General features: G+C 45.2%; 50 protein-coding genes and 1 pseudogene (2 of these 51 cut by a window edge). 34 read left to right on the top strand and 17 right to left on the bottom strand.

Features of this window, described 5'->3' with window-relative positions; translation table 11 throughout:
- The 3 genes from DP120_RS01855 to DP120_RS01845 all read right to left on the bottom strand — a co-directional run.
- Positions 1 to 206, bottom strand: partial view of a MerR family transcriptional regulator gene (locus DP120_RS01855; RefSeq protein WP_112221480.1) — the 5' end (the start) only. Its footprint begins 697 nt before the window's first position; the window shows 206 of its 903 coding nt (coding positions 1-206); the start codon lies at positions 204 to 206; its stop codon lies off the left edge, out of view.
- Between the two features lie 190 nt (positions 207 to 396).
- Positions 397 to 1,593, bottom strand: coding sequence for an MFS transporter (locus DP120_RS01850; RefSeq protein WP_112221479.1), 1,197 nt, complete (start codon positions 1,591 to 1,593; stop codon positions 397 to 399).
- 257 nt (positions 1,594 to 1,850) lie between these two features.
- Complete coding sequence (locus tag DP120_RS01845; RefSeq protein ID WP_112221478.1) at positions 1,851 to 3,086, bottom strand: MFS transporter; 1,236 nt, start codon at positions 3,084 to 3,086, stop codon at positions 1,851 to 1,853.
- A 373-nt stretch (positions 3,087 to 3,459) separates the two neighbouring features.
- Here DP120_RS01845 and DP120_RS01840 point away from each other — a divergent pair, with 373 nt between their 5' ends.
- The 3 genes from DP120_RS01840 (at position 3,460) to DP120_RS01830 (ending at position 7,429) form a co-directional block, all read left to right on the top strand.
- Positions 3,460 to 4,959, top strand: coding sequence for a succinate CoA transferase (locus tag DP120_RS01840; protein WP_112221477.1), 1,500 nt, complete (start codon positions 3,460 to 3,462; stop codon positions 4,957 to 4,959).
- Positions 4,960 to 5,034: 75 nt separating this feature from the next.
- A complete protein-coding gene (locus tag DP120_RS01835) occupies positions 5,035 to 5,679 on the top strand; it encodes a LytTR family DNA-binding domain-containing protein (RefSeq protein ID WP_112221476.1) in 645 nt (214 codons plus the stop codon).
- Between the two features lie 235 nt (positions 5,680 to 5,914).
- Positions 5,915 to 7,429, top strand: coding sequence for an acetyl-CoA hydrolase/transferase family protein (locus DP120_RS01830; RefSeq protein ID WP_112221475.1), 1,515 nt, complete (start codon positions 5,915 to 5,917; stop codon positions 7,427 to 7,429).
- A 77-nt stretch (positions 7,430 to 7,506) separates the two neighbouring features.
- Here the strand turns inward: DP120_RS01830 and DP120_RS01825 are convergent, their stop codons facing one another.
- On the bottom strand, positions 7,507 to 7,980 hold the full coding sequence (locus tag DP120_RS01825; RefSeq protein WP_112221474.1) for a VOC family protein: 474 nt from the start codon (positions 7,978 to 7,980) through the stop codon (positions 7,507 to 7,509).
- Positions 7,981 to 8,138: 158 nt separating this feature from the next.
- On the opposite strand from DP120_RS01825, the gene rlmN reads away from it, so the two are divergent.
- On the top strand, positions 8,139 to 9,212 hold the full coding sequence (gene rlmN / locus DP120_RS01820) for a dual-specificity RNA methyltransferase RlmN (RefSeq protein WP_112221473.1): 1,074 nt from the start codon (positions 8,139 to 8,141) through the stop codon (positions 9,210 to 9,212).
- A gap of 670 nt (positions 9,213 to 9,882) precedes the next feature.
- Here the strand turns inward: rlmN and DP120_RS01815 are convergent.
- From DP120_RS01815 to DP120_RS01805, 3 genes are all read right to left on the bottom strand, one after another.
- A complete protein-coding gene (locus DP120_RS01815) occupies positions 9,883 to 10,695 on the bottom strand; it encodes a carbohydrate ABC transporter permease (RefSeq protein WP_205854503.1) in 813 nt (270 codons plus the stop codon).
- Between the two features lie 114 nt (positions 10,696 to 10,809).
- The gene (locus DP120_RS01810; protein ID WP_233786095.1) at positions 10,810 to 11,721 is read right to left on the bottom strand and encodes a carbohydrate ABC transporter permease; all 912 of its coding nucleotides are present in this window, start codon (positions 11,719 to 11,721) and stop codon (positions 10,810 to 10,812) included.
- 17 nt (positions 11,722 to 11,738) lie between these two features.
- Positions 11,739 to 13,061 carry an ABC transporter substrate-binding protein gene (locus DP120_RS01805; RefSeq protein WP_112221471.1) on the bottom strand — a complete coding sequence of 441 codons (1,323 nt, stop codon included), beginning with the start codon at positions 13,059 to 13,061 and terminating at the stop codon, positions 11,739 to 11,741.
- 248 nt (positions 13,062 to 13,309) lie between these two features.
- Here DP120_RS01805 and DP120_RS01800 point away from each other — a divergent pair, with 248 nt between their 5' ends.
- Together DP120_RS01800 and DP120_RS01795 are read left to right on the top strand one after the other, a co-directional pair.
- On the top strand, positions 13,310 to 14,440 hold the full coding sequence (locus DP120_RS01800) for an ABC transporter ATP-binding protein (protein WP_112221470.1): 1,131 nt from the start codon (positions 13,310 to 13,312) through the stop codon (positions 14,438 to 14,440).
- A gap of 165 nt (positions 14,441 to 14,605) precedes the next feature.
- On the top strand, positions 14,606 to 15,424 hold the full coding sequence (locus tag DP120_RS01795; protein ID WP_112221469.1) for a YkuS family protein: 819 nt from the start codon (positions 14,606 to 14,608) through the stop codon (positions 15,422 to 15,424).
- Positions 15,425 to 15,624: 200 nt separating this feature from the next.
- On the opposite strand, the gene DP120_RS01790 is transcribed toward DP120_RS01795, so the two are convergent.
- On the bottom strand, positions 15,625 to 16,566 hold the full coding sequence (locus DP120_RS01790) for a nuclease-related domain-containing protein (RefSeq protein WP_165843689.1): 942 nt from the start codon (positions 16,564 to 16,566) through the stop codon (positions 15,625 to 15,627).
- Between the two features lie 154 nt (positions 16,567 to 16,720).
- On the bottom strand, positions 16,721 to 18,001 hold the full coding sequence (locus DP120_RS01785; protein ID WP_112221467.1) for an MFS transporter: 1,281 nt from the start codon (positions 17,999 to 18,001) through the stop codon (positions 16,721 to 16,723).
- Between the two features lie 187 nt (positions 18,002 to 18,188).
- Here DP120_RS01785 and DP120_RS01780 point away from each other — a divergent pair, with 187 nt between their 5' ends.
- A complete protein-coding gene (locus tag DP120_RS01780) occupies positions 18,189 to 18,941 on the top strand; it encodes an exodeoxyribonuclease III (RefSeq protein WP_112221466.1) in 753 nt (250 codons plus the stop codon).
- A gap of 213 nt (positions 18,942 to 19,154) precedes the next feature.
- On the opposite strand, the gene DP120_RS01775 is transcribed toward DP120_RS01780, so the two are convergent.
- Entirely contained in the window at positions 19,155 to 20,360 is a 1,206-nt protein-coding gene (locus tag DP120_RS01775) for a CDP-glycerol glycerophosphotransferase family protein (RefSeq protein WP_240611939.1), read from the bottom strand.
- A 147-nt stretch (positions 20,361 to 20,507) separates the two neighbouring features.
- On the opposite strand from DP120_RS01775, the gene DP120_RS01770 reads away from it, so the two are divergent.
- From DP120_RS01770 to DP120_RS18320, 5 genes are all read left to right on the top strand, one after another.
- On the top strand, positions 20,508 to 22,130 hold the full coding sequence (locus DP120_RS01770) for a catalase (RefSeq protein ID WP_233539016.1): 1,623 nt from the start codon (positions 20,508 to 20,510) through the stop codon (positions 22,128 to 22,130).
- A 467-nt stretch (positions 22,131 to 22,597) separates the two neighbouring features.
- Positions 22,598 to 23,095 (top strand): RNA polymerase sigma factor, encoded by a 498-nt coding sequence (locus DP120_RS01765; protein WP_276310389.1) that lies wholly within the window; start codon positions 22,598 to 22,600, stop codon positions 23,093 to 23,095.
- 2 nt (positions 23,096 to 23,097) lie between these two features.
- Complete coding sequence (locus DP120_RS01760; protein ID WP_112221463.1) at positions 23,098 to 24,309, top strand: hypothetical protein; 1,212 nt, start codon at positions 23,098 to 23,100, stop codon at positions 24,307 to 24,309.
- A 14-nt stretch (positions 24,310 to 24,323) separates the two neighbouring features.
- Positions 24,324 to 24,458 carry a hypothetical protein gene (locus DP120_RS18745; RefSeq protein ID WP_276310388.1) on the top strand — a complete coding sequence of 45 codons (135 nt, stop codon included), beginning with the start codon at positions 24,324 to 24,326 and terminating at the stop codon, positions 24,456 to 24,458.
- A gap of 61 nt (positions 24,459 to 24,519) precedes the next feature.
- Positions 24,520 to 24,669, top strand: coding sequence for a hypothetical protein (locus DP120_RS18320; protein ID WP_165843688.1), 150 nt, complete (start codon positions 24,520 to 24,522; stop codon positions 24,667 to 24,669).
- 216 nt (positions 24,670 to 24,885) lie between these two features.
- Here the strand turns inward: DP120_RS18320 and DP120_RS01755 are convergent, their stop codons facing one another.
- Genes DP120_RS01755 through DP120_RS01745 form a run of 3 tightly spaced genes read right to left on the bottom strand, consistent with a single transcriptional unit; the run spans position 24,886 to position 27,003 of the window.
- Entirely contained in the window at positions 24,886 to 25,581 is a 696-nt protein-coding gene (locus DP120_RS01755; RefSeq protein WP_112221462.1) for a P-II family nitrogen regulator, read from the bottom strand.
- On the bottom strand, positions 25,571 to 26,308 hold the full coding sequence (locus tag DP120_RS01750) for a DUF1538 domain-containing protein (RefSeq protein ID WP_112221461.1): 738 nt from the start codon (positions 26,306 to 26,308) through the stop codon (positions 25,571 to 25,573). Before DP120_RS01750 ends, DP120_RS01755 begins: the two co-directional genes overlap by 11 nt.
- Positions 26,308 to 27,003, bottom strand: a complete 696-nt coding sequence (locus DP120_RS01745) for a DUF1538 domain-containing protein (protein ID WP_112221460.1) — start codon at positions 27,001 to 27,003, stop codon at positions 26,308 to 26,310. Before DP120_RS01745 ends, DP120_RS01750 begins: the two co-directional genes overlap by 1 nt.
- Before the next feature lie 128 nt (positions 27,004 to 27,131).
- Between DP120_RS01745 and DP120_RS01740 the strand changes: the two genes are divergently transcribed.
- The 18 genes and pseudogenes from DP120_RS01740 (at position 27,132) to DP120_RS01660 (ending at position 50,313) form a co-directional block, all read left to right on the top strand.
- Positions 27,132 to 27,776, top strand: a complete 645-nt coding sequence (locus DP120_RS01740) for a pentapeptide repeat-containing protein (protein WP_112221459.1) — start codon at positions 27,132 to 27,134, stop codon at positions 27,774 to 27,776.
- 333 nt (positions 27,777 to 28,109) lie between these two features.
- Positions 28,110 to 28,466 (top strand): helix-turn-helix domain-containing protein, encoded by a 357-nt coding sequence (locus DP120_RS01735; RefSeq protein WP_112221458.1) that lies wholly within the window; start codon positions 28,110 to 28,112, stop codon positions 28,464 to 28,466.
- A 201-nt stretch (positions 28,467 to 28,667) separates the two neighbouring features.
- A complete protein-coding gene (locus DP120_RS01730; protein ID WP_112221457.1) occupies positions 28,668 to 29,180 on the top strand; it encodes a hypothetical protein in 513 nt (170 codons plus the stop codon).
- A gap of 116 nt (positions 29,181 to 29,296) precedes the next feature.
- Positions 29,297 to 30,082 (top strand): SDR family oxidoreductase, encoded by a 786-nt coding sequence (locus DP120_RS01725; RefSeq protein ID WP_112221456.1) that lies wholly within the window; start codon positions 29,297 to 29,299, stop codon positions 30,080 to 30,082.
- Positions 30,083 to 30,093: 11 nt separating this feature from the next.
- Positions 30,094 to 30,573 carry a DUF4334 domain-containing protein gene (locus DP120_RS01720; protein ID WP_112221455.1) on the top strand — a complete coding sequence of 160 codons (480 nt, stop codon included), beginning with the start codon at positions 30,094 to 30,096 and terminating at the stop codon, positions 30,571 to 30,573.
- A gap of 305 nt (positions 30,574 to 30,878) precedes the next feature.
- Entirely contained in the window at positions 30,879 to 32,651 is a 1,773-nt protein-coding gene (gene recQ / locus DP120_RS01715) for a DNA helicase RecQ (protein ID WP_112221454.1), read from the top strand.
- Positions 32,652 to 32,821: 170 nt separating this feature from the next.
- Entirely contained in the window at positions 32,822 to 37,408 is a 4,587-nt protein-coding gene (gene gltB / locus DP120_RS01710; RefSeq protein ID WP_112221453.1) for a glutamate synthase large subunit, read from the top strand.
- A gap of 39 nt (positions 37,409 to 37,447) precedes the next feature.
- On the top strand, positions 37,448 to 38,935 hold the full coding sequence (locus tag DP120_RS01705; protein WP_112221452.1) for a glutamate synthase subunit beta: 1,488 nt from the start codon (positions 37,448 to 37,450) through the stop codon (positions 38,933 to 38,935).
- A 177-nt stretch (positions 38,936 to 39,112) separates the two neighbouring features.
- A complete protein-coding gene (locus tag DP120_RS01700; RefSeq protein ID WP_112221451.1) occupies positions 39,113 to 39,553 on the top strand; it encodes a hypothetical protein in 441 nt (146 codons plus the stop codon).
- A 94-nt stretch (positions 39,554 to 39,647) separates the two neighbouring features.
- Positions 39,648 to 40,550: an HD-GYP domain-containing protein gene (locus DP120_RS01695; protein WP_112221450.1), complete on the top strand. Its 903-nt coding sequence runs from the start codon at positions 39,648 to 39,650 to the stop codon at positions 40,548 to 40,550.
- A gap of 136 nt (positions 40,551 to 40,686) precedes the next feature.
- Positions 40,687 to 41,226, top strand: coding sequence for a hypothetical protein (locus tag DP120_RS01690; RefSeq protein WP_112221449.1), 540 nt, complete (start codon positions 40,687 to 40,689; stop codon positions 41,224 to 41,226).
- Positions 41,227 to 41,322: 96 nt separating this feature from the next.
- Positions 41,323 to 42,780, top strand: coding sequence for a circularly permuted type 2 ATP-grasp protein (locus DP120_RS01685; RefSeq protein ID WP_112221448.1), 1,458 nt, complete (start codon positions 41,323 to 41,325; stop codon positions 42,778 to 42,780).
- A pseudogene (locus DP120_RS18815) lies at positions 42,781 to 43,665 on the top strand (alpha-E domain-containing protein); the annotation flags it as partial. It lies immediately after the preceding gene.
- A 135-nt stretch (positions 43,666 to 43,800) separates the two neighbouring features.
- Positions 43,801 to 44,652, top strand: a complete 852-nt coding sequence (locus tag DP120_RS18810; protein ID WP_420812423.1) for a transglutaminase family protein — start codon at positions 43,801 to 43,803, stop codon at positions 44,650 to 44,652.
- A gap of 99 nt (positions 44,653 to 44,751) precedes the next feature.
- Positions 44,752 to 46,197: a DEAD/DEAH box helicase gene (locus tag DP120_RS01675; RefSeq protein WP_112221446.1), complete on the top strand. Its 1,446-nt coding sequence runs from the start codon at positions 44,752 to 44,754 to the stop codon at positions 46,195 to 46,197.
- A 305-nt stretch (positions 46,198 to 46,502) separates the two neighbouring features.
- Positions 46,503 to 48,029 (top strand): phytoene desaturase family protein, encoded by a 1,527-nt coding sequence (locus DP120_RS01670; RefSeq protein WP_112221445.1) that lies wholly within the window; start codon positions 46,503 to 46,505, stop codon positions 48,027 to 48,029.
- Positions 48,026 to 49,483, top strand: coding sequence for a phytoene desaturase family protein (locus DP120_RS01665; protein ID WP_112221444.1), 1,458 nt, complete (start codon positions 48,026 to 48,028; stop codon positions 49,481 to 49,483). Before DP120_RS01670 ends, DP120_RS01665 begins: the two co-directional genes overlap by 4 nt.
- Positions 49,483 to 50,313, top strand: a complete 831-nt coding sequence (locus DP120_RS01660; RefSeq protein WP_112221443.1) for a phytoene/squalene synthase family protein — start codon at positions 49,483 to 49,485, stop codon at positions 50,311 to 50,313. Before DP120_RS01665 ends, DP120_RS01660 begins: the two co-directional genes overlap by 1 nt.
- Before the next feature lie 107 nt (positions 50,314 to 50,420).
- Here the strand turns inward: DP120_RS01660 and DP120_RS01655 are convergent, their stop codons facing one another.
- The 4 genes from DP120_RS01655 to DP120_RS01640 are packed head-to-tail and all read right to left on the bottom strand — an operon-like array spanning position 50,421 to position 54,441.
- A complete protein-coding gene (locus DP120_RS01655; protein WP_112221442.1) occupies positions 50,421 to 51,902 on the bottom strand; it encodes a phytoene desaturase family protein in 1,482 nt (493 codons plus the stop codon).
- A complete protein-coding gene (locus DP120_RS01650) occupies positions 51,899 to 53,005 on the bottom strand; it encodes a glycosyltransferase family 2 protein (RefSeq protein ID WP_112221441.1) in 1,107 nt (368 codons plus the stop codon). The genes DP120_RS01655 and DP120_RS01650 overlap by 4 nt, the downstream gene beginning before the upstream one ends.
- 9 nt (positions 53,006 to 53,014) lie before the next feature.
- Positions 53,015 to 53,686 (bottom strand): lysophospholipid acyltransferase family protein, encoded by a 672-nt coding sequence (locus DP120_RS01645; RefSeq protein ID WP_112221440.1) that lies wholly within the window; start codon positions 53,684 to 53,686, stop codon positions 53,015 to 53,017.
- Positions 53,683 to 54,441 (bottom strand): carotenoid biosynthesis protein, encoded by a 759-nt coding sequence (locus tag DP120_RS01640; RefSeq protein ID WP_112221439.1) that lies wholly within the window; start codon positions 54,439 to 54,441, stop codon positions 53,683 to 53,685. The genes DP120_RS01645 and DP120_RS01640 overlap by 4 nt, the downstream gene beginning before the upstream one ends.
- 248 nt (positions 54,442 to 54,689) lie before the next feature.
- Between DP120_RS01640 and DP120_RS01635 the strand changes: the two genes are divergently transcribed.
- The 4 genes from DP120_RS01635 to DP120_RS01620 form a co-directional block, all read left to right on the top strand.
- Positions 54,690 to 55,532, top strand: a complete 843-nt coding sequence (locus DP120_RS01635; protein WP_112221438.1) for a MurR/RpiR family transcriptional regulator — start codon at positions 54,690 to 54,692, stop codon at positions 55,530 to 55,532.
- 76 nt (positions 55,533 to 55,608) lie between these two features.
- A complete protein-coding gene (locus DP120_RS01630) occupies positions 55,609 to 56,454 on the top strand; it encodes a transporter substrate-binding domain-containing protein (protein ID WP_112221437.1) in 846 nt (281 codons plus the stop codon).
- Positions 56,455 to 56,483: 29 nt separating this feature from the next.
- Positions 56,484 to 57,152 carry an amino acid ABC transporter permease gene (locus DP120_RS01625; RefSeq protein ID WP_112221436.1) on the top strand — a complete coding sequence of 223 codons (669 nt, stop codon included), beginning with the start codon at positions 56,484 to 56,486 and terminating at the stop codon, positions 57,150 to 57,152.
- A 12-nt stretch (positions 57,153 to 57,164) separates the two neighbouring features.
- Positions 57,165 to 57,671: the 5' portion of an amino acid ABC transporter ATP-binding protein gene (locus tag DP120_RS01620; RefSeq protein WP_084243924.1), read on the top strand. 216 nt of this gene lie beyond the right edge of the window; the window shows 507 of its 723 coding nt (coding positions 1-507); its start codon is at positions 57,165 to 57,167; its stop codon lies beyond the right edge, outside the window.

The following is a 57,671-nucleotide window of genomic DNA, read 5'->3' as shown; positions in this document are numbered from 1 at the left end:
AATTGTTTGACCGCTTCACTGATTTTGATGCCGTTCTCCTGAACTTGGATTTTAAGCCACTTCAAATCCTCCAGGTTCTGATCAGAATACAGGCGATGGCCTGACTCTGTTCGGGCTGGAGTGATCGCATTATACCGTGTTTCCCATGACCGGATTGTCACCTTGGGCATATCAAGGATCTTTGCAGCAGCTTTTATATTGTACATGGCATGACCCACATTTCTATAAGTTAGTTGTATATTTATTATACAAGTACATATACACCCCGTAAAGCCTAAGGGTTTACTGGGTGCAGCCAATATGACAGGCAATTGTTTTATACACGTTTTTTCCATTCGCCATCAAAAAAGCAGAAAGAGCCGCGGCTCTTTCTGCTTTCAATTTATTTGATTAGTATCATGCGGTTGCAGCTTTGACTGCACGTGAACGCTGCCACCCCACCGTGATGAAGATAGTGATCATCAGCATAACCAGACCAAGGATGAACGGGAAGACAATGTTGACATCATAAAGCATGCCCGCAAGCAGAGGTCCGGCGACATTGCCGATACTCATATAAGCGTTGTTCATGCCCATTGCAAACCCGACTTCGCCGTCTGCCATTTTGGAGATCAGCGTGTTCAGTACCGGCCGCAGGATCGATGTCGCAAGGAAAATGACAAGCGAAACACCGAAGAACATGGCATAGCTGCCTGCAAAAAGTGAGAGCAGGAAACCGAATGCCGCGACGCCCAGGAATGTTACAAGAATCGCCACTTCACCAAAGCGGCGGACAATACGGTCGACGATGAACAACTGGACGATGACACTGACGATACCTGTCGCAGTAATCATAAAGGCGATGTCTTTGGCGGTCGAATTGAATTGATTGTCCAGATAAAGTCCGACGACGGATTCATAGGCAAGCAGGCCGAAACTCATCACAAGCGTGATAACCAAAGGAATGAAATACTGTTTCTTTGTGGAAGAAGCAATTTTCGACAGCATTGATTCCGATTGTGTCATATCAAGTGTATGCTGAGCATCCGCATTTGCAGCATCGCTGTCTTTCAACAGGACGAGTGAAAACACTACTGCACCAAGTGACACTAGTGCTGAAACGAGAAACGGTAATTTGATGCTGTAATCGGCGAGGAATCCACCGATTCCGGGGCCGACGACGATACCGAGCGACATAGCCGCTGATACGAGGCTGGTGCCTTTCGCGCGCTGGTCGAAAGTTGTGATGTCAGCGATATAGGCGAAAATTGCCGGTACCAGCATCGCGGCGCCAATTCCTCCAATGACGCGGGAGAAGTAAAGCACCCAGATAATGTCGGAAGCGTAAAAGACAAACATTGAAAGGGTCAATCCGATAAGTCCGTAAATGATCATTCTGCGGCGGCCATATTGGTCCGCCCATTTGCCGGCAATCGGAGAGAACAGGAATTGTGCCGCCGCAAAAATGGCGATCATAAGACCGGCAGCCATGCCGCCCTGTCCGATGGATTGCAGATAAGACGGCAGGATGGGGATGATGATCCCGAAACTTGCGATGGCGATGAACATATTGATCATCAGGATGATAATCTTTTTGCGTTGATCTGCTGACATGGTGTGCCTCTTTTCTTATTATGTGGATGGAGTTGCCTGTTGGAGTTTCTTCTATATATACCGGCAACAAAACTTAAGACGGAGAATCAAGTAAAAGCGGTGTTGCTCAAACAGTTTTCATATGTATGAAGGAAAGTGGAGAAGAGTATCAATTACCATTCATTACCTATAAAATTTTTACACTCAATTTTACATATTATGCCGGCTGCATCTTGTTGTCAATTAGTTAAACCTCGTTCAAATAAAAAACTGAACCTTTATGTTAAAGGTTCAGCTTCAGGTGTTTCATTGGCAGTAGCATAGTCCACTGATTTTGCATTGTTCGTTTTGCGCCAAGCCATGGCAATCGATAAAGTAACTACCAAAAGGCCGAGCCCAAGGATGAACGGGTAGTTGATGTTGACATCAAACAGCATGCCTGCCGAAATTGGGCCAAGGACGTTGCCGAGGCTCATATATGCAGTTGCCATACCCATTGCGAAGCCGATTTCGCCGGCAGCCATTTTCGATACAAGAATGTTAAGCACCGGACGAAGGATGGCCATCGCCAGGAAAATCACAAGCGAGACGCCGAAAAATGCGCCGTAGCTGCCAGCTGTCAGGGAAATCAGGAAACCGGCAGTTGCCAGTCCAAGGAAGGCAATCATCGTTTTCACTTCGCCGAAACGGCGGACGAGACGGTCGACTACAAAGAATTGAACCGTTACGCTGACAATTCCGGTAGCCGTAATCATCATGGCGATGTCCGCTGACGATGAACCATATTGCGTCGTCAAATACATACCGATAACAGATTCATAAGCGACAAGGCCGAAGCTCATGATGAAAATGATTACCAAAGGAATGAAATACGGCATGCGGGTGGAGCGGCCGATTTGTTCGAGCATCGACTCGTCTTTTGAAAATTCCTCCGCCTGCTTTTTGCTTTCTGCGTTAGGGACAATTTCTTTCAGCATGATCAAAGAGAAAATCATCGCGCTGAATGTAACTCCTGCGGCGATTAAGAACGGCAATTTCAAGCTGATGTCAGCAAGGAATCCGCCGAAGCCAGGTCCGATAACGAGTCCGAGCGACATGGAAGCCGTCACAAGGCCGGTTCCTTTAGCGCGCTGGGCTGCAGTAGTGATGCCGGCTACATATGTGAAGACTCCCGGAATAAGGAAGGCATCACCGATACCGCCGACTACACGTGAAGCGTAGATGACCCAGATTGAATCAGTTGAGTAGAACATAAGCATCGAGATAGTCAGTAATGCAAGACCAAGAATAATTACTTTGCGGGGACCGTATTTATCGGCCCAGCTTCCTCCAAGTGGAGAGAACAGGAGCTGTGCGCCTGCGAATATCGCGATCATCAGGCCGGCTGCTGTGCCGCCTTGGCCGATGGATAGAAGATAGGCAGGGAGAATAGGGACTACAATTCCAAAACTTGCTATAGCAATAAACATATTGATCATCAATATGGACATTTTTTTACGTTGGCTGTTAGACAATTAAAAAAGCCCTCTTTCAATTTAAAATTATTGTACAAACGCTAATCGTTTTGACAACTTTTCATATATTATGATAGATAAACCCTAAAGTCAACGGGATAAACTCATATTTTTATCATAAATTTAGCGTATTATATTATTGTATAAAAGGAATTTTCTAATAATTTCAGAAAGCTTGATTTCAAGGCATTTTGGATTAATTCGTGTCTCTAAGTTATGGGAAAATACTTAAAATTTGTTGCAAATTTGTGAATGGATGGGTAAGAAGAATGGAAGTGCACGGTGAACTCAAATAGTTTATTTAAGCATCCTGAATTGGGGTATAGGTAAATTCAATAGCGGTTTTTATTCCAGCAAAGAAAGGTGAGGGATTATGGGTAAACGATTTGAGCGGATCAAAGCACCGGAATTACAGGAGCGGGTAGTCAGTGCCGAAGAGGCAGCTTCCTGGATACAGGACGGCATGACGCTGGGCCTCAGCGGGTTTACGCAGGCAGGGGATGCAAAAGCGGTGCCGCTGGCATTGGCAAAACGTGCGGAGTTCGAAACTTTCAAAGTAAACGTTTATACGGGGGCTTCTCTCGGTTCGAACATTGACACGGTTTTTGCACAATCCGGTATCGTCCACAAACGGCTGCCGTTTCAGTCGGATCCAGTGATGCGCAGAAAAATAAACGAAGGCGCAATGCTTTATACGGATCATCATTTATCACACACAGCTGAATGGATTCGGGACGGTGTTATCACTCCCATCGATTTTGCCATCATCGAAGCGATTTCCATTACAAAAGACGGCATGATCATACCGACAACATCTGTGGGCAACTCTGCGATTTTTGCTCAATACGCCAAAAATGTCATCGTGGAAATCAATACGGAGCAGCCGGAGCGCCTTTACCGCCTGCATGATATTTATGACACAGGAACACATGAAGGGAGGAATCCGATTCCGCTTACGCACGTTGCAGACCGCATCGGCACGACGGGAATACCGGTGGATATGGAGAAAATCCGAGGAATCGTCTTTACGGACCAGATCGATTCACCGTCTACAATCGTGCCGCCGGACAGTGAGACAGAAGCCATCGCCAGTCATCTGCTTGCACTGCTGCGTTCGGAAATCAAGGCTGGGCGGCTGACGGAAAAACTGGCGCCGATCCAGTCGGGAGTCGGTTCAGTGGCCAATTCAGCTCTGCGCGGGCTGATCGATTCCGAATTCCATGATCTTGAAATGTACTCGGAAGTTTTACAGGATGCGGTGTTTGACTTGATCGACGCGGACGTATTGCGTTTCGCTTCCGGTTCGGCCATTACGCTGTCCAAAGAAAAGATGGCCCAGGTCTACTCAGACTTCAGGAAATATGAAGATAAAATCGTTTTAAGGCCACAGGAAATTACCAACCACCCGGGACTCATCCGCCGACTTGGTTTGATTGCGGTTAATACGGCTCTGGAATTTGATATTTACGGCAACGTCAATTCCACCCATGTATCAGGAACGAAAATGATGAATGGCATCGGCGGATCCGGCGATTTTGCCCGCAACTCAAGACTGTCGATTTTCGTCAGCAAGTCGACAGCCAAAGGCGGTAATATCTCGAGTGTCGTGCCGTTTGTTACACATGTTGACCATACTGAACACGATGTGGATGTCCTCATTACTGAACACGGTTATGCGGATTTGCGCGGCCTTGCTCCGAGAGAACGCGCCGGCTTGATCATTGAGAACTGTGCAGATCCCACTTACCGGGATCAATTGAGCGGTTATTACGAAGAAGCGCTGACCCGAGGTGGCCAAACTCCGCATGTCCTTGAAAAAGCATTTTCCTGGTATCAGCGCCTCGCCGAGACAGGAAGCATGCTTGAGAAATAGTCCTGACATCCTTCTGCCCCTTGATTGCCGAAAATGCATTATAATGAAGCAATCAGCAGAAACAGGAGGACTCTTATGGAAAAATTTACATTCGGTTCGCTATTGGACGTCATGGGGGAACTGTTCTCCGATGAAATTTCCATCGCAGTAGCGGACACTGAACAATATATCTATTACAGGCCAAGCAAGCGCATCGATTTAAAGATAAAACCCGGCGACCCGGTAAAGGAAGGCACTATCGCACATAAAGCGTTGATGACCAATCAGAAAGCTTCCGAATTCATCGACCGCGAAGTGTTCGGCGTTCCCTATCACGGAATGGCTGTGCCTTTCGAGGAAAACGGGAAGCTGCAAGGCTGCGTCATGGCGATTTATCCTTCCTATACAGAAGGGAAGTCGGTGGTGACCGTAAAAAGTCCCGACGGCTGGAAGCCCGTTCCTTTCGACGACGTCGTCTGCCTTGAAGTGAAGGACCGCAAGACGCATATTCATGCGGGAGGTTTTTCGGGAACGAATAAAAACTCGCTTCAGGAATTCGAATATTCGCTGCCTCGGGAAACGTTCATCCGCTGCCACAGGTCGTTCATCGTGAATGTCCATCATATAGAAGAAATCTACCCGGACACCCACTCGACTTTCATGCTCGCAATGGACAACGGCAGCCGTATCCCGGTCAGCCAATCCTATTCAAGTTATTTCAGGAAGCTGCTGGGGTTTTGATAGAAAAATAGAAAATGTGAAAATCCCTTGCTTTACGCAGGGGATTTTCTGCTTTAGCGCAATAACTGCTCTTCCGACCATTAATCACTCAAAGCGCTCTCTGAATAGTTTAAAATTATCTAATAATTAACCTCGGAATCTGCTTTTATTTCCTACCAATACAATGAAAACGCTTTATTTTTATGGCAGACGGATTTTTAACCCTTAAAAACCTTCCAGAAAGAGAGTGATTGATATGACAAATACCATTAACCGGATCAAAGCAGCAGAACTTCAGGAGCGCGTGGTTTCTCCGCAGGAAGCGGCTTCCTGGATACAGGACGGAATGACGCTGGGCCTCAGCGGCTTTACGCGCGCTGGCGACGTGAAAGCGGTGCCTTTTGCATTGGTGGAGCGGGCGGCAACTGAAAGCTTCAAAGTAAATGTCTTCACTGGTGCATCATTGGGCTCGGATATCGACCGCCTGTTTGCAGAAGCGGGAATCGTCGGCAAACGTTTGCCGTTCCAGGCTGAACCTGCAATGCGCAGCAAAATCAATTCGGGAGAAATGTTCTTTGTCGATCACCATCTGTCACATACAGCTGAATGGGTGCGCTCCAATGTAATTGAACCAATCGATTTTGCAATCATCGAGGCGCTGTCGATCACAGCGGACGGCATGATCATTCCGACAACTTCTGTCGGCAACTCAGCCATTTTTGCGAAACATGCGCGCAATATTATTGTGGAGATTAATATGGCGCAGCCGGAACAATTCGAAGGATTGCATGATATTTACGATACCGGCAAACAGGGAGAACGTGATCCAATTCCATTGACGTCTGTTAAAGACCGCATCGGAACAATCGGCATCCCGGTGGACATGGAGAAAATCCGCGGCATCGTCTTCACGGAACAGAAGGATTCTCCGTCGAATATCGTTCCGCCGGATGCAGAAACAAAAATCATGGCTGATCATCTGTTGGAATTTTTCCGTTCGGAAATCAGAGCTGGCCGCCTGACTGAAAAACTGGCGCCGCTGCAGTCCGGCATCGGTTCAGTTGCGAATGCTGTGCTTCACGGCATGATCGATTCGGAATTTGAGAACCTTGAAGTCTATTCGGAAGTGCTGCAGGACGCAGTATTCGATCTGATCGACGCAGGCAAAGTGGATTTTGCTTCCTGCTGTTCGATTACATTGTCCGAACCGAAAATGAAACAGGTCTTCGGTGAATTTGAAAATTATCGCAATAAAATCGTCATGCGCCCACAGGAAATTTCGAACCATCCGGAGCTTATCCGTCGTCTCGGTTTGATTTCCATCAATACGGCACTCGAATTCGATATTTACGGCAACGTCAACTCGACTCATGTATCGGGCACAAAAATGATGAACGGCATTGGGGGCTCTGGTGACTTTGCCCGTAATGCGCGTTTGGCTATTTTTGTTACGAAGTCTATTGCAAAAGGCGGCAAAATCTCGAGCGTCGTACCGTTCGTTTCGCATATTGACCATACGGAACATGACGTTGATGTGCTTGTAACTGAGCAGGGCTATGCAGATCTTCGCGGCTTGGCACCGCGCCAGCGCGTCGAAGTGATTATCGAAAACTGTATCCACCCCGACTACAAGGCGCAGATGCGCGAGTATTACGAAGAAGCGCTGACACGCGGCGGCCAGACTCCGCACGTCCTTGAAAAAGCATTCTCATGGCACACTGCACTTGCAGAAAAAGGTTCGATGCTGCAGGAAAAAGAGCAATTGGTGTAAAGAACCGATTCGCTTAAATTTATATCGGTTTTCAAAAGAGCCAGTTCCCTTCTATAGAAGGGAACTGGCTCTTGTAATTAATTATTGCCATAAACCTCTGCAGTGCTGCGGGTATAAAGCTCGATGATATGGCCGAAAGGATCTTCGGCATACACGAGATAATGCGGCTTGCCTTTATTGATGTTCCAAATCTTGCTGCGCTGCTTGCCGCCTTGAAGCACAACTTTTTCAATCGTTTCCACAATATCTTCGACAATCAGGCAGATATGGAAAAAGCCGGCGTGCTGCGCCGGCTTTTCGTCGGCGAATTCGGGTTGCTGAAATTCAAATAACTCAAGCCCGACACCACTGTTGGTCATCAGGTGGACATTCCGCATCTTTTTCACTTCAGGTCCCTGGAGGTCCTGTGTCATGGAAAAAAGTTCTTCATTTCGTTCATCGAATTCATAAGGGCCGGCAAGTATATAAAAGCCGAAAACTTTGCTGTACCAATCGATTGCCCGGTCCAGGTCCGGAACTGCGAGACCGATATGGGTGACTACTGAACTCATATGTAAAACCTCCTCTTATAATTTCTGATACCCGGAGGAATAAGGTTTTAAGCCTTCTAAAAAGCAGACTTTTCTGTTTAAACGAAAATAGTTGTTGTAAACCGTGATCTTTAGTATTATAATAAGCAATTGTGAAATTCCGAAATGAGGGTTCTAAAATGAAAAATTCTATATATGGATTGACGATAGATCAACTAAAAGAATGGTTCCTGGAAAATGGACAGAAAAAGTACCGTGCCGAGCAGGTATGGGACTGGTTATATATTAAACGCGTAGCGCAGTTTTCTGAAATGAACAACCTGAGCAAGGAAGTTATACAGTTGCTGGAAGATAATTTCTCAATCCGCACACTGGAACAAACGGTAAAACAGGAATCTGCAGATGGCACGATCAAATTCCTTTTCCGTCTTCAGGACGGCAACCTGATCGAAACGGTTCTAATGCGTTTCAAATACGGTAATTCCGTCTGCGTTACAACACAGGTTGGCTGTAATATCGGCTGCAGTTTCTGCGCCAGCGGACTTTTGAAAAAGAGCCGCGATTTAAACGCGGGCGAAATCGTTGAACAGATCATGCAAGTGCAGGCGCATTTCGACGCTCAGCAAAAAGAAGAGCGCGTCAGCCACATCGTTGTTATGGGTATCGGCGAACCGTTCGATAACTACACGAACCTGATGGACTTCCTGCATGTGGTCAACTCTCAAAAAGGACTTGCTATCGGAGCACGCCATATCACTGTTTCAACAAGTGGTATCGTTCCGAAAATCTACGATTACGCGGATGAAGGCCTGCAAGTCAACTTGGCTATTTCAATCCATGCCCCAACAAATGATTTGCGTACGCGCATCATGAAAATCAACAAAGCGTACCCAATCGAGAAGTTGATGGCTGCAATCGATTATTACCTGGAAAAATCCAACCGCCGCATCACGTTCGAATACATTATGCTGCGTGACGTCAATGACCATGTGGAAGAAGCGAATCAACTGGCGAAACTGCTTGAAAACAAACGTCATCTTTCCTATGTCAACCTGATTCCTTACAACGCAGTCAGCGAGCACGATCAATATCAGCAAAGCACACCGGAAGCAATTTCGGCTTTCTACGATGCACTGAAGAAAAAAGGCATCAACTGTGGTGTACGCCACGAACAAGGCGCAGATATCGACGCTGCTTGTGGCCAATTGCGAAGCAAACAAATCAAAAAAGAGAAAAAACCAGCTACAGTTTAATAATGTAAAAAAACAGCCCTCCGAATTCAATCGGAGGGCTGTTTTTAGGCTGTCGAGAAATGATCAACTTCTTAAATCATTATGCTCTAGGCAGATGCTTTCCGCGGGGAGCGGCCTGAGCCTCCTCATCGCTTCGAAAACCCTGTGCTCCTGCAGCGTTGCACGCTTCGTCGCAAAGGTTCGACCGAATGACGTTCGGTCAAACCTTTCTTGCGGGGTCTCAGTCTCGCTCTTGGTCCCGCAGGAAAGACATTGGCCGAAGCCTGTGAGGACAAGTCTTTGCGACGAAGCAGCGCAGCGATGCAGGAGCACATCTCAGTCCTTCACTGCCTGCCGCTTCATTCAGATTCTGTATAGAATCAGGGTATGTGTTCTTGAAACAGACTTTAAAGGATATCCCTTTATAGAAGGTGATCCTGAGATATGGAGCAAAACAGCGAAGACTCCCAGGGGAGCAGGCGAATGCCGACGAAGTGCAAGATCCACTCGGGCGAAGTGCAACGAGTCCGAGTTAGCTCAGCGCAAGCCCCCAGGAAAGACTTGGTCGAAGGAAGTTCGGCCGGGTCTTTGTGACGAAGCTAGCGAAGCGATGCAGGAGCACCTGTTTTCGCGAAGTTGTTTTGCGCAATATCGGTTTTTATTGAACCTTATTGAGAACTTCCGCTTTTCGTTATTTTCCACCAGAAGAAAGGTTTATTCCCTGGATAAAGTATTTCTGGAAGAAGAAGAACAGCAGAATGACGGGGAGGAGCACAAGAAGTGATCCAGCCATCAGATAATTCCATTGTGTGCTAAGCTGTCCTTTAAAGACGGCAAGCCCTAATTGGAGCGTATAAAGATTTTCATCATTCAAGTAGAGCAGGGGACCGAGAAAATCGTTCCATGCACCGTTGAACGAAAAAATTGCTACAGTGGCAAGCGCCGGTTTCGTTAAAGGAAGGCCGATCTTCCACCAGATATAGAAATGGCTGGCGCCTTCGATTTTCGCTGCCTCAATCAATTCAGTAGGAATCGTCATGTAAAATTGCCGCAGCAGGAAGATATAAAAAGCGCTTCCGAAGAAATGCGGGACAATCAAAGGATAATACGTATTGACCCAGCCCAGGTTCGCAAACAGTACATATTGCGGAATGAGTGTTACAAACCCCGGAATCATCATCGTCGACAAGACGATGGCGAACCAAATCCCTTTGCCGCGGAAAGGGATTTTTGCAAATCCGTAGGCAATAAAAGAGTTAGCTAGCACGCTGCCAATTACAACCAGTGTTGTAATTGTTATCGTATTAATTGTGTAGGTTGTGAATGGCGCAGCCCGCCAAGCCCTGATGTAATTGCTCCATTCCCATGACTCCGGAAAAAAGGAGGGGGGATAGGACATGACTTCCGCCATCGTCTTAAGCGAAGTCGCAAACATCCACCAGAGTGGTGACAAGATCAAGAGGCTGCCGGCAGCCAATAAAACGAAATTCAGCACGCGCCACATATTATTGCGATTTCCCCGATGTTCCCAGTAACGGGGCTTGGTATTTACAGCGGATTGGCTTTCCGCTTTTTCCGCGTCAGTTAAATAATCTGATTGGTCAGTTGTTTTAGCCATTTACTTCTCCTCCCCTTCATAATGCACCCACCGGGGAGCGAGTTTAAGGTTGATCAGGGTCAGAACGAAAACGATGACGAATAAAATCCAGGACATTGCCATGGCATAGCCCATATCAAAGCTTTCGAAGGCCTGATTCCACATATAAAGATTATAGAACAGCAAGGAGTTTGCCGGTCCGCCTTCACCGTTGCCCGACATGATATAGGCTTCCTGGAAAATCTGGAAACCGCCAATCAGGCTTGTTACGACATCAAAGAAAATAACAGGTGTAATCATCGGAATGGTAATGTGGACAAATTGGCGCCATCGGCTGGCACCATCGATTTCTGCTGCTTCATAGAGAGATCTGGAAACTCCCTGCATACTTGCGAGATAAAGAAGCATAGAACCGCCAACACTCCAAAGTTTCATCAGGATAAGTGAAGGTTTGGTCCAATCCGGATCATAAAGCCAGTTAGGGCCATCGATGCCCACCCAGCCGAGCAGCAGATTCACCATCCCGGTTCCCGGTTCAAGCAATTGCATCCATAAAAGATAGACGCCAACGCCGGAAAGGACGGCAGGCAGATAATACAAGGTCCGAAAAACACGGATGCCTGGAACGTCCTGGTTCAGCAATGCTGAAATGAAAATGGCGCCGAGTGTCGTCAAAGGAACTGAAAAAGCGACATAATAGATTGTATTCCAAAGGGAAGTCCTAAAAAGACCATCATCAACGATGAGCGATTGATAGTTTTCCACTCCGACGAAATCCATTCTGGATGTAATATTATAATCTGTAAAACTTCCGGCTAAGGAAAACAATAATGGCCCAGCGGTGAAAGCGAAGAAGCCGACAATGAAAGGCATGATGAAAATATAGCCGTATATACTTTCCTTGCGCCGTATGGTCAATTTTCTTTTACCCAAAGGACTTCCCCCCTTGTTTACTGGTTACTCTCGATGAGATTTTCAACATCCGCCTGCGCCTGTGCCAACGCTTCTTCGGCAGTCATTGAGCCGAGGAAGAATTCGTCTACATGCGGATTGATGTAATTATAGAATCCTGGAGCTTCAACCGGTGCAGGGGTCAGCAAAGTATTTTCCATACTTTCAATAGCCATCTGATAGACCATCTGGCCTTCTTCGGACAGTTCATCAGATTGGGCAGCTGCTTCTGCAGCTTCAATATTCGCTACATTATCAAAGTTTTCAACCGCCCAATATTCCTGCGCTTCAGCGCCTGTCAGATATTCTATGAATGCCCAGGCAGCTTCTGGATCGCTTGACCCTTCTGGAATCTCAGCGACAAATCCGCCGCCCCAGCTGGTATGGCCGTTTCCAGGCTCATATTCCGGCAGCGGTGCTACACCGAAATTCAGATCTTCAGCATACTCACTGATTTGTGTATAAAAAGTCGGCTGCTGAACGAGCATCGCCAAATCTCCACTGAAGAATGGATTGCCTTGTTGGCTGTCAATTTGTGCCTGGTATGAATTGACGACATCTTCGCCGATACGGTCTCTCCACGATTTCAGCCAGTTAAGCACTTCCACATTTGTTTCTGTATTGATATTTACAGTATCGACGTTATTATCTGCGCCGAAATAGTTTTCGCCATTTGCATTCAATAGCCATACGTCATAGCCGACGCCCCATAACGGATAAAAACCGAGGCGATCATAGTCATCGCCGTTTTTCACATCGAGCATAGCTGCATATTCTTCAAGTTCTGCCCATGTTTCCGGCGGATCTTCAGGATCGAGGCCGACTTCTTCGAATGCGTCTTTATTATAGAAGAGAACCCGTGTATCAGTGTTAAACGGAATGCCATAGGAATCACCTTCATAAAGAGTTGCATTCCAAAGTTCCGGATAGAATTTATCCGAGAAACCGTCATCCATGAATTCGGAAAGATTCATCGCCTGATTTTCTTTTCCGCGGATTGCGGTGGCGTTAATGTCATTGATAACAACATCCGGCGGATTTCCTGCAGCAATAGCCGCAAGTTCTTTTGTCCAGATATCACCCCACGGGCTGTAGGTGTGTTTCACTTCAATTTCATCCTGTGAAGCATTGAAGTCTGCCACAATCTTATCGATGACCGGGCGTCTAAGTTCGGAACCCCAGAATGACCAGAAGTCGACTACTGTTTTACCTTCATCATTTGTCTGGCCTTCACTGTTGTCACTGGTCTGGAAACCGGCACATCCACTGAGCATTAAAGTGGCGCTGGTTAGTACCAATAGAGGCATTCGCACTTTTTTCATTAGTCTAACACTCCTTTTTTAATAGAAATTGAATTCTGAAAAACTTCGACTTCCGAAGTGATGGTCCTACGACTTTCTTTTCAGAAAAGTAATGCACCCCTTTCAAGAATTATGACAAAATAACTAAAAATTCAATTTACTTCTTAGTTAGGAGTATACATCACTTCTCCTTGCTTTTCCAACCCAGATTTGTAATTTACAAATAACTCTCTATAATTAAAATAAAAATGAGTTAAGGGGAGTCGCATATGGCTGAGATAAAAATCAATAATCTGGGTAAAAGATATGATAAAGGTGCTTTGGCTGTGACCGATTTTAATCTTCATATAAAAGACGAGGAGTTCATCGTGTTTGTCGGACCGTCTGGTTGCGGTAAATCAACAACATTGCGGATGATTGCGGGATTGGAAGAAATTACGGAAGGTGAATTCTTCATAGATGGCAAACGTATGAATGAAGTTGAACCCAAAGAACGGGATATCGCGATGGTTTTTCAGAACTATGCTTTATATCCCCATATGACGGTCTATGAAAACATGGCTTTTGGACTAAAATTAAGGAAATTTAAGAAACCGGAAATCAAACGGCGTGTAGAAGAGGCGGCCAAGATTCTTGGGCTTGAAGATTATCTGAACCGGAAACCGAAAGCGCTTTCCGGAGGGCAGCGTCAACGTGTCGCTCTTGGACGCGCGATTGTGCGGGATGCTAAAGTGTTCCTCATGGATGAGCCTTTATCAAACTTGGACGCAAAATTGCGGGTGCAGATGCGCGCGGAAATCGCCAAATTGCACCAGCGCCTCAAAACGACAACTATTTACGTGACACACGACCAAACAGAAGCGATGACGATGGCAACCCGGATTGTCATTCTGAAAGACGGCGTCATCCAGCAGGTGGGCACGCCGAAAGAAGTTTATGATTTCCCGGCAAATCGCTTCGTAGGCGGATTTATCGGATCACCGGCCATGAATTTCTTCGAAGGAACAATTTCCAATGGAAACTTTCTGGTCGACGATAAATCAGTGGCGATTCCCTCTGAAACTGCAGCTTTATTGAAAGATCTTGGTTATGACGGTAAGCCGATTGCCCTTGGAATCCGTCCGGAACATATCCATGTTAACAATGAAGACCTCAGCGGTTTGCCGGCAAGCGAGTTTGAAGCCGAAATTACTGTATCGGAATTGACTGGAGCAGAAACGATTCTGTATGCAGTCTATGCAAATCAGGAATTCATTGCCCGTGTTGATGCCGACACAGCAATCGAAGCGGGCCATACAGCGACACTGGCTTTCGATATGTCGCACGTGCATTTCTTCGATATCGAAACAGGCGAACGCTTAAAAGCTGGAGAACTGCAAGCTGCTGGTGAAACTGTATAATTATTGTCAATCTGCCACTCCTTTTAAGAGGAGTGGCTTTATTTTTTTTCAGGAAAATTTAAATTTTATAAGAATTTTCAATTTATAATGATGTATAGTGTTTAAGTTTCCTTCATTAGGGAAAATAAAGGAATAGACATTTTTGGAAAAGGAGTGGTGATATTGATGGTGAAAATTGCAGTTGAAGAACCGTTTACGTCCGTACAGCAAGCATTAGTGAAAAAAGGGTATAAAGCAGTCATGCTGGAGGATAAAACCGATGCCACAAGCTATGATTGTGTGGTTGTGCGCGACAAAGAAGATTTTGCTGACTTCCATATGAACGCACCGTTAGTGGAAGCAAAAGGCCGCACTTTATTCGAAATTATCGAAGAAGTTGAAGAGCGCTTGGTGCGCAGCGGAAAAATTATGCCTCCATCTCCAATTACATCTGACAATAAGTCGGGCGGCGGCGGTGGATTTATCGCCGGAGCAGCGACTGGCGCATTGATTGGCGCAGCTGCAGGATTAATGCTGGCACCGAAGAGCGGCAAGGAATTGCAGCAAACGGTGAAAGAAAAAGCCGCTGAAATGAAAGAGAAGAAAGAAGAAAAAGCTCAAGCGAAATCGGAAGAAGATTCTGGTCCCGGCAAGCTTGACCAAGTAAAAGAGAAAGTCGGCCAGGTCAAAGAAAAAACAAGTGGCGTGACTGAAAAAGCAAAAGGCAAAGCCGATGAGCTAAAAGCGAAGCGTGAAGAAAAGAAAGAAGATAAAGAATTGAAGAAGCAGAAAAAAGCTGTTGAAAAAGAAGCAAAAGAAGAAGAAAAAGCTAAAAAAGAACATGAAAAAGCTGTGAAGAAAGCTGAAAAAGAAGAGAAGCAAGCTGAAAAAGAAGAGAAGAAGGAAAACGGCGGCATTGAAGTCGTTGAATTCGGCAACTCAGCTGTTGAAAAAAATGACAGCGGCGATGTTAACATCCATCCTGCCGGCAAAGACAATAAATAATAATGGAACCGGCGCCTCCTAATGGGGGGCGCCGGTTTTATTTTGGGCGGAAGTATGGGATGGTGGTGACTGATTTTTGATTTACGCCCAACTTTAGTGGAAATACGCCCAACTTTCTCAAGAATACGCCCAACTTCGATGGAAATATGCCCAACTTCATCCAAAATACGCCCAACTCCATATAAATGCGACAAACTAAGTTACAGTCGGTAACTGGAATCTTTGAAAGATCCGTTTTTATTCAAATCCATGCCACCTAACAATCGCGTCACTAATCTTCGATCATCCACACACAAAATCTCCCGCCCCAACCGGTTCGTCATGGGCTCGCCGGTCAGCAGAAACCAATCACGGATCGTCCGGACGTGAGCGTTTTTATCCAGAACGCCGCAGCCCGGACAACACCAATTGCCATATTGCCGCACCATGCCGATCCGGTCGCATGCCGCACACCAAACGCCGCGCCGCATCACCTCGATCGGATATCTCGCATTTTCACAAATCGGTTTCGGAGTGAAATGGACCAGCGACGCAATCATCATATCAGCCAACGCCTTCATTTCATCCAGATTAAAAATGGCTTTTTCAACCGGCAGCGTATGAAGGAACCGCGGCAGCTGGTGGGAGAAGAGGATGGGCTGCGTAGCCGGAACATTTTCAGCGATTTGTTTGGAATAGGACAAGACCAGTACAGACCTCAAAGGAAACAGAATCTCCCGCTCTCTCAGCCACTCCTCCAGCAGCCATTCATTTTCAGCCATCTGTTCGAGCGGCGACTTTCTTCCGATGACCGTTCCGTCTTCCTTCATCTGCAGCATCTGAACAGGATGGCTATTGAAGAGCATGCGGCCATTCATATTCTTCACTTCGAAAACATAAATACCCCATTGGGTAATCATCACTGAATCCATTTGGAATGCGCGGAACGAGCTCAATCTGACGTTATGCAGCATCAGATGCGGAAATGTCACTTGGCTTCTCGCGTAATAATGGTCGAAACGCTCTTCTCCGGCTTGCCCGGCAACCTCCACATAATGGTCTTTTTCGACTTGACCGTACTGTGCATGCCGTTTCGGTAAACGCCGCAGCAGTACTTCCAGCTCTTCTTTCGTTCGTGACTCCTCGCGTTCTTTCCAGATCACCGGCATCCCTCGTTTTTGATTTGAACATACCATTAAGCCCAGCACATGCCCATACTTTCATTTAAAATAAAGATTTGAACGCCGTATAAGCGCCGAAAATGAGATTTGCGCACAAAAAAATGCACCGCCCATAACGGGCTGGTGCATTATAATCTTATGACTCCAAAGCAACTTCATCAACCGAGTCATGCGGTTCCGGTTCCGGCACACGCGACAGGACGATCAATCCGATGATGAACAGGATGACGAGGCTGAATACCCCAAAGCGGGAGTCGCCGGTCAGTTGAGCGGTAACGGCAACCAAGATGGGTCCCATGATGGCAGCGAATTTGCCGAAGACGTTATAGAAACCGAAAAACTCATTGGAATTCTCTTTCGGCACAAGTTTGCCGAAGTAGGAGCGGCTCAAGGCCTGGATGCCGCCCTGGCTGGAAGCGACGAGCATCGCGAGAACCCAGAAGTCGCCGATCGTTTCCATGAACATGGCGTAGATACAAACGACAATATAAACGCAGATGCCGACATACAGCATCTTTTTGCCGGTAAAGCGGTCAGCGAGCCGTCCGTAAAGGAGCGCGAACGGAGCGGCGACGACCTGCGTTGCGAATAGGACGATCAGCAAGCTGGTGGAAGTGAGGCCTAAATCAGTTCCATATGCAGTCGACATCGCAATAATCGTGCCGACGCCATCAATATAGAAGAAGTAAGCGATCAGGAACAGAACGATGGCGCGGTATTGCCGAATTTCTTTTATCGTCTTGCCGAGGCGCTTGAAACTTTGAGCGACCGGATTCGGCTCCCGTTTGATGAAATAACGCTGATGGACATTTTTGAACATCGGAATCGAGAAACTGATCCACCAGACAGCTGTGATCAAAAAGGCGACGCGGCTCGCGTTGGTGACGGACAAAGGAAGAATTCCATTTTGCGCTAGAAGAATAATGGCAATTGAAATGATAAATGGAATGGTGGAACCGATATAGCCAAGGCCGTAGCCGAATGAAGAAACACGGTTCATGCGTTTTTCCGTTGCAACATCCACGATAAATGCATCATAGAAAAGGTTGGCTCCAGTCGCGCCGAGTGCTGCGAATATATAACAGACGAGCATCAGCAGCCAATTATCGCTCGGTACAAAAGCCAGCATCGCAGTTGAAACTGTACCCAACAGGAAGAATGCTGTGAAAAATTTCTTTTTCATTCCTTCGTAATCAGCAATTGTTCCAAGGATTGGTCCGATCATCGCCAGGATAAATGTGAAAATTGCAATGGTATAGCCGAGATATGCGGTGGAATCGGATAAACTGACTCCCGCATCAGTCGCAGCAGCTTTATAATAGAGCGGAAAGACGGCCGTAGTGATGATAATTGAATAAGCTGAACTTCCCCAGTCATACAGCGCCCAGCTTTTCTCTGTCTTCGTGAACTTTTTCATCTCCTGATTCCCCTTAGTAAATGATAATTTCATTGTACAAGAACGACAGGAGAAAAGATTCATTTTTGAATATATTTACTGAAAGTTTACATAATTTCAGGCTGAAGGTTGATAAAACATCTTTATTTGAGCCGAATCTTTGATTCAGTTAAACTAATAAAAGACAGTGAAATGAGGAGAATGGCTTTTGAAATTGATTTCATGGAACGTAAACGGCTTGCGTGCTGTTGTAAAAAAAGGCTTTATGGAGTTTTTTGAGGCAGCGGACGCAGATATATTCTGCCTGCAGGAGATTAAATTGCAGGAAGGGCAAATTGAAATGGACCTTCCCGATTACTATCTTTACTGGAATTATGCGGAGAAGAAAGGCTATTCGGGGACGGCGATTTTCACAAAACGCAAACCGCTTTCGGTACAATACGGCATTAACCATGTAAATCACACGAATGAAGGACGCGCAATCACTTTGGAATTTGACGATTTCTACTTGGTGAATGTCTACACCCCGAATTCCCAGCACGGGTTGCTCAGGCTTGATTTCCGTCTCGAATGGGAAGAAGCGGTGCTCGATTACGTGAAGGAACTCGACAGCCGGAAGCCGGTCATCCTGTGCGGCGACTTGAATGTGGCGCATCAGGAAATTGATCTGAAGAATCCGAAGGCGAATTTGAAAAACTCCGGGTTCACACCGGAAGAACGCGGAAAAATGACTGAATTTCTGGCGAGCGGATTTACCGATTCGTTCCGTTATTTCCATCCTGACTTGAGCGGGGCCTATACCTGGTGGTCCTACCGCACCGAGTGCAGGCCGCGGAATATCGGATGGCGCATCGATTACTTTATCGTTTCCGATCGCATGGCACCCAATATGGAACAGGCGAAAATCCATAAAGATGTTTTAGGGTCCGACCATTGCCCGATTGAACTTGAATTGAAATGAAAAGAGCGTCCGGAGTAAATTCTCCGGACGCTCTTTTCGTTATTCTGTCTTATGCTTGTCAAATCTTAACGGGCGCCGTCGCTTTTCTTGGTGTCCAGACTCCGGTGGCCCAGCCTCTCGAGTCGCTTCGGTCTTGCCAGCAATGGCAAAGAACGCCATTACTTTCAAGCCCTCCAGCGCTTGTCGTGGCTTAACGGGCACCGTCGCTTTTCTTCAAATCCCCATCACATTCTTCGCCAGCCGCTCGCAATTGTTCTGGTCGAAATAATCGATGTAGAGCGGTGCTTTTGGATACCACTCGTTTGTCGTGATGTTTTCCTCGACGATTTTTTTGAGGTACTGATAAACTTCCTCGAGCGAATCTGCTTTATAGCCGTAGAGGTCTGTATCGAGGCTCAGGTAAGTCCCGCGCCGCGCCATATATTCCTCTTTATCGAACATATTGAAGATGATAGGTTTATTGAGGTAAAGGAAATCCCAGGAGACGCTCGTGATATCGGTGAGCAGCATGTCGTTTTCGACAATGGCCTTTTCGATGGAGGAATGGTTAAAATCCTGGAATTCGATGCCGCTTTCCGGATGGTCGAGGCCGGTGAAATGTTTCTCGAATTTCCGCATGAATGGGTGAAGTGCGACGCGCATATGCAGGTCGTTGTCGGAAATCAGTTTGCGTATGCCTTCGTGGCTGACCAGTCCGAGCGTGTTTTTGAAATAATCGCTTTCGACAAATTCTTCTTCCGTCAGATCGAAAAGCCATTCTCGCCAAGTCATCATCATTAAAATTTTCCGGACTTGCGGAGCAGGCTGATTTGTCTTGAAGCGGTCAAAGCGCGGAAACCCGGTGACAATCAGTTTGTTCTCGGAAATCTCCCATTGGTTCAATTTCAAATCTTTTTCATATTCCGATGCACAGTTGAAGTAATCCGTCCGTGCCAATAAAGGGACATCTTCTTTTTGGATCAGGATTTTCTTGAATCCTTCGATTCCGTGGCTGACATGGGTGATGGTGGTTTTCCTGTTCAGAAACAAAAATTTATCGACGGCTGGCGCAATGTCATACATCAGGGAATGACCGTGGAATGTATAGTCCGCCTTGAAGAACAGGCGGTAGTTCCGAAAACTGCCAAGCGCCACGGCATTGGCCAGCTGTTTGTCCTGAGCATATGATTTCTTCGGATCATACATCCAGTATGCCGTCACTTTATCCTGGTGGTTCTCTATCAGGTATTTATGAAAAACAGCCGCATTGTCTTCGTATTTCTCTCCAAGGTTACCACCGACCAAAACGATTTTCTTATCACCTTTCCTGGAGGGGAAGAAAGAAAGTATATAAGCTGCAGAAACTTTCAAAAAAACTTTCAGGGGATCAAATCTCCCTCTTTCCTTCAACTCGATGCTCATGTTCAGCCCTGCTTTCATAATGATTGTTCTGATTCTAATTTTTTCATATCCCCGACGCTTTGTCCATCTGCAGAAAAATATTCATATTTCAACGAAATAGAGGTTTAATATTCTTGATAATGGGAAGTTTATAAGGTGATACAAGAATGCGGAGGAGGATTCAATATGAAGGAAAACAATGAAGATAAACACCGGAAGATGGGAACGGGAGAAAGCGAAGAAACTCTAACGACCCGGCAAGGCCATCCGGTCAAAGACAATCAGAATATACGGACTGTCGGCAACCGGGGTCCGGCTACATTGGAAAACTATCATTTCATAGAAAAAATCTCGCATTTCGACCGTGAAGAGATTCCAGAGCGTATTGTCCATGCACGAGGTACAGGAGCTTTCGGTTATTTCGAAACGTACGGAACAGTCGGCGACGAGCCGGTGGAAAAATATACACGAGCTAAGGTATTTTCAGGCAAAGGCAAGCAAACACCGTTGATGGTCCGCTTTTCCACAGTGGCGGGATCACGCCACTCGCCGGAAACAGAACGTGACCCGCGCGGATTTGCAGTTAAGATGTATACCGAAGACGGCAACTGGGATTTGGTCGGCAATAACTTAAAAATCTTCTTTATCCGCGATGCGATGAAATTCCCGGATATGATTCATGCCTTTAAAACAGATCCTGCTTCAAATATTGCAGATCCGCAGCGCATGTTCGATTTTGTGGCGCGTTCACCTGAAGCGACGCATATGATTACACTGCTGTTCTCGCCATGGGGCATTCCGGCAACTTATCGCCATATGCAGGGTTCCGGCGTTAACACCTATAAATGGGTCAATGACAAAGGTGAAGCGGTACTCGTTAAATATCATTGGGAGCCGAAACAGGGCATCCGCAATTTAACGCAGAAAGAAGCCAGTGAAATCCAGGCTGAAAACGTAGGCCACGCTACACAGGACCTGTACGAAGCAATCGAAAATGGAGATTATCCGGAATGGGAATTATTCGTTCAGATCATGAGTGATGATGAGCACCCGGAACTCGATTTCGATCCATTGGATGATACAAAACTATGGCCGCAGGATAAATTCCCATTCCTTCCTGTCGGCAAAATGGTATTGAACCGCAATCCGGTCGATCACCATGCTGAAATTGAGCAGGCTGCATTCGGAACAGGGGTACTTGTGGATGGTCTGGATTTCTCAGACGATAAAATGCTGCAGGGCCGCACGTTCTCGTACTCTGATACTCAACGTTACCGTTTGGGTGCCAACTACTTGAAACTTCCGGTCAACGCACCGAAGAAACGTGTAGCGACGAATCAGCAGCGCGGTATGATGGATGTCAAGAATCCACATGAAAATCCGTCGAATCCTTCTATTAACTATGAACCTTCCGTACTGGGCGGATTTAAGGAAGCAGACAAGGAAGGCACACCGGATCATGAACCAGCTTATAACGACCGTCTTATGAAAGCACCAATTGACCGTACCAATAACTATGGACAAGCGGGTGAGACATACCGCAGCTTCGAAGATTGGGAACGTGATGAGCTGATCAATAATCTCGGCGATGCGCTGTCTGTCTGTGATCCACGTATTCAAGATGAAATGATTGAGCACTTCACTCAGGCCGATGAAGATTATGGCCGCCGTGTACGTGAGAGTCTTGAAGAAAAATTAAAAGCAATGAAAGAAATGAAAGATGCTGAGCCAAAATTGATGGGCCAACCGGCTTCCAATAAATTGGCGCAGGGTGCAGCTAAAAAAGGGCACGAAGCTGAAAGATACTAATAGAAGCTGAAAGTCCGGCAAGCCGTTTCGACGGTTTGCCGGATTTTTTTTTAGGTTAAGAAAGTATAAATTTTTTAATGTTTGAGAAAACGCTAAAAGGAGCGAATTTCTGTCTAGACTCCAACGGCCAACTCCTCGAGTCGTAAGCCCCTCTAGCTGTGCCGCTGAAGCGATGCCGCTTCGCCAGATCGTGAAAAACCTTACTGCTCCTGCATCGCTGCGCTAGCTTCGTCGCAAAGAGATGTCCCAAATTACATTTGGTCCATCTCTTGCTTGTCGGAGCTGAGCAGCCGTTTCCGCTTTTCTACTGTCCAGACTCCGGCGACCCAGCTCTTCGAGTCATAAGCCAAATCAGCTGTGTGGCCAAGGCCACTTCGCTGATTCGTCTTATGCTTGTCAGAGCTAAACGGGTGCCGTCGCTTTTCTAAAATTCTTCAAACACTTTTGCATGTTCATCCGTTATCTTAATGAGAGAGGCAATAAATGAGAAAGCGGGGAATGGAATGGATACCGAAACGATGTATGAAAATCTGAAAAATGACTTGGTCCGCTTCGCCCGTTCCATTTCCCGGCACGAGCAGGAAGCAGATGACCTGATGCAGGACGCTCTCGAAAAGTCGCTTAAGGAAAAAGAATTGGTGAATCAGCCAATCTACAAGCAGCGTGCATGGTTTTTCAGGGTGATGAAAAATCGGCTGATTGATGATCGGCGAAAAGACCAGCGCATATCAGAGTGGGAAGAAGAAATGGATTTTCCGGAACAGACATTGGCGCTCAACCGGCTGGAAATGACCGAGTTGCTGTCGCATCTTACTCCCGAAATGGGCGATCTTATATTCAAGCGTTATTGGCTGGGGATGACCAGCAAGGAAATCGGGGACCAGCTTCAAGTCCCGGCAGCGACCATCAGATATAAGCTGCATTTCGCGATTAAAAAATTGAGAGACATACTTGAGGAGGAATAAGGATGAAACAGACAGTCGGCAACGTAGGAGTACTGAATTTATTGAATGCAACAGAACAAAGTGTCCAGGCTTATGAAAGGATTGGGAACGTTGGCCTGGTGCTTTATAGAAGCGGCCAATCGCATCTTTTGGCAGCACTCAAAATCGGCAATATCGGCAAGACGGTTGAAGTGCCTGATGAGTTCGGTTATTACAACGGTACATTGGAAATCAATAAAGATTACCTCAATTCCATCGACCAGCCGATGAAAATGGTGCTGAACGGCATGCTCATCATCGCTCACGACGTTGAGCCGGAGCAGTTAAAGAAAGGACTGCTCGACATTATTGTGAACGGGGAAATTTATACACCTTCTAAATTAGCGGGACAAGTGAACCAGCAATTTCCGCAAGGCAGCCGTACGATAGAAGTCTATGAAGGCGCCCCCCCGCGGCTTGAAAATGGCAGCATCACATTAAGCAATGCTTTTCTGGAAGCGGCGGAAGAGCCGGTTCATCTGGTTGTCAACGGTATGCTGACCATTCCAACAGATATTGACGCAGCTTTATTCGAATCAAAAATCAAAAAAATAGCCGTCAACGGCATGGTGTCCGTCCACGAAGAGCAGGAAGCATTGCTTCACCGGAAAATGGATTCTGCTCCAAACGGTATCATCGAAGTGATTCCGGCGGGTTACCGGATCTTGAAGAAAGCACTCCGCATTAATTCGCGTTCGATCAAGAGCTTCCGCAATGAAAAATTGATGACAAAAAAACCGGTAATATTCGAGGCGGACGTTCCAAGAACAGCGCTTGAAAATGCAATTGATCGCATCGATTCAAAATCATTTATCGTATGCAGTGAAGAAATTGAAGATCTGATCTATGAAAAATTGGAGCGGCTGGAGACGGAAGTGCTGTCATACAGCAATCGATATATCCTGATTGAAGGAGAAGAGCACTGGTCAAACAGCCAATTTGAATCTCTGCAGGAGCCAGTAACCCTGATTGTCGACGGCATCCTGGCAATCGATGAAGATGTAGATGCCGATACATTATTGTCCAAGGTGAATACATTGGATATATTCGGTGAAGTACTTGCGGCTTCAGCAGAGATTAAAGGTGCATTGCAAGGAAAAGTCCGGGCGAACACAGGCCGGATTTCACTGAAGCAGGAAAAAGAGGAAGAAAGCAAACCACAGAAATCCAATAATATCGGAGAGCTTTCACTATAGGAGGAGGTGCCAGGATGCTATATGACACGGAATTGGCAGCAGCAATGAAAACCTGGAGTATCAAAATGGAATCGGATGTCCATATTTATGAAAATACAAAGCAAACAATGAAAAATAAAACAGGATTTCGCTGCCGGCGATTCTGGTGACCGATATACGGACACAATTTCTGAACGGCGCTGCGAGTCCAAAAAATGAGGAGGAAAACTGATGTTTCGTACAGATGAAATGGCAGTTAAACAAAGAATGGAAGACATTCGCTCGGAAGTGGAAGCATGCCGCATGAAAAGCTGCCGTAAAGTAGGAAAGTCGGATCGCAATCCCATCTGGATCGTCCTGATCACTTTGTTCAGAAAATAATAGGAGAAGCGCCGCAAAAAAATTGCGGCGCTTCTATATTGTCAGGACTCCAGCGCCGAGATTCTCCCGAAAAAGGTTGCTCTTGCCGCCGCTTTTCCTTGTCCAGACTCCGGCGACCCAGCTCTTCGAGTCATAAGCCAAATCAGCTGCGTGGCTGAAGCCACTACGCTGATCCGTCTTATGCTTTTCAGAGCTAAACGGGTGCCGTCGCTTTTCTTACTTAAAATCCAACGACGAGTGATTGACGCCGAACACATTCTCCACGTCGATCAGGAAAGCGATGCCTCGCCCGGGTGCGTTAAGGTCGACTGCCTGCTCGATACTGCTCACCACTTTATCGGTATAACTGGAAGGAACCAAAGTCAAAATAACATCTTTTTCGGGGTCAATGGTGAAATTCATAAAGGTCTGCTGTTCATTGACTCCTGTGCCCCGGCCGTTTAGAATGGTTCCGCCTTCAGCTCCGGCATCAGCAGCAGCCTTGATGACTTTCTGGGAATCGCCGGTATTGACGATAGTTACGATCAATTGGAATTCGTGCAGTGCATTCTCCATTATGTTCTCCCCTTTCTTTTTTCTGCGGTCGTCAGGCCGTTGCGTCAAATGGGGAACCCCAAGCAGTTTGCTTAGATGAACTGTAAAGCCAAGCCCGTATCCCGATTTCCCCAATTTTCCTTCCCGGCTAACGGCTTCTGCAACCGGAGCTTCATTTTTTCCATCAATGGCGATAAAGATGACGTCCTTTTCATGAGTCACAGGAAGACCAAGGAAAGTCGGTTTTTCGTTTCTGCCGACTCCTTCTCCGTAAACAATAGTGGCGCCATCTGCACCGGCTTTTTTCGCTTCGGCTATGACCGGCCTCGAAAATCCTCTTTTGACAATCGCAATCATCAGTTTATGGTTAAGATTCATCGGTTCTGTTCCCGCCTTTCCTATTAAAGATAAGTCCCAAAATAAGGACAGCGATAATCGGCGTCAATGCCACCAGCGCGATCAACCCGAACCCATCAGCTAGAGGATCCCGCCCGGCCGTAACAGATGCCACGCCGACAGCCAGCGAAGAAATGAAAGTAACTGTCATAGGGCCTGTGGAGACCCCGCCAGAATCAAAGGCGATGGCAATGAAAATATCGTGTGACAGAAAAATTAGTATTAAAACAAGCAGGTATCCCGGAATTAAAAAATACCAGAGTGAAATTCCTGTCAGAATCCGCAGCATTGACAAGGCTATTGAAAAGCCGACTCCGATGGATAATGTATAAAGCATCAGTCTTGCAGATATATAACCACCGGTGACTTCGTCGACTTCATCATTCATGATGCTGACGGCCGGTTCAGCAAAAGTTGCGGCAAACCCGAGGACAAAGCCAATCGGGATAAGAAACCATTTTGTATTTCCTTCACCGAGAGACTGGCCCATCAATTCGCCGACCGGCATAAATCCCACATGTACGCCTTGAAGAAAAAAAGAGAGGCCCAAAAAAGTCAATATAAAACCGATGCCAACCTGCTGAAGTCTTTTTAATGGTAATTTCAACATGAAAATCTGAAAGATTCCGAAGAAAACAAGCAGCGGGATCAAAGCAAATGCCACTTCCTGTAAGACACCTCCGAATCCCTCAAAAACATGGATTTCCATCAGAAAATCACCCCCAGTATCATGACCGCCAAAATCGGTCCGATTGAAGCGAGACCGATCAACCCGAATCCTTCTGTTTCATCTTTGGAATCTTTGGGTCTCAGAGAAGATGCGACACCAACGCCGAGCGCCAGGATAAAAGGGACTGCCATCGGACCGGTCGTAACTCCGCCGGAATCAAATGAAATTGGAACAAAAGCATCCGGGACGAAGAAAGATAACAGGAAAACGGCGGCATAACCGGCAATGAGGACAAAATGCAAAGGTATGTTGAAAAGTGTTCGGATCATGGCTAGGGCAACGAAGAGGGCTAATCCCAGCGACACGGAAAGTATCAGTATCGTAGCGCTTATCGCTCCTTTCGACACATTATCGATTTGGGTAGCCAGCACCCGTAAATCCGGTTCCGCAATCGTTACGACGATTCCGAGCAATAAACCGGTACCAATGATAAGCCATGCATTTTTTGTTCTCGGCAATCGTTTACCGATTAATTCTCCGATAGGAAGGAGCCCGGCATTTACCCCCAATAAAAACAGGAAAAAACCGATGCTGACAAAAAAAACGCCAATGAGGAATTGAAGCAAAGCTTCCATTGGCAGACGAATAATTGCAATCTGTAAAAAGATGACTACAATGGTAACAGGCATAATGGCAGCAACAACTTCTTTGAAGGTGTTCTTTACATTATTCATCCTGTCTCTCCTTTACCACTTTTTCCTGCTATTCCCTATGCATTTTGATGTAAACTTAACAAAAAAGGTCTTTATTTAACAAAGTGATTAAAAGTAAAGAAAGGCGAACCAAATGTAGGGGGATAAAAATGAGCAAAATAAAACGAGCTGAACCTAAGCTTCCAGCGGAACTGCCTGCCAGTCTGTTTGAAGAAGCGATGGACGATCATTACATAACAAATTGCCGAATATCACAGGAAACCATTGATTTTGAAGCGGAGCGTGCATTGCATATTGATACAGTGGTATTCGAGAATGTAAGTTTTGTCGATATCGTTTGGCCCAGGAGCGAATTCGTAGACGTTGTCTTTATCAATTGCGACCTTTCTAATGCAGACTTCAGCCGATGTGTTTTCCATCGTACAGAGTTCCGCAATTCCAAGCTAATGGGGACGAACTTTGTGGAAGCGGGAGTCCGCCACACGCTGTTTACTGAATGTGTCCTTAATTATGCGGTATTCGGTTTTTCACTTTGCACGTTCTCGAAATTTGAAAACTCATCAATGCGGCAGGCAGATTTCTATGAAGCCGAGTTAAAGGAAACAATATTTTCGGCTTGTGACATGGACGAGATTAATTTTGCTGAAACAGACCTTAAAGGCATCGACCTTAGTACGAACCGGTTTGAAAATATACAAGTGACCATTGAAAAGTTGGCTGGCTGCACAGTTTCTCCGAATCAGGCGTTGGCTTTCGCCCGACAACTTGGTATGCGTATAACTAACGATGTGTAACTATAATTTTTTTTTGAGCGATGGCGGATGCTATTGCTTTTTTTTGTTTTAAAATTTGTATATATTAAACATTTATTAAAAATGGGTATTAAATATCAAATATACAGTATTTTTTATTAATATAATTATTAAATGAACAATAATAACCAGTTAATATTTAGTTTAACGAAACTTATAGCGCGGTTATTAGGGTTATTAAATTATATGTGTCTAAAAAGTTCACAAAATATTCGAAAATATATTCAAAATATTATATAAAGATATTGTAATTAAGCTTAAGTTACAGTATATTTTAAATAGTTAGAATTTTAACAAAGAAGGAGCATTAGCCAAATGGAAGTTTTAAGCAAAAAGATAAAACAACTACGTGAAGAAAAAGGGATTTCGCCAGAAAAACTTGCGGAAGATATCGGCTTTGCAAAAAGTACGATTTGGGCTTATGAAAGCGGCAAAAAACAAATTTCCGTCAGCCACCTTGCACGCCTAGCGGATTACTTTGATGTTTCAATCGATAATTTATTGGATAGAGAAGAACGTATGATTGACCTTGACCTCCTGAACTTGACGAGTTTTGCAGACTATAACCTGTTGTTGGACAACAAGCCGCTGAATCGGGATGAAATTGCGGAAGCTGCTTCCTATATTAAAGTGAAACGGCGCATGGGAAGCTTTGGTGTGGCAACTTCATAACTGTCTGCTTGTGTCACGGCTGCTCATTCCGGTATTTGGAATGGGTTTTTTTATTGTAGAAGGACAGTATGAAATTCCAACATTGTCTGACCCGGCAGGTTTTATGATAAAGTCAGAATACGGATATAAGCATTACAGGCATCGGCATGCTGCAAGTGCTTAGAGAATCAGCTAATTTTTTGAAAAGCAGGCGATTAATCCATGGAACGCTATACCTTATACGAAACGTATCGGCTTGGCATGCTTATTGATCATTTTAAGCCGAAAGAATTGATTGAAGAACTGGATGAGTTTATTGAAAATACCCCAACTGAAGATATCCCCCACGTATTTTATGTTCTGTCGCTTGCAAGTGACAGGCGCACCATGATCCAGCTTTTGACCGACCTTTCACAAGGGGTGGATGAAGAAATTCCCGCTTGTATAATTGCGGGCTTGCTGCACAGGGACCAAGATAAATATACGATCGAAGAGCTTTACCGGAAAACCTCCTTGCTTGCTTCGCTTCTGAAAGATCCTGATGGAGACGTTGCATGGGAATTCCGAACGTTGAATGAAGCCAATGAAGAAGCGCAACTTGCATATGGCATGCGTTTCAAACGGAAAAAGACCAGAGAGCGGATGTTGGCGAAAAATGAAAAAGCCTTACGGGATGCTTTAGCGAAATACGAGAAATATGCAGCAGAATTTGATAATAAAAATTGGGGGAATTGACCCAAACCCCAAAATCGGCAAGGTGCGCATATGAGCATCTTGCCGATTTTTTGTTTAGTCCGAAATATGAGGGGAAGATATCCATTAGGAAAAGAAAACTTCAGGAGGGATTTTTCATGTCGAAAACGATTTTTATTACAGGGGCAGGAAGCGGCCTTGCTAAAGGCACGGCTCTCGGCCTGGCGAAGAAAGGCTACCGGGTTATTGCCCCGGTCGAAACTGCACCGCAAGTAACCTCATTAATGGAAGCGGCAGAAGCTGAAAATGTAAAACTCGATATTTTTAAAATGGACATCAAAAACCCGCAGGATCTTGCGCAGATGTATGACTACGATTTTGATATCTTTGTAGCCAATGCTGCAGTCAATGAAGGTGGACCGCTCGGGGAAGTGCCAATGATGAATTTCCGGGAACTTTTTGAGGTCAATGTATTCAGTACGCTTGAAACCGCCCAGATTGCTGCTCGTAAATTTGTCGAAAAAGGAAAAGGCAAAATCATTTTCATGTCTTCAATGGCTGGCATCATGTCAACACCGTATGTAGGTCCATATACCGCAACCAAACATACCATTGAAGCGATTGCGAAAACGATGCGAAAAGAATTGGAAGGCTTTGGCGTGCAGGTGGCAACTATTAATCCGGGCGCCTTTGATACTGGTTTCAATGACCGCAGTGCAGAAGCAAAATGGAAATGGTACGATGAAAAAATTCATTTCACCAAAAAAGAAGATATGGAAGAAGCCGATCAGGCACTCGAAGATCAATATGATGCGGACGACATGATTGCCAAAATGGTGGAAGTGATTCCACAGGACAATCATAAATTCCGTACGGTCTATCCACAGGAAACCGAGAAGCAAATGAAAGAGGAAGAAGCGAAGCATTGGGATCTTGAAATCTGAGGGGTGAAGAGATGGATGCTCTGAATGAATTCAGGTTGATTTTGGAAAAAGGCGGGACAGATACACATACTGCATGCCGATTGTTTGATCAATTTGGCGAAGTGTCTCTTGAAGAACTGCCGGGTACTTGGCGCGGAAAGGAATTTCATACCGGCCACCCAATGGACGGTCTGCTGAAAAGACTGAATTGGTATGGAAAAGCCTTTCATGATGCTGAAAACGTCGATCCCCTGCTGTTCGAAGGCCCGACCGGCAATGTTTTTGCGGTTGATCCGGTGCCAATGATGGACAGCCGAAAACTGATAAAAGCTGTCGGCGGAAAAGCACGTATGCGCAAAGTGCTGCACCGAGGGAAAGTAAGTGCGGCGATGATATATGATAATTTGCCGATTATTGATCATTTCAGGAAAATCGAGGAGGGTGTCCTGCTCGGAATGATGGATGAAAAAACTGCTGAAATCCCTTATTTTTTCATATTGGAAAAGATATAAAAATGATTAATTGCGACGCCGAAAGCTTTTGCTTTTGGCGTTTTTTCTGACTGGATAAGAAAGTATACATGTTTATGTTTGAGAAAGCTTTAAAAGGAGCGGATTTCTGTCCAGACTCGAGCGGCCCAACTCTTCGGGTCATAAGCCATTTCAATTACGTGGCATAAACCGCCACTTCATTGAACCGTCTTATGCCTTTCAGAGCTAAACGGGCGCTCTCGCTTTTCTTACTGTCTGTCAAAAGAAAAACAGCCTGAAATATGGTAAGCTAGGCAGTACGAATCGAGTTTTAGGAGTGTTTACTATTGTTGGAAAAAGCAAGAGAATTACTGCAGACCTATTTTGGCTATGAAACATTCCGGACCGGTCAGGAACAAGCGATCTCACAAGTTTTTGAAGGATCCAATTCGATTTGCGTCATGCCGACAGGCGGCGGGAAATCGATGTGCTACCAGATTCCGGCCATGGTTATGGAAGGGACGACAATTGTAGTTTCGCCATTGATCTCGTTGATGAAAGACCAAGTGGATGCATTGCTGGCAGCTGGGATTCCGGCTGCTTATATAAATAGTTCGATGGATTTCGATGAAGTTCGGGAAACTTTATACGATGTGCAGCGCGGAGCTGTAAAATTATTGTATATTGCGCCAGAACGGCTGGATTCTGAAATGTTTTTGAATGAACTGCAGGGTGTCCATGTGCCATTGATTGCGGTCGATGAAGCGCATTGTATTTCCCAATGGGGACATGATTTCCGTCCAAGCTACAGGCTGATCAGCCGCATGATGGAACTATTCCCGAATAACCCGACAGTTTTGGCACTGACTGCAACTGCTACGCCGCAGGTACGGGAAGATATTTGCCGTATTTTAAATATAGAAGAACGTCACACGATTATGACGGGCTTTGAACGTGCGAATCTGACGTTTTCTGTTATCCGAGGCCAAGACCGGGAACGTTTCCTTAAGGAATATGTCCAGAAAAATGATAAAGAAGCAGGCATCATTTATGCGGCCACCCGAAAAACTGTGGACTCTGTATATGAGATGCTTTTGAGAAAAGGCATTAAAGCGGCGAAATATCATGCAGGGATGCCGGACGACCAGAGAAGAGCAGGCCAAGAGCAGTTCCTTAATGACGAAGTAACAGTCATGGTTGCTACGAATGCCTTTGGAATGGGTATCGATAAAAGCAATATCAGATATGTTGTGCATTATCAGCTGCCGAAAAATATGGAAAGTTATTATCAGGAAGCGGGACGGGCAGGACGCGATGGACTGCCGAGTGAATGCATGGTCCTCTATGCTTCGCAGGATGTACAAACACAGCGCTTCCTGATTGACCAGGCGCAAGACCCAAGCCGGATTCCAGGAGAGCTGGTCAAGCTGCAGGGCATGGTGGATTATTGCCATACCGAGAATTGCCTGCAGCAATTCATTGTTCATTATTTCGGCGATGATTCTGCCGGCGAATGCGGGCATTGCGGAAATTGTGTGGATGACCGTGAAAGCCTTGACGTCACTAAAGACGTTCAAATGGTGCTGTCCTGTGTAATCCGTATGGGCCAAAAATTTGGCAAGATGATGACTGCCCAAGTGCTGACAGGCTCACGCAATAAAAAAATACTGGATTTCGGTTTTGATAAATTATCGACGTATGGAATTCTGAAACATCACAGTGCCAAAGAAGTTTCCAATTTGATCGAATTTATGATTTCCCAGGAATTGCTGGCAGTCGAACAAGGTTCGTTCCCCACTATCTATGTTCCTGATGGAGGAAGAGACGTGCTTCTCGGGAAACGCAAGGTTCTGCGAAAAGGAGCCGTTGTAACGAAACAGATTGCCGACAACGATCCCCTTTTCGAAGAATTGCGTAAAATCCGTAAAGAGCTGGCGGATCAAGGCGGCGTTCCGCCATTTGTCATTTTCTCTGACAAAACGTTGCAGGATATGTGTGCGAGACGGCCGAAAACACCCGAAGAATTCCTCGAAGTCAACGGGGTCGGCGCCAATAAACTCGAAAAATACGGTGAAGCTTTCTTGTCAGCTATCCATACTTTTGAACCCATAAATAACTGATCACTCCTGTCTGCGGACGGGAGTGTTTTTTTATTGTACATATCATAAAAATGTAAGCGGTTACAGTTATTTTTGACTATTAAATTTAATTGTAATTTTATATTTATTCAGTTTATATGATATACTATCCTAATATTATGACACTTCACTGTGTTAAAGGGGGAAACATCATGATAAAAAGAGAGTACCCGAAAGCCCAGGGACTTTATGATCCGGAACAGGAGCATGAGGCTTGCGGCATAGGAATGATTGCAAATATAAATGGGGAAAAAACCCACTCGATTGTCCAGAATGCAGTTAACATCCTTTGTAACCTTGAGCATAGGGGAGGACAGTCGTCTGATACGAGTACGGGTGACGGCGCAGGAATACTTACACAGATTCCCCACCGTTTTTTCCAGAAGCAATGTGAAAAAGAAGGAATTATCCTTCCGGCAGAAGGCCGATATGGCATCGGTATGATTTTCATGCCGCAGGATTACGATATCCGTATGAAGTCAAAAAACATCATTCAGCGGATTATTGAAGAAGAAGGACAGCAATGTCTCGGCTGGCGGCCGGTTCCGGTAAATGACTCATTTGTCGGCAAAGTGGCAACAAAAACCAAGCCGGTAATCAGACAGGTCTTTATTGAAGCGGCTGAAGAACTTAAAGGACGGATGGATCTTGAAAGAAGGCTTTATATCATCCGCAAAAGAATCGAACAGGAAATGGGTGCAGACCCGGAATTCAAGGACGTCTATTTCAGCAGTTTATCGGCTGGCACAATCGTCTACAAAGGGATGCTTATTCCCGAACAACTGGATTCGTTTTATATCGACCTCAACCATCCCGAATTCAAATCGGCGTTGGCCTTAGTCCACTCCCGTTTCAGCACCAATACATTTCCCAGCTGGCAAAGATCCCACCCGAATCGCTATTCCATACACAACGGTGAATTCAATACATTACGGGGCAATGTCAATTGGATGCGCGCTCGCCAAGCCATGTGCCATTCTCCGTATTTCAATGAGGAAGATTTGAAAAAAGTGCTGCCGGTCATCGATGAAAGTGGAAGTGATTCTTCGATGTTTGACAATTGCTTTGAATTTCTTCATTTATCGGGGCGCTCGCTTGCCCACACTGCGATGATGATGGTACCGGAACCATGGGTCAATGATCCGACTATCAAGAAAGAGAAGAAGGATTTCTACGAATACCACAGTACCTTGATGGAACCTTGGGATGGACCTGCAGCACTTGTATTTACCGATGGCAACCAGATTGCCGCTTGTCTTGACCGCAATGGTCTTCGTCCGGCACGTTATTATGTGACCAAAAGCGGCATGATCGTTTTGGGATCGGAAGTTGGCGCTTTGGATATCTTTTCAGACGATATTATATACAAAGACCGCCTGCGCCCAGGCAAAATGCTGCTGGTTGATCTGGAAGAAGGGAAAATTATCCCGGATGATGAGATTAAATTGCAGATTGCAGCGGAATTGCCTTATAAAGACTGGGTAGAACAGAATATGCTGGATTTAGAAGATTTACCGGATCCGGAAGTGCAGGAAAACTATGACGTAACGGAATCCTTGATCAAACAGCAATTGGCATTCGGCTATACCATGGAAGAAGTTCAAAAAATCATTAAACCTCTGGCAACTGAAGGCAAAGATCCAGTGGGTTCCATGGGCTACGATTCACCACTAGCCGTGTTATCGAAGAAGCCGCAGCTGCTTTACAATTACTTTAAACAACTATTCGCCCAGGTCACGAACCCGCCGATAGATGCTATACGTGAACAGATTATCACGGCTGCACGGACGACAATCGGCGCAGAAGGCAATCTGGTGCAGCCGTCTCCGGAGAGCAGCCGCCACATCAGACTTGAGACACCATTGCTTACGAATAGGCAATTGGAAAAACTCAGATACAATCCGATGGACGAGTTCAAAGCGGTGACGCTGTCGATTTTGTTTCCTGTTTCCGGTGGAGCAGAGGCGATGGAGGAACGGCTCCAATCGCTGTTTGCAGAAGCGGATGCAGCTTATAAAGATGGAGCAGTCCTGTTGGTTTTATCTGATAAAGGAGCCAATAAGGACAATGCTGCAATACCGGCTTTATTGGCTGTATCCGGTTTGCATCACCACCTGATCCGGGAAGGCATACGAACAAAAGTGAGTATTTTGCTGGAATCTGCCGAACCTCGGGAAGTGCATCATTTTGCGGTGCTTCTGGGGTACGGTGCCGAGGGTATCAATCCGTATTTGGCATATGATACAATCCGCAATTTAATCGAAGTTAAAGATATCGAAGGCACGGATTACCTGCAGGCTGAGACTGTTTACATTAAAGCAGTCACTGACGGCATCATTAAAGTGCTGTCAAAAATGGGCATTTCAACAATCCAAAGTTATCGAGGAGCCCAAATATTTGAAGCTGTGGGTATCCGTCTCGATGTAATCGAAAAATACTTCACCCGCACTTCCTCGCGACTTGGCGGTATCGGCCTCGATATGATCGGGACAGAAGTGCTCATGCGGCATGCAAGAGCCTATCCAGAGCAGGAAGGCAGCGACGGCGATCTTGAATCCGGCGATGAATTCCAATACCGCGAGAATGGGGAAGACCATCAATACAACCCGAAGACGATCCATACACTGCAGCAAGCCTGCAGAACAAATGATTACAACGTCTTCAAAAAATATTCAGCGCTTTTGACGGATGAAAAAGCGAATCTCCAATCTTTGCGTGGATTGTTGAAGTTTAAAGATCGTACACCGGTGCCTCTTGAAGAAGTCGAAAGCGTCGAAGATATTTGCGCGCGTTTCAAAACTGGTGCAATGTCTTATGGATCAATAAGCAAAGAAGCGCATGAAGCGCTTGCTGTTGCCATGAATAAAATCGGTGGACGCAGTAATTCCGGTGAAGGCGGAGAAGAAGTTTCCCGCTTCATCCCGGACGAAGACGGCACAAACCGCAGAAGCGCGATCAAGCAAGTGGCTTCAGGCCGCTTTGGCGTAACGAGTCATTACCTGGTCAATGCGGATGAGATCCAGATTAAAGTGGCGCAAGGAGCAAAACCGGGTGAAGGCGGCCATTTGCCGGGCAAGAAAGTCTACCCGTGGATTGCAGAAGTCCGCGGCTCGACGACCGGAGTGGAACTGATTTCTCCACCGCCGCATCACGATATTTATTCCATCGAAGATTTGGCGGAATTGATCTTTAACTTGAAGAATGCAAATCCCTATGCACGCATCAGCGTAAAACTGGTTTCTGCAGTGGGAGTTGGAACTATAGCGGCTGGGGTTGCAAAAGGACGCGCGGATCTTGTACTGATCAGCGGATACGACGGAGGCACCGGAGCAGCGCCGAAGACAAGTTTAAAACACACCGGCCTGCCGTGGGAGATAGGATTGGCGGAAACGCACCAGACTCTTCTATTGAACGGGTTGCGTGACCGTATTGTAGTGGAAACAGACGGTAAAATGATGACGGGGCGCGATGTAGTTATGGCGGCACTTTTGGGAGCCGAGGAATATGGTTTTTCCACAGCGCCACTCGTTGTGCTCGGTTGCGTCATGATGCGTGTTTGCCATATGGATACATGTCCGGTCGGCATCGCGACCCAAAATCCAGAGCTCCGCAAAAAATATGGCGGAGACCCGGACCATGTCGTCAACTTCATGCGCTTTATCGCTCAGGAAGCACGCGAATTAATGGCTCAGCTCGGCTTCCGCTCAATCAATGAAATGATTGGCAGAACGGACGTTTTGGAAGTGAATGAAGCAATCGACCACTGGAAAGCGAAAGGCGTCGATTTCTCAGCGCTGCTTTACCAGCCGGATCTTCCGGATAAAGTTGGACGCTACGCTACAATCAAGCAAGATCACGGTTTGATCCAGACCCTGGATTACCAGGAACTTCTTCCGCGCTGCGGCAACGCGATAAAAACCGGCGAACCGGTTGAAGTGTATACAGCGATCCGCAATATCCACAGAGCTACAGGTACTATCATCGGCAGTGCAATCTCAAGACGATACGGTGCTGAAGGATTGCCGGAGGATACAGTCAAATTGAATTTCCAGGGATCAGCCGGACAGAGTTTTGGCGCATTCATCCCACAGGGAATGACGATGACGTTAATCGGAGATTCGAATGATTTCGTCGGAAAAGGCTTATCCGGTGGAAAGATAATCGTTAAACCGGCTCCAGACTCTACATTTATTCCTGAAAAGAATATTATTATCGGAAATGTGTCTTTCTATGGTGCATCAGCCGGAGAAGCGTATATCCACGGCATGGCAGGAGAACGGTTTGCCGTACGAAACAGTGGCGCTAATATTGTTGTTGAAGGCGTCGGAGACCATGGATGTGAATATATGACAGGCGGACGTGTCGTCATTCTAGGGAATACGGGCAAAAACTTTGCAGCCGGAATGTCAGGCGGCATCGCTTATGTGCTGGATGAAGGCGAAACTTTCAGCCAGTATTGCAACACGGATATGGTATATCTTCAGCCTCTGGCAGAGCCGCAGGAAATCGAAGAACTGCGTAAAATGATTGACAGTCACTTCCGCTACACAGGAAGTTTAAATGCAAAACGGATTTTGGAGCATTGGGAGATATTCTCTGCCAAATTCATTCGGGTCATACCGAAAGCTTATTTGCAGATCAATGACCGTATCAGCAAATTGCAGGACAGCGGCATGACGAAATTCGATGCAGAAATGGCAGCCTTTGAAGAAAGTAAAATGCAGGAAAGCATAAAATAGAAAATTACCTTTAAATAGAATTAATTAGGGAGGGATATGATGGGGAAAAGCACTGGATTTATGGAATATAACAGACAGACGCTGAAAGAACGTGACCCCGCTGAACGGACACATGACTGGAATGACTATACGATTCCGTTAACAAATGAAGAAGTTCAGAAACAAGGGGCCCGCTGCATGGATTGCGGAGTGCCGACATGCCACACCGGCATGGAATTGGAAAATGTGACGACCGGCTGTCCGGTCAATCACCTGATCCCTGAATGGAATGACCTGGTATACAGAGGGCAGTGGAAGGAAGCGCTGCGCCGTGAGCATTTGAAAAACAATTTTCCTGAGTTTACAGGTACGGCTTGCCCGGCGCCATGCGAAGGCTCCTGTGTACTGGGCATCAATGAGCCGCCGGTAGCCATCAGAACTGTTGAACGTTCAATTATTGAACGTGGATTTGCAGAAGGCTGGGTAGTCCCTGAGCCTCCAGAGACACGCACAGGCAAACATGTGGCGGTTATCGGATCGGGTCCGGCAGGACTCGCAGCAGCGGCTCAATTAAACAAAGCGGGCCACTGGGTTACCGTCTTTGAAAAAAATGACCGGGTTGGCGGCTTGCTGACCTACGGCATACCGGAAATGAAACTGCCTTATGAAATGGTGGTTCGCCGTGTGGAAATTCTGAAACAGGAAGGCATCACCTTTAAAACAAATGTTGAAATCGGCAAGAATTATGCCGCTGATCAATTAAAAGAAGATTTTGATTCGGTTATTATGTGCACCGGTGCAACAGTTCACCGTGACCTTCAAGTGGAAGGCAGGGAACTTGGCGGCGTTCACTATGCCATGGATTTTCTGCATGCCAGCACAAAGAGCCTATTGGATTCGAACTTCGAAGATGGCAATTTCATCTCAGCCAAAGGTAAAAATGTCATTGTCATTGGAGGCGGCGACACCGGTACAGATTGTCTCGCTACAGCTGTCCGCCATGATTGTGAAAGCCTTGTCCAATTCGATGTCTATGACAAAAAGGGTGCGATACGCGATGAGCAGGGGAATCCGTGGCCGCAATATCCAAAAGTACATCGGGTAGAATACGGGCATAAGGAAGCTGCTGCCACTTTCGGAGAAGATCCGAGAGCATATGCTGTCATGACGAAAAAATTTGTCGGAGATGAATCAGGCAATGTAAAAGAAGTTCATACAGTAAACGTGAAATTGCGCATCGACGAAGAAGGCAATCGTGTGAGGGAAGAGATTCCGGGAACAGAAAAGGTCTGGAAGGCGGATCTTGTATTAATTGCCATTGGCTTCAGTGGGCCGGAACAAGGTTTGATTCAGCAAATGGATGTAGCTGTTGAACCGAATTCATGTGTCAAAGCTGAATACGGAAAGTATGCAACAGATTCGGAAGGAATTTTCGCTGCAGGCGATATGCGCCGGGGACAAAGTTTGATCGTCTGGGCAATTAACGAAGGACGCGAAGCAGCAAGAGAGTGCGACCGTTATTTAATGGGAGCGACAGTATTGCCATAAAATAAGGCCGGAATTTTTCCGGCTTATTTTATTTTGTAAAATTTACAAGTGGACATTGTTCTTTGTGCCTAGTTCATTTATACTTGAAAATGAAGGGCTTGCAGTAGAATAGGTTCAATTCCAAGCGGGATTTGTCTGTCTATTCAAGCATAACCAGAGAAAAGGGGAGGAAACAGAATGTTGAAGAAATATTCAATCACTGCACTTTTTTCATTGCTTTTAATCTTTGCTGCATACACGGGCGGAGGGTTTGCTGAAACGACGGAACCAGCAATGAGTCCGGAAACAGCAACTGCTTTGGCAGAAGTATATAAAGTAAACAATGAAATCTATGCGGAAATCGCTAAAGTTCAAGTGAAAGCCGAAAACATGTATGCAGATTATTTAGCGGAAGCAGCTAAAACGACTGACGCACAAAAAAAGGCTGAAGCCTGGAATAAGTATGATGTGAAAGTGGAAGCAGAAATTGCTGATTTGAGTTCAAAAACTCAAGCTATGACGCTGAAAGGCATGGAAAAAGCAACGGCAGCCGGCCTTACAGTTGAAATGGAATGGATACAAGTTCAGTTCGCTGATCGGGTAAGAATGATTGACCCGATTAAAGTAATGGACTGGTAATTGCTATTGTTTTAGGACATTTAAATGGAGTACTATGAGAGTATAGGAAATCAAAACTCTCATAGTGCTTTTTTTATTGGAAGGAAGTGTCTTTGTGAAAGGCTTGGAGATATTAAAAAATGAATATCTTGAAACAGTGAAAAGTGGTTCCACTACTCTTAGTTTGTTAGGGCGTGGTGGAGGAATGGAAGTAATGAAACAAACTGTTTTAAAAGATAAATTAATGATACTTTTTCCTGGTGAAGATGAAGACGTACAAGAATTTTTCTATATATTAAATGGTGAAATGGAATTGGAAATAGATGGTTTCAAATTGATACTCTCTGCTGAGGACTTTTTTTCAGTGAGTGATTTGGATGAACCTGTTCATATTACAGCAAAAACGGATGTTACCTTTTTGTCAGTTTCAAATGTCCTAGTATTTCATTCATTGAGTGAAGAAATCAAAGAACTGCGTAAAATTGGTGAGTCAGTCGAATACAAAGATCGATATACCTTTATGCATAGTTCCCGGGTTTCTAAATATGCTATTCAGGTAGCCGCAAAAATGAGGATGACCAAGGAGAGAATTGAGAATCTCTTTCTCGCTGCAATCCTTCATGACATTGGTAAAATAAATATTCCTGAAGAAGTTTTGAATAAACCGGGTAAATTGACGAATGAGGAATTTGATATGATTAAAAAGCATCCGGGCGATGGTGCAGACATGCTTAGGAAAACAGCTTATAAAAAGCTTGCTGTTATTGTCGAACAGCATCATGAGCGCATTGACGGAAAAGGCTATCCCTTCGGCTTGAAAGCAGACGAAATTCTGCTGGAAGCAAAAATTATCGGAGTTTGCGATACGTTTGACGCGATGACCGAAGACCGATCTTACCGTAAAGCCTATACACCGGAGTATGCGATGGAGGAAATTCGCAGACTTTCAGGCATTCAGTATGATCCTGATGTTGTGGGTGCTTTTGAACAGGTTCTGCAGCAGGAAGGCAAAATTTAATAGGATGAATTTCCCTACACAAGACACCTGGCAGAAAAGCAGAGTGTCTTTTTTAGTAGGGAAAATGTTTAGGACGCCCTGAATTAGTAAATAATAAGAACACAGTGTATTTAAATACTGAGAAGGAGAGATTCCCATGGCAAAACGTTCAGGCGGTATGTTTGGTAAATTAGTATTATTAGGTATAGGTGCGGCAATTGGTTCCGCAATGGCGCAGAAAAAAGTTGACTCAAATGGTACATCAACGAATTCCGAGGGTTCTGCACAATCGGGCAATATGAAAGAGAACGTGAAAAAAGGACTGGAGCGCTTCAATGAACAATCGGGTGGAATGGTCGATAAGGCCAAACCATACGTATCAAAAGCAGTAGAATCAGTCAAAAGCGCTATCGACAGCCAGCAGAAAATGATGGACGAGGAAAAAGATATGCTGGATAAAGCAGATAAAACTCTTCAGGATGAAGTCGGTGAGAAATCACAGGGTGGTTCAGAGAGTTCAACCGGTTCAGGTTCTTCCGATAAAAACGAATCTGGAAAAACAGGAAGCCCGTTCAATGAATCGAGTCCGAGCGGCGGAGCATTTGGCGGCAGCACGGAATATACCGATTCCTTAAAAAAGGGAATTGACGAAGAAACGTCGAAGAAGGATAAGAGCGATACAACCTTCGACAAATAAATGTGAGCACATCAGGCTACCACTCGCAGATAGTGAGTGGTAGTTTTTTTCCACATAATTGTCGGAATATTACGAAATGGAAAGAGGAGGGGAATTATGTTTCAATCGTATACGGTAAAACCATTTTATGATGAAATGTTCGAAGAAGATAAGCAGCCAAAACCTCATTATAGAAACTTCTTTCAATTACTCCAGCACTTCAGTGAGGAAGAATTGCGCGAAAAGCATGAGACCGCTCAATTATCTTTTCTGCGACAAGGCATAACATTTACTGTCTACAATAATAATGTCGGGACAGAAAGGACGATGCCATTCGATTTCGTGCCAATTATCATTCCGCCCGAAGAATGGGAAGTTGTCGAAAAAGGGATGATCCAACGTGCAGAAGCATTAAATATGTTTCTCGAGGATGTTTATGGTGAACAAAAGATTCTTCAAGATGGCATTGTCCCAAGAAATCTGATTGAAGAAAATCCATATTATTATGAAAAACAGGTAAAAGGAATCGAGATTCCTTTGAAAAATCACATCTTTCTTGCAGGCATCGACCTGATCCGGGATGAGCATGGGAAATATCACGTGCTCGAGGATAATCTTCGCAATCCATCGGGGATGTCCTATGTTTACCAGAATCGCTATGTGATGAGGCAGGTTTATCCGGAGTTTTTTGCGAAACATTCTGTTCAAACCCTCGAACATCAAATGACTCATATGCATCAAGCGATCCTCGATCATGCACCAGCTACTCAAAAAGGCAAACCTTTTGCTGTGCTGCTGACGCCGGGAATGTATAATTCGGCATATTATGACCATCTTTTCCTTGCGCAGCAAATGGGAATCGACCTTGTAGAAGGACGCGATATGGTGGTAAAGAAAAATGTTGTTTACATGAAATCAATCCGCGGCTTGAAAAGAGTGGATATCATCTATCGGCGAATCGATGACGATTTTCTGGATCCCGAAGCGTTTAACGAGGATTCCACATTAGGAGTACCAGGCTTATTGCAGGCTTATAAAAATGGCAATGTGGCTATTCTTAACGGTATTGGGAATGGCGTCGCTGATGACAAGGCAATCTATGCTTATGTACCGGAAATGATTCGCTATTATCTGGATGAAGAGCCTTTGATTGATAATGTTAAAACGTACCTTCTCGAGAATAAAGAGGAACGGGAGTGGGTACTCGATCATCTGGAAGAGCTTGTCGTAAAAAATGTTGGGGCATCCGGAGGATACGATATGCTGGTTGGTCCCCACGCATCCAAAGAAATGATTGAGATTTTCCGTGAAAAGATAATAGAATCACCACATCAATATATCGCGCAGCCCACGATTAAATTATCACGGGCACCTGCCTATCAAGGGGAAAAATTCTACCCTTGCCACGTGGATCTAAGGGTATTTGTAATGCGTGGCAAAGAAACGAACGTTCTGCCGGGAGGCCTGTCGCGCGTCGCACTTAAGGAAGGGTCGCTTGTAGTCAACTCCTCGCAGGGCGGCGGCGGAAAAGATACATGGGTATTTAAGAAAAAAGAAGAAGGAGGAGATTCCTGAATGCTGAGCCGAGTTGCAAATTCCTTATACTGGATGTCAAGAAACGCAGAACGTGCGGAAAATAACGCGCGGATTCTGGATGTGCAATTATTACAGATGATCGAAGCATCTGATGAAGAATTGGTCAGGGACGATGATTGGAAACTCATATTTGAAATTTGCGCTTCAACAGATATGATGGAGTATATCAAGTCCTTGCCTGCTTATAATGAAGATCAGCTTGTCTATTATCTTGCAATGGAAGAGGAGAATTTCAATTCCGTGGCAAGTTGTGTCCGTTTCATCCGTGAAAATGCCCGGGTTAGCCGGGATCATATTACGGATGATTATTGGGAAGTCTGGAACAGATGCTATCTGGCGCTGCAGGATATGGATACAGAAAACCTTTCTGTTCGTGAAATGCAGGAATTTCTCCAGAAAGTCAAAAACACCGCTTTAACTTCGCAAGGCATCGTGGAATCTTCCATGTCGCGCGGTGTCGAGTACCAGATGATCAAAATCGGAAAATGGCTGGAACGTGCTGAGAAAACTGCACGAATCCTCAATATTGTATGTGAACGAACGCTCGCAAAGGAAGAGGCCCAGCAATCGGAACACTATTATTACTGGTTAGCCGCTTTACGGATGACAAATGGATATGATGCTTATTTGAAAGTGAATCCGCCGAAAATGGACCCTTCCCTTGTCTTATCATTCCTGGTCTCGAATTCGAGTTTTCCGCGGTCCATCCGCTATTGTTTAGATCATATGCGGGAAGCGATCGTTAAATTGGAAGACGGCAAAGTGTCCCATTACTCCTGGGAACTGTTTGCGAAAATTGATCAGCTGACGGCTGATTTCGATAATTTTAATTTTCAGGAACTTGAGCAGGAAGACATGATGAACTTTTTAAATGAATTCCAGAATGGCTGCAATGAAATCGGCCAAATTTTCTCCAAGACATATTACCTTATTGATCCCGACAGCGAAAACTACACGAGCACCCAAACCCAGACGGGGAGTGCGAAAGGAATCACTTCTATGAAATATAAAATCGAGCATACGAATATTTTTGAATACGATACAGTTGTCGACCAAAGCATGAACACAATCCGCTTGAAACCAAGAACCGATGAAGTCCAGCGGCTTTTATCCTACAGGGCGGAAATCACGCCTGCTTCTTTAACAAAAGAGCATATTGATATTTGGGGCAATAACGTAGAGACTTTCTTTATAGCTGAACATCATCGGCATTTGCAAGTGAAGACAACATCCATTGTCAGCATCCAAAAAAGTCCGTTCATCCATCAGATTGATTATTCACCGGAAATGCGCGCAATTTTCCATTCAAAATTATTCGGTGAACATTATTTGGCTTACTTAAGCAATACAGCCTATACCTATTTGAATCCGGAACAGATTATGCAGGTGGATCGCGAGCTGGGCAAATTCGACAATCCGGTACAGTATGCAATAGATGTAATGGACTATATCCATGACCACTTCACATACAATGGCGAATTGACAGATGTTTCAACAAAAGCGTCCGAATCCTTTGGCCTCCGCAATGGCGTTTGCCAGGACATCACCCATGTCATGCTCGGAGTCCTGAGAAGCAAGCATATTCCGGCCCGTTATGTCAGCGGTTATTTATATGTCGGTGAAAACTCGGCATTGGTCGGCGACGCTGCAAGTCATGCCTGGGTAGAAGTTATGGTGCCGGGAGTAGGATGGGTCGGCCTTGATCCGACGAATAACATTGAAGCGCTTGAGAATCATATCCGTGTAGGAGTGGGGCGCGATTATAATGATGTAAGTCCCGTGCAAGGCGTATACCGCGGGGGCAGCCAGTCTCTTGACGTCAAAGTTTCCGTCAGTCTGCTGGATCAATAAAACCTCAAATTAAACTTAATAATCGTTTAATAGAGATTGCTCGAAATCCATGCAATAATGAAACTATCTGGCGTTTTGGACGGAGAAGGAGAATTATATATGGACAGCAAGAATTTCAAAGATTATAAAATAAGTGAACCGATTTTAAAGGCACTCGAGGGGCTTGGTTATAAAGAACCCACAGAAGTGCAGGAAAAAGTGATTCCTGTTGCATTGCGGAAAACGGATATCGCCGTGAAGTCACAGACAGGGAGCGGGAAAACGGCCGCATTCGGTATACCGATATGTGAAATGGTCGAATGGGAAGAAAATAAGCCACAGGCTTTAGTTTTGACACCTACCCGCGAGCTGGCTGATCAGGTGAAAGAAGACATTACCAATATAGGGCGTTTCAAGCGCATTAAAGCAGCTGCGGTTTACGGCAAACAGCCGTTTGCCTATCAGCAGGCAGAACTGAAACAGAAATGCCACGTGGTTGTGGGGACGCCTGGCCGAGTGCTCGACCACATCGAGCGAGGTACGCTGAAACTGGACCGCATCGAATTTTTAGTGTTGGATGAAGCGGACGAAATGCTCAATATGGGCTTTATCGAACAGGTGGAAGCCATCATCAATAAAGTGCCGAAACAGCGCATGACCATGCTTTTCTCAGCTACATTGCCGGAAAACGTGGAGAAGCTGCAGCAAAAGTATATGAACCAGCCTGAACACATTGAAATCGCTTCATCTGAAACGATGAAAAGTCAGATCGAACATTATCTGATCCGAGTTGCAGAAAAACAAAAATTCGCTTTGTTGCGTGATGTGACAATCGTTGAAAATCCGGACAGCTGCATCATTTTCTGCCGGACGAAAGATAACGTTGATTTCGTAATGGAACAGCTTGAAAAGCATTATTATACCTGTGATAAACTGCATGGCGGTATGGTGCAGGAAGATCGCTTTGCTGTAATGAATGATTTCAAGCGCGGAGAATTCCGTTATCTGGTCGCGACAGATGTTGCAGCGCGAGGCATCGACATCGACAGCATTAGCCATGTCATCAACTATGACATACCGTTAGAGAAGGAAAGCTATGTCCATCGTGCCGGCCGCACAGGGCGTGCCGGAAAAACGGGTAAAGCGATCAGCTTTGTAACGCCGCATGAAGATAAGTTCCTGGCTGAAATCGAGGACTATATCAATTTTGAGATTCCGGAAAAGACTGCACCTTCTGCGGGCGAAGTAAACGCAGCGGAGGAAGCTTTCACTGAAAAACTTGAAAGCCGTCCGCAACTTAAACGCAATAAGAACGAACAGGTAAACAAGGATATTATGAAACTCTATTTCAATGGCGGTAAAAAGAAAAAATTGCGTGCCTTTGATTTTGTTGGAACGCTGACAAGCATTCCCGGTGTCACAGCTGAAGACATCGGCATCATAAAAATCCAGGATACGGTGACGTATATTGATATCCTGAACGGCAAAGGCCCGATGGTTTTAAAGGAAATGAAAAATAAGACCATCAAAGGCAAAACGCTGAAAGTGCATAAGGCAAAAAAATAAAGTTAAGCAAACCGTCTCTCTCAGAGGCGGTTTTTTTGTATTTAAAATCACTATTAGTCTTGCCGACCCGTTTTTTGAATTAGTCATTTGCTTTCTGGAGTTACTTCTTCTGCTAGATAGGGTACATCTATAATATATTTCCAATTTGAAACTGATTAGATAAAAAATTCGATTAGGCTACCGCCTAAAGCTTAAAAAATGTGTTTTTATGGTTTGAAAGCTTTATATTAGTCTTATTAATATTCTTGTTGTATAATTTTTATATAAATAATGTATAACTAAAGAATCATAAATGGGGTAATCATATGGCGAAGAGAATCATTATAATCGGTGCTGGTCCGGGTGGGCTTGCATCTGGAATGCTTATGGCTGCAAAAGGATATAAAGTGGATATTTATGAAAAAAATGAACGCGTCGGCGGGCGTAATGCAGCCTTGAAACTCGGAGATTTCACTTTCGATACGGGACCGACTTTCTTAAGCATGCTTCATATTGTGGAAGAGCTGTTTGAAGTTGCCGGCCGGAAGCTTTCGGATTATATGCAGCCTGTCGAATTAGACCCGATGTATGAATTGATATTTGAAGATCAAAAATTGATCATGACGCGCAATGCGGAAGAGATGAAGGCTAAAATCGATAGAGATTTTGAAGGCGGCGGGGAAGGCTATGAACGTTTCATGAAAGAGACCGGCCGTAAATTGGAGGTTCTATCCCCAATCCTGCAGACAAAAATGGATAAGTTTTCACACATGATTCAGCCTAAAGTGCTGAAAGCATTGCCGGAACTGGAAGTGAACAAGAGCCTGTATGACGTGCTTTCACGTTACTTCAAAGATGAGCGGTTAAAGCTGGCTTTTGCTTTTCAATCCAAATATCTCGGAATGTCGCCATGGGAATGTCCAGGCGCATTTACTATCTTGTCTTATATGGAACATGCTTATGGAATTTACCATCCGATCGGCGGCGTCAATCAGCTTTCGGAATCGATGGCGAAGGTGATCCTCGAGCTTGGCGGCACAATCCATACAGGCAGAGGCGTGAAAAAATTATGGCTTGAAGGCCGTACGGTAAAAGGCGTCGATTTTGAGGACGGCAGCCGTGAAGCCGCTGATGAAGTAATCATTAATGGGGATTTTGCGCATGTCATGACAAACCTTGTTGAACCGGGAATTCTCAAGAAATATACTCCTGAAAAGCTGGAGAAGAAAAAATATTCCTGCTCCACATTCATGATTTATTTGGGATTGGATAAAAAATACGACCTTTCCCACCATACAATTGTTTTTGCGAAAGATTATAAAAAAAATGTGGAAGAAATCACGGATTCCAAACTGTTGTCAGCAGATCCATCTATTTATATCCAAAACGCCAGTGTTACGGATCCGACACTTGCGCCTGAGGGGAAATCAGCACTTTACATATTGGCGCCGGTTCCAAATAATTTCAGTGATATCGGCTGGGACAATGAACAGCAGGAATTCAGGGAACTTGTATTGAATATTATTGAGGAGAAAACGGAATTTAAAAATCTGCGTGATCATATCGAAACAGAAAAAGTGCTGACGCCATTTGGCTGGGAACAGGACTATTCTGTCTATAAAGGAGCCACATTCAATCTTGGGCATCAATTATCGCAGATGATGATATTCCGTCCGCACAATGAATTCGAAGAATTTAAGCATTGCTGGCTTGTCGGAGGCGGAACGCATCCGGGGAGCGGCTTGCCGACCATTCTGGAATCCGCCCGAATCACAGCCAATGGTATATTGAAGAAAGATGGAAACGGCGGAATACCGATTCTTCCATTGCCTGCACTGGAGGGATTTGCATGAGAATTGCAATAATTGGCGGCGGCATTGGCGGACTTATGGGGGCATTGTATTTAAGCGGTAAAGGCCATGAAGTAACAATAATAGAGAAAGAAAACCGTCTTGGCGGTCGCATGAACTTCGTTGAGCGGGACGGCTTTAAAATCGATGAAGGACCGACAATTGTTTTATTGCCCGAGATGTTTCAGGAACTATTGGCTGAAGCGGGAATTCCGAAAGAGAAATATGAATTATTGCTTTGCGACCCTCTTTATACCATTCGTTTCAATGACGGAAAAGTATATACGAAATACCCGGACAGCAAGCGGCAGATTGAAGAGGTCGCGAAAGTTTTTCCAGGTCAGGAAGAAGGATTCAAACGCTTTATGGAAGAAGGGCGAGAACGCTTTGCGATCGGCAAATCTGCTTTTCTTGAGCATTCATTTGTCAGGAAAAAAGAGTTCTTTACACCAGGCAACATTAAAAATCTTTTGGCTTTAAAGCCGCAGCTTTCCGTCAAACAATTGATGTCCCGGTATTTTACTGACGAAAGGCTTCAATTGGCTTACACGCTGCAGTCGCTATATATAGGAGGAGATCCTTTCAGTGCCCCGGGCATGTATTCCCTTGTCCCTTTTAGCGAACACGAGCATGGCGTCCATTATCTGAAAGGAGGCTATGCAAGCATCGTGCCGCTGCTTGAAGAAAAATTGCTCAGCCTGCCGAATATAACTGTCAGAAAAGGGCAAGCAGTGAAGCAAATTACAGTGGAGAATGGAAAAGCAACAGGAGTGGAGTTGGGAACCGGCAGAGAAGAATTTGATGCTGTTGTGTATAACGGCGATTTCCCGATGGTATCCCGCTTATTGCCGGATCGGAAAAAGAAAAAATTCGTCCCATCTTCTGCCTGTGTATTGCTGTATTTTGGCCTCGATCGGGTCTATGATGAAGTAAATGTCCATCAATTCTTCATTGGTAATGATTATGCCAGGCATATGAAAGACGTATTCAGCGACAAGAAAAAACCTGAAGATCCGGCATTTTATACGTTTCATCCTTCAAAAATCGATGATTCATTGGCGCCGGCGGGCAAAGGGGTGCTGTACACCCTGATCCCTGTTCCTTCAAGTTCGGAAGTCGATTGGGCTAACGAAAAAGAGTGGATTGATGGTGTAATCGACAGAATGGAAGAACTGTCGTTTCCGGGATTAAAAGAATCAATCGAATGGATGGAAGTAAGAACGCCTGCCGATGCGGAAGCTTTTGGCCTGTTCCGGGGAGGGAGTTTTGGAATTGGTCCCACCCTGCTGCAATCTGGTGTTTTCCGTCCGCAAGTCAAGCCTTACGATACGAAAGGGCTGTATGCAGTGGGAGCTTCCGTCCATCCTGGCGGAGGTATTCCGATAGTGATGCAAGGAGCAAAATTGCTTGCTGAGCAAATTGAACAAGATTCCTTAAGTGAGAGGAGAGGTTCTTGATGGAAATAAACCAAGCATATCGTTTTTGCGAAGAAGTTATTGCTGCCAATTCCAAAAGTTTCTACAAAAGCTTTTCAATGCTACCAAAGGAAAAAAGGAAAGCGGTATGGGCTATTTATGCTTTTTGCCGGACAGTGGATGATATTGTGGACGAAGGTGCGGATCCCGTCCGTGAATTGTCTCTCTTCAAGCAGGAATTCAACGATTTTTTAGCTGGCAATTTCGACGCGGAAAATCCCATGTGGCTTGCCCTCTCTGACGTCTTCCGGAATTATGATATGGACGATGAGGCGTATGCCAGTATGATTGCCGGACAGGAAATGGATTTGCTGATGAAATATTACAGAACTGTGGATGATGTATTGGATTACAGTTATCATGTAGCCAGTTCGGTCGGGCTCATGCTATTGCCCGTACTGGCCCCCGGCAAAACAGCGATTTTAAAAGAGGGGGCAATCGCACTCGGTTATGCAATGCAAATCACCAATATTCTTAGGGACATCGATGAAGATCTTGGTTTGGGACGAGTTTATCTGCCAGCGGAACTGATGAAAAAATACAATTTGAACGAAGAAGATCTGCGCAGAAAAACAGTAACGCCTGCTTTTGTTTCAGTTTGGGAAGAGATGGCCAAAGAAGCGGAGTATTACTATCAAAAAGCGTTTGAAACGATAAATGAGTACCCGGTCAGTTCGAGGATTCCGGTAAAAGGAGCCGGCTTGGTGTACCGCGAAATCTTGACGACCATCCGAAAGAAAGACTATAACGTATTCGGCCAAAAACATTTTGTGCCGGATCAATCCAAGCAACAGATATTGGCTTGCCTTTAAAACAAATAAAATAAGATATGCCTCAAGCGGGCATATCTCTCCAGAATCAGCCCATCAATATCCGGCTGATTTTTTATTTTGTCTTTTTACCATAGGGATTCTCTCGTTTACAGAAGGTTGAACTTTTTCAAAATGAGATTTGCAACATTATGGCCGCTCATCGTAACCATCGGAGATCCACCGCCGGGATGGGTGCTGCCGCCGACAAAGTAGAGGTCTTTGATATCCGGGCTGGCATTTGCAGGCCGCAAAAAAGCGTCTTTTTTCCGATGTGAGGAGGGGCCATATAATGCGCCGCGGAAAGCATTGAAATTTTCAGCTATAAAAGAAGGAGTAAAGACCTCTTCTTCAACAAGATGGCTTCGGATATCCAGCCCATAGGTCTCCAGAAAATCGTATATCCGATTTTTATAAGTTTCGGCATCTATTTGCAAATCACCTTCTGAAGTAAGAGCGGGTGCATTTACAAGAATGAACAGATTGTCTCCATCGGGCGATACGGACGGATCGGAAATTGAAGAGTTGCTGATATACACTGTCGGCTCTTCGGAATAGCTCTTCTTTTCAAAGAGTTCGTCAAATTCTCTCGGGTAATCTCCAGAGAAATAGACATTATGATGCTTCAGTCCAGGCAAGCGTGTATTCAAACCAGCCAATATCACAAACGCGGAAATGGAAGGCTCGAAGGATTCACTCCTTTCATTGCTGAAAGACGGACGTTCACTTTCAGCGGTTAGTTGAGTAAAGGCCGTCAACAGATCGCCATTCAGAATAACAGCATCTGCCTCGGATACAGTACCGTCTTCCAACTCTATCCCTGCAGCTTTTCCATCTTTGACGACTATTCTTGCGACGGGTTTACTGGAATGGAGATGTGCGCCTCTTTTTATGGCAACAGCAGCAAACCCTTCCGCAATGCGTGTGTTTCCGCCTTTAGCGTAATACACCCCGCCGACCAATTCCAGATAAGCAATCATTGAAAAGGTTGCTGGGGCTTTATAGGGAGATGAACCGATATATGTTGCATAACGGCCAAATGCCTGCAGCAAAACGGGATCTTTAAAATATCTCTTGTAGAAATGATCCATCGTTTCTATCGGCCGCACTTGCAACAGGGCCTTGCCTAATGAAGGAGACAGGTAATCTCGCCATGATTGGAAAGTGGAAGGGAAGAAATAGCGTTCCGCTAAATTGTAGATACGGCTGATTTCATCCAGGAAGTACGTATAGTTCTTCGCATCATCCGCTGCAATTCGATTCAACTCTATCTGCATGACTTCTTTGTCGGAAGAAAAATCAAGATGCCGACCGTCAGGGAAGTGGTTTCTGGTATGTGTCGGTAAAGGAATCAAATCGAAATAATCGGAAACGTTTTCCCCCGTCTGTTCGATAACCGCTTTAAAAACTTCCGGCATGGTGATTGTATTTGGACCGAAATCAAATGAGTGGCTGCCCAGTTGAACGGGCATCAGCTTCCCGCCGAAATGGTCATTTTTTTCATATAACTCCACTTCCATCCCAGCATTCGCAAGAGTCACAGCCGCGGATAGACCACCAAGGCCGCCGCCTATGATAATCGTTTTGCTCATAAATAATTCCTGCCTTTCCATGAGTAAGATTGCTTGCTGCGGGATTTTTGCATTGCATGCAGCAAAACAGCGATCATTGCAGCAGCCTGGAGCGGCATCAGAAATGCCAGAAGCGGATTTTGGCGTGTTCTTATCATGACATAAAGCTGCTGCAGGCTAATAAGCAGGTAAGGAAGGAGGAACCACGGCTCAAACATCAATAAGCCAATGACAGCCAAAACAGCAGGGGATACATAAAACAATATATAAAACAAAGTCAGAGAAAAAGCCATTGCAGGAGAGCGTCCTATTCCTGTATAACTATTTTTCAAAAAACCTTCCCATACTTCCTTGTTGGTTTCGTACATTTTGCTGCTGACAGATTTCGTAATGTTAGCCAGCATCATGCGATGTCCGGCTTTTTTTATTTCCCGGGAAATATGGACATCCTCTACAAGTGAACTATGAACAGACTGATGGCCGCCAATTTCGTCATACGTTTTTCTGTCAAAAAGCATCCAGGCGCCGTGTGCTGCCGTTGCAGCAGGAAATGAGGCATAGTTGGCCAATGCTAAGGGCAAATGGAAGAAAACCACAAAATGCTGCATCGGTACGAGCAGTTTACTTAAAAAAGGAGCTACTTCGAATGCGGGGAAACCGGACAATGCTTTCGAATTGGTCTGCTGAAGCAGGGCCAACGATTGCTCGAAAGCCTGTGGATTGAAATTTATATCTGCATCCACAAACAATAAATATTCTCCTGAAGCCGCCTTTTGCAGCTGATGGCAAGCATGCACTTTGCCTATCCAGCCTGCAGGCAGCTCCACTCCCTGCAGCAGCGTAAAGCGATTATCGCCGCCAATCGCTTTTTCAAGCAGTTCCTGTGTGCGGTCAGTGGACTGATCATTCAGAATGATGAATTCACTATTCGGATATGTACTGTTTTTCAGAGAAGTGATAAGCGATTTAACATTTCGCTCTTCATTGCGCATCGGGACCATCACGGAAAGTAGTGGCTCGCCGCTGACAGCGGGAATTTTGGGCAATGCTGGCATGAAAAGGCTATTGATGACTGTCCAAATCAGGAAAAAGGCAAGGCATAGACTAAATATCCATATCAGCATAATTTTATTTCACCCCTTTTTTAAAAGATCTTCAAAAGCAGATGTGTTCTCTGCAATTGCTTCTTTTTTTAAGTCATCCACCTGGGCTGTAACAGCCTGCTGTAAAAAGGCGGTTCTTGCTTTTCTGGAGGTGCCATGAATTTCTTCTATTGAAAAACAAGAGCCTTGATCAATCCAGACTTCAGGTTTTTGTTCGTGCCTGAATGAATAATAGAACGCTATGGGAATGACAGGAACTTCCGGGTGTTTTTCGACCAGGTAGCCGATTCCATTGGAAAAGTCGAGAGGACGGATTTCCTGATGGTACTCATCCCCTTGCGGAAACAGCACGACCGACTTTCCTTCTTTCAATAACGTTTCGGCATATTGGAGAGAGCGGATAATGTCTTTCGGATTTTGCTTTTCGATAGAAAAGGCACCGAGGTACCGGAAGAACTTGAATTTCTCTAAATTCTTTTCATGCATCATCATATGGATATCGTGTTTCCAGACAGTATGGTTTAAAAAGAAAAACAGCAATCCATCCCACCATGAGCTGTGGTTCGCGATGAAAATTACCGGCCGCTCTGGAATCTTGCGGACATTTCGGCCAAGCAGGTGGGAGAATGATCGACGCAGTAAAGGAAAGAGGTAGATGGCAAAGCCTTTTTCGAATAAACGGCTTTTCTTCGCTTCTATCATAAGGGCCTCCTTTTCCATGCTAAGGCTACCAGCAGGATCGTTGGTATTGTGCTTGCTGCAACAGCGAGCCACAAGCCGCCGAGAGCTCCAAGCATGGCGAACATAACAATCATCAAAAGATACAGCAGTACCAGTCTGCGTTCAGCGGTTTCATTGGTTATGGACATTGACTTATGCCGCATTGCCAAGTCGATGAGAAGGTGCAAGGCGAAGGATACCAAAAACCATCCGAAAAAGTTGGTCCACGGGATACCGTAATACCAGCCGGTGTCCTCCCAAATCCAATAAGACTTCAAGCGATAGGCGACGGGATCGATAATCAGATCCATGATGACGGCACCAATCCCGCCGGTGACAGCGTATGCGATTGTTCCATGCGGAAATATCCAGCGGGCCAATACATGGGATGTTGCCACGACCATCAGCCAGGCAAATCCGATGGCGATCGGCACACCGAATAGATTCGGTGCAAAACGCTCTGTGTAATCATAAGAGCCGAACAGGAAACCGGAATTCGCGCCTGCTCCTTCAATGATGAATGTCGAGAAAAATATGGTTAGGCCAATGGTAATGCCGACAGATTTTCCGAAACGCTTCAAAAAGTACAGGAAGCCTATTGTACCGGCCAATATAAGAAATACGGCATTTGCCCATTCCAGCCAGACAGGCAATAAATCAAAGCCAAGCAGTACGATGCCGATTACATACCAAACCAGGAATAAACGGTAAATTCTTTCTTCCCACTTCAAAAACATCACTCCATTACTAGTTGTACAAATAGTATACTTGAAAACTCACTAAAGAGAGGAAGTCAGGGTCAGCTTATCTCATTTTGTAAATTACTTAGTAGTTTAGATGGACAGCATATAGGGAAAAAGAAATAAATAATTCCTCAAATTATTCATTTTAAAAAGAATATTCAATTAATTATTGAAGGAAATCCTGCATTAAGGTATACTTATTACAGTACACTAGCTTGTTTTTACATTGGGGGCTGTAAAATATGCAGGATTTACTGCGGAATGTTTCAAGTTCTTATAAAAATTTTAGTTCGGGACAAAAAAAGATTGGGGATCTTTTTTTCAAAGAACCTATCTTTCTCGCCTTCTCATCTGCTTTGGAAGTAGGAAAGAGGGTCAATGTCAGTGAATCGACCGTAATCAGATGGTCCCAAAAATTAGGCTATCGAGGCTATGCTGAATTTCAGCATGTGCTCCAGAGGAAACTCGCGGAAGAGCGCTTTGAGCAAGTCGAGGAATCCGATGCACAGCCCGCAGTCGAGCAATCATTTTTGGCAAACCTGCTGGATGCGGATATCGCAAGCATCACACAGTTAAAGCAGTCGATGGATGAAGATCAGTTGCTGCAGGCAGTCGATCACATCGGCCAGGCAAAGAATATTTACGTTACCGGCAATTTTTTTGATTTTGGACTCGCCCATTTTATGACATCCTGGCTGAATCTGACTTTGGATCATGCCGAATTGCTGATGCATGGAGATGGCCAATATTACCGGCAATTGTCTGCATTGACTGCTGAAGATACGGTAATCGCTTTTGTTTTCCCGCGGTATACAAAATCCGTCATCGATACACTGGCGACTGCCAAAAAACAAGGAGCCAAAGTGGTGCTGATTACAGACTCTGCAGTTTCTCCCGCAGCGGATTACGCTGATATTTCATTGGAGGTTCTCGTAAACTCGAATTTGAATATTGATTCCTATACAGCAGTGCATGCGCTGATTGCTTCAATTATGCGTTTTGTATATGTAAAAGAACATTCGAAAGTCAAGCGGAATTTGGCAAAAGTAGAAGCGATTTATATGGAGAAAGAAGTGTTCATCTGATTACACCCAATGTAAAGGCAAGCCCCGGAACGCCCAGGCGTTTTGGTGAATCATAAAACGAAAAGGGGAGAACAATATGAAAAAGAAATATCCATTTTTAGGTATAGTTTTATCAGCAGGCATGATTATGGCCGCATGCGGTGAAGATGATTCATCAGGCGGTTCAGAAGGAACTGGATCTGAAGGCGCAGGAAGCGATTTGAACCTATTGGAAGAAGGGCAATTTACGACTGCATCGAGTGGTTTGTACAAACCTTTCAGCTTTGAAGAAGGCGGCGATTTGCAAGGTTTTGATATTGATATCGGAAATGCAATTGCAGAAGAAATGGGATTGGAACCGAATCCGGTGACGACTCCGTTCCAAACGATTATACAAGGGTTGAATTCAAACCGTTATGATGCAATAATCGGCTCGATGTCCAAGACAGCAGAACGCGAGGAGCAAGTGAGTTTCTCGGATCCGTATTACTATTCAGGGGGAGCAATTTTTGTCCGTGAAGGAACTACGGAAATACAATCTGCAGAAGATTTGGAAGGCGCAACAATTGGCGTAGTCGGACAAAGTACGTACGAAGAAGCTGCACTTGAGTATACAGATCAGGACAATATCCAATACTATGACAGTGATGTTGTGGCTTTGAATGATTTAACTATTGAAGGACGATTAGATGCAGTTATTACAGCAGACGTGGTAGGTTTTGAAGCCCAAAACGCCGGTCTGGAAATTGAAATGGTCGGAGATCCACTATGGATTGAACAGCCATCAATCGCTGTACGTAAAGACGATGAAGCATTGCTGGAGGAAATCAATGCAGCATTGGATGCAATTATTGAAAATGGGACTTATGACGAGATTTCAGAAAAATGGTTTGGCCGCAATCTCCTCGACGTAGACCTTGAAGGTGTCGAAGTTCTCGAATAATTTCTTGGTAAGAAGAGGAGTGGAAATGTATGCCGGAGATATTTGTCACCGTATTTGATGTATTTATGCGGACATATCCTGGATTCCTTGAAGCAAGTGTCGTCACGCTTGAATTGACGGCAATCGGGGTTATTCTGGGAACGGTTATCGGCCTGGTTTTTGCATTAATGAAAATATCCGGGTCGAAAATCCTTAGAGGGATTGCTAATGTCTATATAACAGTAATACGGGGAACGCCATTGATTGTTCAAATCATGTTCCTGTATTTCGGAATAGTTGAAATTTATACAATGTCCAATTTCTGGGCAGGTGCCATAGCACTCGGAGTGCATAATGGTGCTTATATTGCGGAGATATTCCGTGGCGCGATTCAGGGCATTGACCCGGGACAGCGCGAAGCCAGCCTGTCTCTTGGGATGAACCGCAAGCAGACAATGCAGCGAATTGTCTTTCCGCAGGCATTGCGCCGCTCAATTCCGCCGCTTGGCAACCAGTTCATCATTACATTGAAGGATTCATCACTTGTTTATATTATCGGTGTGGCGGAAATCTTCTCACTTGCAAACCGTGAAGCAGCACAATCTTATCAGGCTTTCGAATCTTTCCTGGTAGTCGCTCTCTATTACTTAGTGCTTGTAATGATCTTCACATTCCTGTTGCGCTTGTATGAAAATAAACTCGATGTGGACAAAGCCTAAGGAGGAACAGACATGATAGTAGGAAAAAATATACACAAATCCTTCGGCGACTTGGAAGTGCTAAAAGGTGTTGATTTGCATGTGAAGCCTCAGGAAGTGGTCGTCCTCGTCGGTGTCAGTGGATCGGGGAAAAGTACACTTCTTAGATGTTTCAACTTTTTGGAAATGATTAATAGTGGTGAAATTACTATTGATGGACACACAATTAATCCGAAAAAAGAGGACTTGGCCAAAATTCGGGCAGAAGTCGGAATGGTTTTCCAGCATTTCAATCTGTTTCCGCACAAATCAGTTCTGGAAAATGTTATTGAAGCGCCGATTACAGTTAAGAAGATGAAAAAAGAAGAAGCGAAGAAATTGGGGATGAATTTGCTGAGGAAAGTCGGCCTTGAAGATAAGGCAGATGTTTATCCAAGCAAACTCTCCGGTGGTCAAAAACAGCGTGTAGCCATTGCCAGATCTTTAGCGATGGAACCGAAAGTAATGCTGTTCGACGAACCGACTTCTGCGCTTGACCCT

This window comes from Planococcus halotolerans (assembly GCF_003289955.1).
In the GTDB taxonomy this organism is placed as follows: Bacteria; Bacillota; Bacilli; order Bacillales_A; family Planococcaceae; genus Planococcus; species Planococcus halotolerans.
This window is presented reverse-complemented; position numbering and strand designations above follow the sequence as displayed.

Coding starts and splice junctions, on each gene's coding strand:
- DP120_RS01700 (WP_112221451.1), top strand. CDS start 39,113: ATGTTGAAGAAATATTCAATCACTGCACTTTTTTCATTGCTTTTAATC.
- DP120_RS01840 (WP_112221477.1), top strand. CDS start 3,460: ATGGGTAAACGATTTGAGCGGATCAAAGCACCGGAATTACAGGAGCGG.
- rlmN (WP_112221473.1), top strand. CDS start 8,139: ATGAAAAATTCTATATATGGATTGACGATAGATCAACTAAAAGAATGG.
- DP120_RS01770 (WP_233539016.1), top strand. CDS start 20,508: ATGAAGGAAAACAATGAAGATAAACACCGGAAGATGGGAACGGGAGAA.
- DP120_RS18320 (WP_165843688.1), top strand. CDS start 24,520: ATGTTTCGTACAGATGAAATGGCAGTTAAACAAAGAATGGAAGACATT.
- DP120_RS01815 (WP_205854503.1), bottom strand. CDS start 10,695: ATGTGGCGCGTGCTGAATTTCGTTTTATTGGCTGCCGGCAGCCTCTTG.
- DP120_RS01735 (WP_112221458.1), top strand. CDS start 28,110: ATGGAAGTTTTAAGCAAAAAGATAAAACAACTACGTGAAGAAAAAGGG.
- DP120_RS01795 (WP_112221469.1), top strand. CDS start 14,606: ATGGTGAAAATTGCAGTTGAAGAACCGTTTACGTCCGTACAGCAAGCA.
- DP120_RS18745 (WP_276310388.1), top strand. CDS start 24,324: ATGCTATATGACACGGAATTGGCAGCAGCAATGAAAACCTGGAGTATC.
- DP120_RS01665 (WP_112221444.1), top strand. CDS start 48,026: ATGAGAATTGCAATAATTGGCGGCGGCATTGGCGGACTTATGGGGGCA.
- gltB (WP_112221453.1), top strand. CDS start 32,822: ATGATAAAAAGAGAGTACCCGAAAGCCCAGGGACTTTATGATCCGGAA.
- DP120_RS01630 (WP_112221437.1), top strand. CDS start 55,609: ATGAAAAAGAAATATCCATTTTTAGGTATAGTTTTATCAGCAGGCATG.
- DP120_RS01765 (WP_276310389.1), top strand. CDS start 22,598: ATGAGAGAGGCAATAAATGAGAAAGCGGGGAATGGAATGGATACCGAA.
- DP120_RS01720 (WP_112221455.1), top strand. CDS start 30,094: ATGGATGCTCTGAATGAATTCAGGTTGATTTTGGAAAAAGGCGGGACA.
- DP120_RS01640 (WP_112221439.1), bottom strand. CDS start 54,441: ATGTTTTTGAAGTGGGAAGAAAGAATTTACCGTTTATTCCTGGTTTGG.
- DP120_RS01745 (WP_112221460.1), bottom strand. CDS start 27,003: ATGAATAATGTAAAGAACACCTTCAAAGAAGTTGTTGCTGCCATTATG.
- DP120_RS01805 (WP_112221471.1), bottom strand. CDS start 13,061: ATGAAAAAAGTGCGAATGCCTCTATTGGTACTAACCAGCGCCACTTTA.
- DP120_RS01635 (WP_112221438.1), top strand. CDS start 54,690: ATGCAGGATTTACTGCGGAATGTTTCAAGTTCTTATAAAAATTTTAGT.
- DP120_RS01800 (WP_112221470.1), top strand. CDS start 13,310: ATGGCTGAGATAAAAATCAATAATCTGGGTAAAAGATATGATAAAGGT.
- DP120_RS01835 (WP_112221476.1), top strand. CDS start 5,035: ATGGAAAAATTTACATTCGGTTCGCTATTGGACGTCATGGGGGAACTG.
- DP120_RS01755 (WP_112221462.1), bottom strand. CDS start 25,581: ATGAATCTTAACCATAAACTGATGATTGCGATTGTCAAAAGAGGATTT.
- DP120_RS01690 (WP_112221449.1), top strand. CDS start 40,687: ATGGCAAAACGTTCAGGCGGTATGTTTGGTAAATTAGTATTATTAGGT.
- DP120_RS18810 (WP_420812423.1), top strand. CDS start 43,801: ATGAAATATAAAATCGAGCATACGAATATTTTTGAATACGATACAGTT.
- DP120_RS01650 (WP_112221441.1), bottom strand. CDS start 53,005: ATGCTGATATGGATATTTAGTCTATGCCTTGCCTTTTTCCTGATTTGG.
- DP120_RS01850 (WP_112221479.1), bottom strand. CDS start 1,593: ATGTCAGCAGATCAACGCAAAAAGATTATCATCCTGATGATCAATATG.
- DP120_RS01705 (WP_112221452.1), top strand. CDS start 37,448: ATGGGGAAAAGCACTGGATTTATGGAATATAACAGACAGACGCTGAAA.
- DP120_RS01730 (WP_112221457.1), top strand. CDS start 28,668: ATGGAACGCTATACCTTATACGAAACGTATCGGCTTGGCATGCTTATT.
- DP120_RS01685 (WP_112221448.1), top strand. CDS start 41,323: ATGTTTCAATCGTATACGGTAAAACCATTTTATGATGAAATGTTCGAA.
- DP120_RS01775 (WP_240611939.1), bottom strand. CDS start 20,360: ATGAAAGCAGGGCTGAACATGAGCATCGAGTTGAAGGAAAGAGGGAGA.
- DP120_RS01740 (WP_112221459.1), top strand. CDS start 27,132: ATGAGCAAAATAAAACGAGCTGAACCTAAGCTTCCAGCGGAACTGCCT.
- DP120_RS01670 (WP_112221445.1), top strand. CDS start 46,503: ATGGCGAAGAGAATCATTATAATCGGTGCTGGTCCGGGTGGGCTTGCA.
- DP120_RS01725 (WP_112221456.1), top strand. CDS start 29,297: ATGTCGAAAACGATTTTTATTACAGGGGCAGGAAGCGGCCTTGCTAAA.
- DP120_RS01825 (WP_112221474.1), bottom strand. CDS start 7,980: ATGAGTTCAGTAGTCACCCATATCGGTCTCGCAGTTCCGGACCTGGAC.
- DP120_RS01655 (WP_112221442.1), bottom strand. CDS start 51,902: ATGAGCAAAACGATTATCATAGGCGGCGGCCTTGGTGGTCTATCCGCG.
- DP120_RS01645 (WP_112221440.1), bottom strand. CDS start 53,686: ATGATAGAAGCGAAGAAAAGCCGTTTATTCGAAAAAGGCTTTGCCATC.
- DP120_RS01785 (WP_112221467.1), bottom strand. CDS start 18,001: ATGAAAAAGTTCACGAAGACAGAGAAAAGCTGGGCGCTGTATGACTGG.
- DP120_RS01750 (WP_112221461.1), bottom strand. CDS start 26,308: ATGGAAATCCATGTTTTTGAGGGATTCGGAGGTGTCTTACAGGAAGTG.
- DP120_RS01830 (WP_112221475.1), top strand. CDS start 5,915: ATGACAAATACCATTAACCGGATCAAAGCAGCAGAACTTCAGGAGCGC.
- DP120_RS01625 (WP_112221436.1), top strand. CDS start 56,484: ATGCCGGAGATATTTGTCACCGTATTTGATGTATTTATGCGGACATAT.
- DP120_RS01760 (WP_112221463.1), top strand. CDS start 23,098: ATGAAACAGACAGTCGGCAACGTAGGAGTACTGAATTTATTGAATGCA.
- DP120_RS01675 (WP_112221446.1), top strand. CDS start 44,752: ATGGACAGCAAGAATTTCAAAGATTATAAAATAAGTGAACCGATTTTA.
- DP120_RS01660 (WP_112221443.1), top strand. CDS start 49,483: ATGGAAATAAACCAAGCATATCGTTTTTGCGAAGAAGTTATTGCTGCC.